A 48,564-nucleotide genomic window follows, 5' to 3' on the forward strand; every position below is an offset into this window, starting at 1 on the left:
CATACGCTTTAAATTCACCAAAATACTTTGTAATCGCTGCCGTCAATGAGGTCTTCCCATGATCAACGTGACCAATCGTACCTATATTAACATGCGGCTTCGTACGTTCAAATTTGCTCTTTGCCATCGCTGTCAATCTCTTATCTTACGCCAAAAAAACAAGGCTCGTAGAATTAAATAACTGGCTTAACATATTAGGCCAATCACTACAACTCTCAAACGGAAATTCCGCTTAAATCTACGATAGGAACGCTCTCCTACCACAGTTATTCACCAATTCCCAACGGATATTTGGAGCGGGTAGCGGGAATCGAACCCGCGTATTCAGCTTGGAAGGCTGCTGCTCTACCATTGAGCTATACCCGCATACCACGGATTTAATCCCCTTCGATAGATGGTGGAGGGGGTTGGATTCGAACCAACGTAGCATACGCAACGGATTTACAGTCCGCCCCCTTTAACCACTCGGGCACCCCTCCATCGCACCAGTAAAACCACGCGATACGGTATCATTTCAACCCCATCGCGATAACCTGTTCAATTTAAACCGGCTGCGAAGGGGTTATGACGATTAGTATCGTATCTGTCAACAAAATAAATACAATTTTATAAAATTTTCTGCTAATAATTTTAAATCATAGATTTTTATCTACTTTTATTGTTAATACGCTATAAGAAAAATATGACAAAAAAAATATCTAAAAATTTCCGTCACGCTCATCTATATCATCGATGTCGTGACACGAAAAAGTCCCCTTCTTTCTCTATAAGACACTCAAAACATGGAACCGTTCCTTTAAGGGAAGGGGGAGTTCGTCTCTATGGTATCCACTCAGTTCAAGCTGCTTTAAAAAACCCAAAAAGAATTTTTAAATGTCTCTATATCACACAAAATGCTTTAAAACGATTAAATATACTCGAATCAGATTTACCCTGCCCTGTCACATTATGCTCTCCTAAGCAACTTGATGCACTAGTCGGAAATGATGCCGTTCATCAAGGTGTCGTTGCAGAAACTGAGCCCCTCAAGCCATGCCAATTATCTGAATTAACAAATACCGATCTTGTTGTTGTAATGGATCAAATTACCGATCCGCATAATGTCGGTGCTATTATGCGTTCTGCAGTCGCATTTAAAGCCGAAGCGCTTATTACCACTTATCGCCATTCCCCTCAAGAAAGCGGTGTCCTTGCTAAAGCAGCTTCTGGAGCTTTAGAGCTGATCAATTATATTACTGTACGAAATCTTACTGAAGCACTTCAAGAACTCCATAAAGCAGGTTTTACCAGCTTTGGACTCGATTCAGAAGGTGATTTACCTTTAGAAACAGCATTAACAGGAGAAAAAATCGCCCTTATTTTAGGAGCAGAAGGCAAAGGCTTACGGAAAAAAACACGTGAAACCGTTTGCGCATTAACACGCCTTGATATGCCTGGAAATATTAAATCATTAAATGTTTCAAATGCAGCAACAATTGCGCTTTATGCAACCCACAAATATCTTAGATTGTAATTTTTGATTTATTCCGTGAAATATCAAAAAAACCAACCAATAGAAAACCTGAAAAAAGCCCACCAATATGAGCCTCCCATGCTACTGAAACGTTATCACTTTCAAATAAAGAAGAGCAAATACTCATCATAAAATTAACAATCAACCATATACTCATATAAACAAGTACATTCCTCGAAAAAAGCGCCTGTTTGATAGACAGCAAAGAACCCAAAAATCTCTTATCCTGTATATTGGTATTGAAATAAATAGAAAAAAAACTGTAACGTGCAACAGCACCCATCATCCCAGAAACTGCACCTGATGCTCCGACAAGTGGCATCATACTATTCTGGTGGAATACAAAATAAGTTAATGCAGAAACCACCGCCGTTAATAACCAAAAAATTAAAAAGCGTACTCCACCAAAATATCTTACCAAAGGAGACCCAAAAACCAAAAGCCAAGCCATGTTAATAGCAATATGTTCAAAACTACCATGCATGAATGAATAACTAATAATGGTATGACCAAATGCTAAAGAATCGACCTTGAATAACAGCGGTGTAAATGAAAAAAATTTAAGACTTTTAATATAGAGCTGCTCAGAAAAAAAATACTGAGGAATGAAATAAATACAAAAACAAGCTGCTATCAAAGCAACTATAATAAATGGAACATTCAACAATGATTCTCTCGGCTGTTTTGACAACAAAGTAACATTATTATATCGGCGATCCACATCTTTCATTATATAAATCTCATACTCTTTGTAAAATTGATAACCTTTTGCACAAAACAAACATGTCCGTTGTAAAAAGACAAGATTTTTAAGCTTAGCGCCCTTTCATTTTCATTCCTAAATACCTATACTTTTATGTGAAAATATTGGTATCTTATCAAAAGATTTTTAAAATACATACCAAGAGTATCGTCTACACAAAATCGCCACACCGCGCTAAACTTACACTGAGACCATTTGAATAATCTGGAACTTTTATTGTACCAGTAATATAATCTTAATTGCTAGTTTTACTCACTTTTTCATCAAAATAAAAAGACTAACTTATCGCTAAAAAAACGTATCAACCTATTTATGTGTTTATAGTGCACCAATACTATAATATCTTTTACTAAAGCCATCATAAATGCAAAATAAAAAGCCTATTCATTAAATACGAGAACAAAAGCATCCGCGATGCCTTTAATTTTAACATTTAACCATTGGAATTTTAAAAATTTCTTACAAAATTTTCAAAAAAATAGCAAAAATAAATATTTAATTAAGTATATAATTTATACAATAAACCATTAACACAGAAAACTTAAAAGCCCTGCCTGCAATCCTTTAGCCACACATCATAAATAGGGTGCTCTACAGCATTTAACCCTGGACTCTCTGCAAACATCCATCCTGTAAAAATACGTCGTATCTTTTTATCTAATGTTATCTCATTGACCTCAATAAAACCAGTCGTATAAGTTGGCTCATCTTTGGAACTAGTGTAGCACACTCGTGGTGTGACCTGCAAAACACCATACTGATAAACTTCACCAAGAAGAACTTCAAAACGAGTCGTTCTACCAGTAATTTTATCAAGACCCGCAAAAACAGCAATTCCATTGCTAACACGTTCAGCCTGCACTCCACCAACTGAAGCAAAGATCATTATAATCCCCATGAGAGCAGCATAAAAAATATGCTTCAATCCTGACGGTACAAAAAAACTCATAATATCAAATCAATCATATATAAAAAACAGTCATAGCTATAACTTATAGCAAAATAAACAAAAATACACTGGTTAATAAAATGCTCTATTTTTTAGGCGACCACGCATCATAATCTTCATACACACAGGGACGCTCTCCATTATACACAATGGATCCCTTTGGTCGATAAGCTTCGCTTGTTCCTGTCATATTCTTAATATGAGGCTTTTCCCATTCATACGGCTGATACTTCTCCTGCGTAGGTGGAACATCACAGCGATGATGGATCCAACCATGCCATCCTGGCGGAATAGCTGAAGCTTCAGAGTAACCCTTGTAAACTACCCAACGACGCGGATAACCATCCTTATGGTAACCACCTTCATAATAAATATTACCAAACTGATCCTCCCCTATGCGTTTGCCTTTGCACCACGTAAAGAAGCGTGTACTAACGGTATTACCATTCCACCATGTAAAGACTTGCTTAAAAAAACCAGCCATCTTCTCTTCCACTTTTTAGCATACCCTAAAAATCAGCTATTACTATAAGCCTATTTTAACATTTGAAATTACTGAAAATAGAAACCACCTGTAAACAACTACCATGATTTTATTGGATAAAAACTTTTAATTCATATTTCTTCAGCCGTAAAAGGATATCATATTTATTAACTTATCTCTACCCTATAATATTAATCTATGCCAAGTTTTACCCTAATCAGTTCATTAACAGTCTGAGGGTTTGCTTTACCAGCTGTCGCCTTCATTACCTGCCCAACAAACCAACCAACCAAAGCAGGCTTTTGTTTTGCTTGCGCAACTTTATCAGAATTATTGGCAACAATTTCATCAACAGCTTTTTCAAGAGCCTTTACATCTGTTACCTGTTTCATATTACGCTGCTCCACAACTTGACGTGGATCACCACCTTCATTCCAAATAATCTCAAAGAGATCTTTAGCAATTTTTCCAGAAATAGTTCCTTCTTTAATAAGATCAATAATGCTCCCCAATTGATCTGGTGTCACTGGTGTATCTTCAATTTCACGATTATCTTTATTTAAGGCACCCAAAAGGTCATTAATCACCCAATTAGCAGCTATTTTTCCATCACGCCCACGTGCAACTTCTTCAAAATAATCAGCAATAGCTTTTTCTGTCACAAGGATGGAAGCATCATACGCTGTCAATCCCATCTCATTAATAAAGCGTGCTTTTATATCATCAGGGAGCTCTGGTAATTCCGCTGCCAAAGAGTCCACAAATTCTTGATCAAATTCCAATGGTAAAAGATCAGGATCGGGAAAATAACGATAATCATGTGCCTCTTCTTTTGAACGCATAGAGCGCGTTTCACCTTTAGTTGCGTCAAAAAGCCGAGTTTCCTGATCTATTACACCACCACTTTCTAAAATCGCAATCTGACGACGCGCCTCATAGTCAATCGCCTGACCAATGAAGCGAATAGAATTAACATTTTTTATCTCACAGCGTGTTCCAAAATTTTCACTAGGACGGCGAACTGATACATTGACATCCGCACGCATAGAACCTTCATCCATATTGCCATCGCAAGTCCCTAAATAACGAACAATCGTACGCAACTTTGTCATATAGGCTTTGGCTTCATCTGATGAACGCATATCTGGTTTAGAAACAATTTCCATAAGAGCTACACCAGAACGATTCAAATCTACAAAAGACATCGTCGGATGCTGATCATGCATTGATTTTCCTGCATCTTGCTCAAGGTGCAACCTCTCAATTCCAACTTCAATGTCCTCAAATTGACCACTCGAATCTGGACCAACAGATATAATAATCTTCCCCTCACCTACAATTGGATATCGAAACTGAGAAATTTGATACCCTTGTGGTAAATCTGGGTAAAAATAGTTTTTACGATCAAAAACAGATTTCAAATTAATGTGAGCTTTTAATCCCAAACCAGTGCGAACCGCTTGACGAACACATTCCTGATTAATAACAGGCAACATACCAGGCATTGCTGCATCAATAAGCGATACGTGATTATTTGGCTCAGCACCAAATTTAGTTGATGCACCTGAAAAAAGTTTTGAATTTGATATGATTTGCGCATGAACTTCCATGCCAATGATGACTTCCCAATCACCTGTAGTTCCAGAAATAAAACGCTTAGAATCAGGAATACGCGTATCAATGATTTCCATTGCCAATCCATTACCAATATTAAAAAAATATATCTGATGGCTAATCTAAAATCACTATAAGTGCAAGCTTAGAATATAAATCTAATAAAAAAGCCCGATTTTATCGGGCTTGTTCTGTGAGTGCAAATATTAATCTTTTTTAGAAGTCTTTTTCGTTGGAGCCTTCTCCGTAGCTTTTTTCTTCACTGCAGATTTTTTCTTTACCGGCTTTTTTTCAGTTAAATCTGATTCGTCATATTCCTTCATCAGCTCTTCAACTGTCACTTCTTTATCTTTAACTTTTATCCGCGCTAACAGATGATCAATAACTTTTTCTTCAAAAATCGGGGCACGTAAATTTGCAACAGCTTCTGGTGTATTACGGAAAAAATCCATAATCTCTTTCTCTTGTCCAGGATATTGGCGTACCTGATCAAAAACAGCTGCCTTTAGCTCATCATCATTAACTTTAACACCAACTTTCACCCCTATTTCAGAAAGCACCAAACCAAGACGGACACGACGTTGTGCAAGCCCACGATATTCTTCCCGTGCCTGCTCTTCCGTAACACCCTCATTTTCAAAACTGCTACCTGCCTTTTTTAAATCCTCATTCACCTGAGTCCAGATATTGTTAAACTCAATTTCCAAAAGCCCTTCAGGAATCTCAAAATCATAGTCAGCATCTAAGGCATCAAGAATTTGACGTTTAATTTTTTGACGTGTCATTGAACCATACTGACTTTCAATCTGCCCACGAACAACTTCACGTAAGCGATCCAGAGATTCCAAACCAAGCTTTTGAGCTGCTTCGTCATCAATTTTCAGCTCATCTGGTTTCAGAACAGCTTTAACAGTGATATCAAATTCTGCATCCTTACCTGCCAAATGCACAGCACTATAATTATCAGGAAATTTAACAGAAATTGTTTTCTTATCTCCTATTTTTACACCAATTAACTGTTCCTCAAAACTAGGAATAAATTGCTTTGATCCAAGAATTAATTGCGCATCACTATCTGCTCCACCTTCGAATGGAACACCCTCAAGCTTCCCTAAATAATCTATTGTAACACGATCACCTTCTTCAGCAGAGCCGTCTTTCAACGAGTAACTACGGGTAGAAGAAAGAGTACGCTCTACTTGCTCATCAATTTCTTGTTCGGGAATAGCCGCAATTTCACGAACAACTTCAATATGATCGAAGTCTTTAATTTCAAATTTCGGTAAAATTTCATACTTTAAATTGAAAACAAAATCGGCTTCGCCATCTAAAATTTTGTCATCTTCATCTATATCAATTTGCGGCTGCATCGCTGAACGTTCATTACGATCAGCTAAAATAGAGTGGGGAGCATCTTTGATAATTTCGTTCAAAATTTCCGCCATAAAAGACTTGCCGTACATTTTTCGTAGGTGACCTGTAGGTACCTTACCAGGACGAAAACCATTAAGCTTAATCTTACCCTTGGTATCATCCAATCGTTCATTCAACTTTTCTTTTAAATCTCTCGCTGGAACCACGATCTTAATTTCGCGCTTCAGTCCTTCATTAAGCGTCTCGGTAACCTGCATCAAACAACCTTTATTTTTCTAAAGAGAAGGATAAACCCGCTCTGATAATAATTACATTCTAACACTTGAGTGTTAAAGCACTATGAAACAAACTTCCAGTTACGTAGTGAAGTCCGTAATATTCAAAGAGCTCCTTTGGTGCGGATGAAGGGACTCGAACCCCCACGGTTTCCCGCCAGAACCTAAATCTGGTGCGTCTACCAATTTCGCCACATCCGCTAAACCTATAAAACCAATAACCTTACATAGGCGGCGTTTCTATACCATTAATTAAAGAAAAAAAGCAAATAAATATATTTAAAAATCCAAATACACATCCTTCTTTACAAATTACAAAAACAAAATTTATGCTTTTCAGATGGAAATGCTTCCACTAAAAGGGGATTTATGTTAAATAAGCTCAATGACCCAATTCATATCATCGGCGGCGGACTTGCAGGTAGTGAAGCAAGCTGGCAGATCGCTCAATTAGGTATCCCCGTTATTTTGCACGAAATGCGTCCTCAAAAAAAATCTGATGCCCATAAAACAGATAGACTTGCGGAATTAGTCTGTTCAAATTCATTTCGTTCTGATGATTCATCAACAAACGCCGTTGGTCTTTTACATGCTGAAATGCGATTAGCGAAATCCTTGATTATGAAAGCTGCAGACGCCAACAAAGTACCAGCTGGAAGTGCACTGGCCGTCGATCGCGATGGATTTTCAAAAACCGTTACAACAGCACTTGAAAATCATCCTTTTATAACTATAAAACGTGAAGAAATTCAAGATCTCCCTGAAGATGGACGCCACATTATCATTGCAACAGGTCCTCTTACCTCGCCAGCACTCGCTCAAGCAATACAAACAATTACTGGAACAGAAGCGCTCTCTTTTTTTGATGCTATCGCGCCTATTATTTATACCGATAGTGTTAATATGGATATCTGCTGGTATCAATCGCGCTATGATAAAATCGGTCCTGAAGGAACAGGAAAAGATTATCTTAATTGTCCTCTTGATAAAACACAATATGAAGTATTTATTCAATCGTTAAAAAATGCAGAAAAAATAGAATTCCGTGACTTTGAAAAAACACCCTATTTTGATGGATGCTTGCCAATTGAAGTTATGGCTGAACGCGGACTTGAAACCCTAAGGCATGGACCTATGAAACCTATGGGATTAACTAATGCCCATAATCCCACAATTAAACCATACGCCGTCGTCCAATTACGTCAAGACAACAAACTTGGAACCCTTTATAATATGGTTGGTTTTCAAACAAAACTGAAATATGGTGAACAAGTTCGCATTTTTAGAATGATCCCTGGTCTTGAGCAAGCAGAATTCGCACGCCTTGGTGGGCTTCATCGCAATACCTACCTTAATTCACCAATCATTCTTGATAAAACCCTTTGTTTGAAGCAAAGACCTCAGCTACGTTTTGCTGGGCAAATTACGGGATGTGAAGGTTATGTAGAATCATCTGCAATAGGACTTCTCGCTGGGTATTTTGCTGCTGCTGAATATAACCATAACTGCCCTTCACCCCCACCACCAACTACAGCATTTGGTGCTCTTTTGAACCATATTACTGGTGGACACATCGTAGCAGAAACAGAAAAACAGTCTTTTCAACCAATGAATATCAATTTTGGTCTTTTTCCACCTATTATTTCTGCTACCCCCTTAGAAAAACGCTTGCTAAGTAAAGAAAAAAAATTAGCAAAAAAACAAGCTATAACTGCCAGAGCCTTACATGATTGTGCTCAATGGTTACAAAATAGAGCGTAAATAAAGTAGTTCCTAGATTAATTATTGCCTTTGACTTTCATGAGATACACATCACCAATCTTTGATCTACTAGGTTATCATCCAAAAATTTTTTATGGAATCAATAATCTCAGCCAATAAACAACACGTATAAAAACCATCATTTATTAAACTCAAACAGCATAAAAACTTTAAAAAACGCTTTTGCTATAAACGTCATAAAATAGCTTTTGAATACGCTTCAACTGTTAAAAAGCTCACAACAACACATCTGCTCGATCATAATAGCAAAAAATATATACCATTACCCCAATCACTGCCACAAATATCCCCTCCACGAAAATACTGTAACCTCTTGACATGATCAAAGCTTAATCTAATTTACAAGCTACACTTCTCCTACAGCTCAACGTTTTATTTTAACAAAAATAAACACATGCTGTAAAATTTTATGTAAAAATATATACAGAACATTTTTTTAAAAAACCCGTTTATAAATAAATCGGGTTTTTTTAATGTGGCTTAAATTACTTTTTATTAACAGCTTCTTTAAGAGTTTTCCCTGCAGAAAATTTGGGAACAGAACGCGCTGGGATATCAATTTCAGCACCAGTTGAAGGGTTCCGCCCCTTTGTAGCAGCACGATGAGAAACTTCAAAAGAACCAAAACCTGGAAGGCGAACATCACCTCCTGAAGCCAAGGCTTCTGTTACAGAAGCAATAAAAGCATCAATAACAGAGCCCGCCTGCGCTTTTGAAACACTCGCTTTTTCAGCAACGGAAGTAACCAATTCACTTTTATTCATTAAACATTTCCTTTCCCTATATTATCAGATAATGTAATCTAATGGTCATCGCTCAGTTTATTGAAAAGTACAGCAAACAGAAGTCTTATTTTTATCCAAAGCATTGTTTTTTTAGCAATAATCATAGTTATTCACGGAATTTTTCATTTTTTTTAAATAAATAAAACAATAACTGTAAAAATAACCCCTACGACTCTTACAAACACGACTGCATTGGATAATGATTCAGTGTGCAATTTGTCTTCCTCCATCGTTGCTCTCCGTCCTGACAGTTGAAGCCACTGTAGGAGATTCTGTCCATTCAATAGCCTCTGGAGAACGAACCAAAGCATGTTTAAGGACTTCACTAACATGATTTACTGGAATAATTTCCATATTATTTTTGACAACATCAGGAATATCAATCAAATCTTTTACATTTTCTTCAGGAATGAGCACTTTTTTTATCCCTCCCCGAAGAGCTGCAAGCAGCTTTTCTTTTAATCCACCAATCGGCAAAACACGACCACGTAAAGTAATTTCTCCAGTCATCGCAATATCTCTATGCACAGCTATCCCTGTTAATACCGAAACAATTGCTGTAACCATTGCAATCCCAGCAGACGGTCCATCTTTTGGCGTAGCACCTTCTGGAACATGAACATGAATATCACGTTTATCAAACAGTGGCGGCTCTATACCAAAATCAACAGCACGAAAGCGCACATAAGATGCTGCTGCAGAAATGGACTCCTTCATAATATCACGCAAATTCCCAGTTACCGTCATTTTGCCTTTCCCTGACATCATAACGCCTTCAATGGTTAACAGTTCTCCGCCAACCTCGGTCCATGCAAGCCCTGTAACAATACCAATCTGATTTTCACCTTCGACTTGGCCATAGCGATAACGTTTAACACCCAAAAAATCACCAATATTATCTTCTGTAATCTTCACAGATTTTTGATGAGTCTTAAAAATTTTTGTAACTGATTTACGTGCCATCTTCATTAATTCACGTTCAAGGTTACGTACCCCCGCTTCACGTGTGTAAAACTGAATAACAGACCTTATGGCATCATCAGAAACACTGAATTCTCTTTTAGACAAACAATGATCTTTCAGCGCCTTTGGTAAAAGATGCCGTCTAACAATTTCCATCTTTTCACATTCAGTATAACCAGCAATACGAATAATTTCCATCCGATCCAATAACGGACCTGGAATATCAAGTGTATTCGCCGTTGCAACAAACATCACATCAGAAAGATCATACTCTACTTCTAAATAATGATCAATAAATGTACCATTCTGCTCAGGATCAAGTACTTCCAATAAAGCCGATGAAGGATCTCCACGAAAATCTTGTCCTATTTTATCAATTTCATCGAGCAAAAAAAGCGGATTAGACTTTTTTGCCTTTTTCATTGACTGAATAATTTTCCCAGGCATAGAACCAATATAAGTCCGACGATGTCCACGAATTTCTGCCTCATCCCGCACCCCCCCCAATGAGATACGAACATATTCACGACCTGTTGCTTTTGCGATAGAACGCGCCAGCGATGTCTTCCCAACACCTGGGGGGCCTAGCAAACAAATAATAGGACCTTTTATTTTCGATGCTCGGCTTTGTACTGCTAAATATTCAACAATCCGTTCCTTGACTTTCTCAAGACCAAAATGTTCATTATCCATGACTTTTTCGGCAAAATTTAGATCATTTTTAATTTTTGACTTTTTGCCCCAAGGTATCGCTAAAAGCCAATCAAGATAATTACGTACAACAGTTGCCTCCGCAGACATAGGAGACATATTCCGTAATTTTTTCAGTTCTGCCACAGCTTTTTCATGCGCTTCTTTCGAAAATTTAGTCTTTGTGATGCGTTCCTCTAATTCAGACAACTCATCACGACTATCATCACCTGCCCCTAACTCCTTCTGAATAGCCTTCATCTGTTCATTGAGGTAATATTCTCGCTGATTCTTTTCCATTTGCCGTTTAACATGCGAACGAATTCGTTTTTCAACCTGCAAAACAGAAATTTCTCCTTCCATGAACGATAAAATGCGTTCAAGACGATCACGTATAGGCAATAAAGCTAATATTTCCTGCTTTTCCGAAAGCTTAATCACCAAATGTGAAGCAATAGTATCAGCAAGCTTAGAAGGATCATCAATTTGACCAACCGCATTAACAACCTCAGGGGAAACCTTTTTATTAAGTTTTACATAATTTTCAAAATAGGAAATCACAGATCGAGAAAGAGCTTGAATTTCAACAGCATCTTCCTTGGGCTCTTCTGTAACACTCGCAAAAGCTTGATGATAATCTTTATTTTCAGTAAATTGGCTAATTTTTGCACGCGCAGTACCCTCGACCAAAACTTTCACAGTTCCATCAGGAAGCTTTAAAAGTTGAAGAACATCAGCAAACGTACCTATATCATAAATATCTTCCGATTTTGGATCATCATCCGAGGCATTTTTTTGCGTGACTAGCAATATTTGTTTGTCAGATGCCATCGCTTTTTCAAGAGCACAAATTGATTTTTCTCTTCCCACAAAAAGCGGAACGATCATATGCGGGAAGACAACAATATCACGAAGAGGTAAAACAGCATAAAGCTCCTCCCTTACTCCGTCTGTCTTTTCATCAATATATTGCATAATTCTCCTTTCTGGAGCCTATGATTTGCCCACACACAAGCCCGCCTTTTATAAAAGCCTCTAGCTCTTCACAATGCATGAAGTGGTAACTTGAACATATAAATCAAGCATTATGCCTTATAATATCTCAAAATATCCACTTTTAAATGTTCATTACCACTTTTCATTATCACACACTGTTATGCCGATACATTTTCTTTATCCTCTGTACGCTCTGAGTAAATGTAAAGAGGACGAGCATTTCCATCAACCACATCACTTGAAATTACCACTTTTTGAACACCTTCAAGAGCTGGTAATTCAAACATAGTCTCAAGAAGTATCTTTTCCATAATTGAACGTAAACCGCGTGCACCAGTTTTTCGTTCAATTGCCTTCTTGGCAATAACCCGTAAAGCATCTTCATGAAACGTTAACTCAACATTTTCCATATCAAAAAGACGCTGATATTGCTTTACTAAAGCATTTTTGGGTTGTGATAAAATTTGAACAAGCGCATTAACATCCAAATCTTCTAAGGTTGCTACAATAGGAAGGCGACCAATGAATTCTGGTATTAAACCAAATTTTATAAGATCCTCAGGCTCTAATTCACGAAAAATTTCACCGACACAACGTTCATCAGGCGCCTTAACAGTTGCAGAAAAACCGATGGATGTTTTTTCACCGCGCCCCGAAATAATCCGCTCTAAACCAGCAAAAGCACCCCCACAAATAAATAAAATATTTGTTGTATCAACCTGAAGAAACTCTTGCTGGGGATGCTTACGTCCTCCCTGCGGAGGAACAGAAGCAACTGTCCCTTCCATAATCTTTAATAACGCTTGCTGAACTCCTTCTCCAGAAACATCCCTTGTAATAGAAGGATTGTCAGCCTTACGAGAAATTTTATCAACTTCATCAATATAAACAATACCGCGCTGTGCGCGCTCGACATTGTAATCAGCAGATTGAAGAAGTTTCAAAATAATATTTTCAACATCCTCCCCCACATAACCCGCTTCAGTTAAAGTGGTCGCATCAGCCATAGTAAAAGGAACATCAATGATGCGCGCTAATGTTTGTGCTAAATAAGTTTTACCACACCCCGTTGGACCCACAAGCAAAATATTCGATTTTGCTAACTCAATATCATTGCTCTTAGACTGATGCGCAAGCCGCTTATAATGATTATGGACAGCAACAGAAAGAACACGCTTTGCATGCTGCTGACCAATAACGTAATCATCAAGAACTGTCATAATTTCTTGTGGAGTAGGAACACCATCACGCACCTTACCTCCAGAAGATTTATTTTCTTCACGAATAATATCCATACAAAGCTCTACGCATTCATCACAAATGAATACGGTAGGACCTGCGATGAGCTTACGCACTTCATGCTGACTTTTGCCGCAGAACGAGCAATAGAGAGTATTTTTTGATTCGCTCCCGCTATTGCCAATTTTGCTCATTTTATTTTCCTTTCACCACGATATATGAATACTTCATCTTCTCAAAGGAAGTTTTTTATAACAATAACCAAAAGACATATAAAAAACTACGCGCATCAAAATATCTTTATTTGTTAGGTATTTTCTATTATTTTTTGCTATATTTTTACGAAATTCTCTATCTAAAATAATTATTTTTTCTATAAAAACTCTTAATTTTTCTCTTCTTTCTCAGTCTCTGTACGATATTGTATAACGTCATCAACTAAGCCAAATTGTTTAGCTTCTTCCGCTGTCATAAAATGATCACGATCAAGAGTTCTTTCAATAACTTCATAGTCCTGACCTGTGTGTTGAACATAAATTTCATTCAAACGCTGCTTCATTTTTATAATATCTTGGGCATGCCGTTCAATATCGGAAGCCTGACCTTGAAAACCACCAGATGGCTGATGTACCATAATACGTGCATTTGGCAATGTAAAACGATGACCTTTCGCTCCAGCTGTTAAAAGTAACGATCCCATAGACGCTGCTTGCCCCATGCAAAGTGTAGAAACAGGAGGGCGAATAAATTGCATTGTATCATAAATTGCCATACCAGATGTCACAACACCACCTGGTGAATTAATATAAAGACTAATTTCTTTTTTAGGATTTTCCGCTTCTAAAAAAAGCAATTGCGCACAAACAAGCATCGCCATACCATCTTCAACAGGACCATTAATAAAAATGATCCGCTCTTTTAAAAGACGGGAAAAAATATCATAAGCTCGCTCACCACGGTTAGTCTGTTCAACAACCATAGGAACAAGACTTAATGCTGTTTTCATTGAATCACTCATATTTTCACTCCCATTCATATAACAATCGCTTTTACGTATTCAATACCTTCACCCATAAGCCAACATGCCTCTTTTGTGCAAGCCGCAATTAACGCTATTCAAGCAGGATTAAAGTCACAGCGGTTAAAAAAGCAATAATAATCCTACTCAAATAAATTCTGGGCATTAGGAATACGTGATACTGCCCAATGGTAAAAACTCCCTTCCTGTGGACGTTGGGTTGTCTTTGCTTTTCTGTGGATGTGAAAGCCTATAAACCGTGAATCTTCTATTGGTTTAATACCAAAAGTTGGATCAAAAATCCTTTCAGTTTTACGCCCTGTCCAATAATAAAAAGTTTCTTTTTCCTTTGCTTCATGAAAAAAATTGTACTTTTTGGCTAACCGAGAGATCCCATCATTGCCAAATATAGTAATTCCAAGTCTTCCTGGTAAAATCGGCATTTTTTTTCTCTTTAACCAAAATGGCCTCCAAACACGGCGCTTAAAACCCAACCAATTTGGAACAACTTCTGTACCGGATAAATAATCTTCAAATGCTTTTATAATGGGATTATTAGGAGGCAAATAAAGCGCAGAAACCCCTACCCTTGCAGCATTTTCTCTTGCCAACCAAACACGATCTGCCTCTGGATGAAACTGTTTCACAAGATAAACATCTGTATCTAACCAAACCCCTTGTTGATGCTTCATCAACATAATGCGGAAAAGATCCGAAAATTGAACAATCGTACGATTGGGCTCATAATCAGGAAAATGAGGGTCAAGGCGGTAAAACACTGAACGTGGTAAAATTGATTCGGCTTCATGTAATTCAACACCAACAGGTACATTTACCACTTTTTCATAACTAAAAAGCTTAACACGCTGACCAGTCTTAACCATTGATGCTAAACACAACCAATCAACAAATCTCAATTGTTCTCCATACCAAAACGTACAAATATCCATAGGCAATATTAAAAATATTCTAAACTTACACGAAATAATTGCTCAACATCATGAACACTATCAGCAAGAGCAAAAATTACTATCCGATCACCTGGCAAAATGCGCGTATCTGCCGAAAGTTGTATTATTGTTTTATTACGATAAATTGCACCAATTCTCAAACCATCTGATAAATTGAGCTCTGACAATGATTTTCCAACCAATGAAGACGTTTGCATCACTTCAGCCTCAATAATTTCTGCTTGACCATTAAAAACTGAGTGAACCGCACGAATACGTCCACGACGCATTTGTTGCAAAATTTTTGATATGGTAACGCTATGAGGATTAAGATACGCATCCACACCAACCGCACGACTAAACTCTTGGTAAGCAACATTGTTAATCAACACCATATTAGCTCTACATCCAAGCCTTTTAGCAATAATAGCACTTAAAAGATTAACCTGATCCTGATTTGTCAATGTAATTATTAAATCGGCTTGACCAATTCCAGCTTCCTGAAGAATCACTGGATCTAATACATTACCATATAAAACAGTCGTCTTTTCGAGTTGATCGGCAATTGTCAGCGCTCTCTCTCTATGTGATTCTATAATTTTTAATTTTAATTTATGTAAACGCTTTTCAATAGCCTGAGCAACATAAAGACCAATATGACCACCTCCTGCAATAATCATGCGGTGCGCATCCCGTTCTTTATGACCAAAAAGTCCAACTGCACGACGCATCTGATCACGGGCAGCAACAAGATAAGTCACATCACCAACACGTAATTCTGTCTCTGAGTGCGCTATCAATAATTCTGAACCACGTTTAATAGCGGTAACCGTTGTTCGAAGATCTGGAAAAAGCTCTGTTAATTGGTGCAAAGGCGTATTAATAACTGGACAATCTTCCATACATTCCAAAGCTAATGCAACAATATCGTCATTACAAAAATACAGCACATCTATTGTTCCAGGTAAAGCAATACGGCGTAGAACCATTTCCCCAACTTCAATTTCTGGCGAAATAACTACATCTATAGGGATACTCTCTCTGGCAAAAAGAGTCTTATAGCGTGGTTCTAAATAGGATTGTGAGCGAATACGTGCTATTTTTGTTGGAATGTTGAATAATGAATGTGCTACTTGGCAAGCTACCATATTAACTTCATCAAATAAAGTTACTGCAATCAACATATCAGCTTTATCTGCACCTGCTGCTAAAAGCACCTCAGGTCGTGAACCATGACCAACAAAACCTCTCACATCTAACGTATCACGAATTTTTTCAACCAATCTTGCTTCAATATCAATAACCGTAACATCGTGATTCTCAGCAGCCAAACGCTCTGCTATCCCATAACCAACCTGTCCCGCTCCGCAAATAATTACACGCATAACCTATGAAACTCCAAGTGCCTTAAGCTTACGGTGCAAAGCTGAACGCTCCATACCTATAAATTCAGCTGTACGCGATATATTTCCACCCAAGCGCCCAATTTGCGTTATTAAATACCTCTTTTCAAAGAGTTCTCGTGCTTCACGCAACGGTAAATCCATTATACTTTCATCTGCATTCACTTGAATATGAGGCAAAGAATTGCTCACTTCTGTAGGAAGCAACTCCGCTGTTATTGGACCATCACCATCACGCACAAGAATGAGAAGTCGTTCAATATTATTGCGTAACTGCCGCACATTACCGGGCCAAGCATGTGTTTGCAAAATAGAGATAACATCATCACTGATTTCACGCGGCTTAATACCAACTTGCTGCGATATTATTTTAACAAAATGATGAACAAGCTCTGGTATGTCTTCACGACGTGCAGAAAGCGGTGGAACAGAAACAGGAACAACCGAAAGACGGTGAAAAAGATCTTCTCTAAAGCGTCCATCAGCAATCAGATTTTCAAGATTTTGCGCTGTTGAAGAAATTATACGAACATCCACTTTAACACGTTTTGTGCCACCAACCCTTTCAAATGCCTGACCTGTCAAAACCCGAAGAATCTTACTTTGAGTTTCACGAGACATATCAGCAATTTCATCAAGATATAATATCCCTCCATGAGCTTCTTCTAATGCACCAATCTTACGTTCATTACCCTCCATTTCGTTACCAAACAATTCGATTTCCATTCTTTCTGGAACAATCGTTGCCGCATTTATTGTAACAAATGGCCCATTCGAACGTGCTGAACGCGCATGAATAACACGTGCCACCATCTCTTTTCCCGCACCTGAAGGACCAGTGATCATGATGCGACTATTGGTTGGCGCTACTTTTTCTATGACTTGACGTAAATGTTTCATAACGGACGATGTACCGAGCAATTCTAGTGTTTCGCTCGAACGCTTGCGCAATTCTAAAAGCTCACGTTTTAATTTTGAGTTTTCAAGAGTCCGTTCAGCAATTAATACAAGACGATCAGCTTTAAAAGGCTTTTCGATAAAATCATATGCTCCTCGTTTTATAGCAGAAACAGCTGTTTCAATATTACCATGCCCAGAGATCATAACCACTGGAAGAGCAGGATAGCGCGCTTTAATTTCATCAAGCAGTGCTAAACCATCCAGACGGCTTCCCTGTAACCAAACATCTAAAAAAATGAGCTTTGGAATACGTTCACTAATTTGCGCTAATGCTTCATCAGAATTACTTGCAACACGCGTTTCATAGCCTTCATCATCTAAAATACCAGAAACAAGTTCACGAATATCCATTTCATCATCAACAATTAAGATATCTGATACCATCCTTATTCCCCTATTTTATAATTTATAACTTGTGCAACACTATCCTGCTCAGCCCCATCCGCTGGAAATACCAAACGGATCATAGCACCACGACCTTCATAAAAATTTTTCGGAGCATCATATAATTCCATATAACCACCATGATCTTCAATAACTTTTCGCACAATGGCTAGTCCAAGCCCTGTTCCCTTTTCTCGCGTTGTTATATAAGGTTCTAATAATTTTTGCCTTTGCTCTTTAGGAAGTCCTTTACCGTTATCAATAACATCCACAACCAAGCGTTCTTCTTGACGATAAGAGCGTATAAAAATATGACCACGAATACCCTCCTCTCGTGTAACGGAGTCAATAGACTCGCTTGCATTTTTGATAACATTGCAAAAAGCTTGAACAATAAGACGGTTATCAAACGCACCTAAAAGTGGTACATTTCCTAAATCTTGCTCAAAATGAATATCATGTCGAGCAACTTCTATTAAAAAACATGCTTCACGTAGCAATCCGCGTATATCTAAAATATGCATTTTTGGTTTGGGCATACGTGCAAAAGAAGAAAATTCATCAACCATACGCCCAATATCCCCAACTTGCCGAATAATTGTATCGATACATCGCTCAAAAACTTCACGATCTTGTGTAATAGCTTTGTTATAACGTTTACGAATACGTTCAGCTGATAACTGAATAGGTGTAAGTGGATTTTTAATTTCGTGCGCAATACGGCGCGCAATATCTGCCCAAGCCGATGAACGTTGTGCTTCAACAAGGTCTGTAATATCATCAATCGTCAAAACCCAAGATTGTCCCCGTCCGTCATCCTCTTCCATAGTAATTTGCACATTACAAACACGTTCTTTCTCAGCAACACTCAAGGTCACTTGTTCACGATGATTTTTACGACCTAAAAAACGTGCTAATTTAAAAACTTCCCAAATTTCAGCACTTAACGACAAAAGATTGCATCCAATAACCTGTTCAGCACGAATCCCAAACATCGTTTCAATAGAACGATTGATAATTGTAACATCACCATTATCATCGATTCCAGCCACACCTGCTGTTACACCAGACAAAACAGCTTCAGAAAAACGTCGTCTTTCATCAATTTGATCACGAACTGTAATTAATTCATTGCGCCGATTTTTTAATTCACTTACCATGTAGTTGAAAGTTTTTGATAACTGACCAATATCCCCATCCCTCGCTCGTACTGGCACAAAGACTTCCATATTCCCAGAAGCTACATCATCAGCTGCACTAATAAGAAGGCGAATAGGACGCACCAAGCGATCAGCAACAGCAATACCAGCCCAAATAGCTGACAAAAATAAACTAAAGAAAAGACACAGATAAAGCATACCAAATGCAATTTGCGTCGGTAAGCGATTTTCATTTAAATCACGATAACGATCTGTATTAATTTCTGTTAAACGCAAAGCAGATAAAACGTCTTTATCAATGTCACGTACTAAATACAAAAATGTATTTGGTATATTGGTAAATTTTAAAATGATACCAAAATAATCGTGAACCCCGGGTTGAAACGAAAAAGGGCTCATACGCGTTGCCCGCTTGATAAGACTGGGTGGTGGGATAGGCAGATTATCCTCATCACCAAGATCACTCGATATAAAAACAGTTCCACTCGAACTTAACAAAAATGCGCCACGAAGATTGCGCCCTGCAGCATGACGCGTCAGTTGCATCCGATATTCAGCTAAATTACGCTCTAAAAGCTTTTTATTATCAAGTGCAAATGCCATAGTATAGGATAAATTTTTTAAATTTTGAAGCATTTCATCTGCATAAGCATTTGCTAAATCGATAGAAGAACTTACAATTTGCCGAGTTGTCGTATCAAACCATCGATCAAGTCCTAAATTAAGTGCAGGACCCGATACAAGAGCTACAGCAACAGCTGGAACTGTTGCAACAAGCGTAAACAATGAAATAAGACGTACATGGAGACGTGAGCCAGCACGTTTTAACCGCCAAGTACGAATAATGGGTATCATCTCGTAACAGACAATTACGACAAGCCCAAAAACCCAAATACTGTTAATCCCTATAAGAATGAATGTTACAGCTCTATTGGGAACAACAGGAGTTAATCCGATAAGAATAATAAACGAAATAGAAGCCGTTAGCAAAGCTAACACAATGATTGTAACACCTAAAAATGTATAGACTTTATTTAAGCGATACAATTCATCCCTATAGCTACCTTTATCTATATTTTGAAGATTCGTCACGGATGTTGTATTCATGATGAGCTTACGTTACTTTACCCTACTATTCCATATAACCCTTTGTGACAAAAATTGACAATACTAATACCACGTTTTAAATACAGCCCCTAACAAATGAAGAGAAAATTTTTACATTTTCCAGAATATCTTTAAAATAAAGCACGTCTGGTGATGCTTTATATAATATAGGAGGTGAGATGCGGTTAACCAAACAGACAAATTATGCCCTCCGGATGCTCATGTATTGTGCAGATAATCAAGGATCTTTGAGTCGTATTCCAGAAATTGCTAAAGCATATGCCATTTCCGAGCTTTTCTTATTTAAAATCCTTCAACCACTCGTTGAAGCAGGTTTTATACAAACAGTACGGGGACGTAATGGTGGCGTTAAATTGGCAAAACCTGCAACAGAAATTTCAGTAGCTGATGTTGTGAAAGTAACAGAAGATAACTTTTCCATGGCAGAATGCTTTGATACTGCAGAACCTAACTGCCCATTAATAGATTTTTGTGGCTTAAATACCGCGCTTAAAAAAGCCTTAAATGCTTTTTTTGAGGTATTATCAGTAACATCCCTTGCTGATCTGCAGAGACCATCTTTTCGAAGCCAATTTAAAATGAATAATCATGAAAACAATGAGCTGAGATAATATGAAAGGAGATTCATTATTTCTATTGCAGCTATAATATTAGCCGCGGGTCGTGGTGAAAGAGCAGGATATTCACAAAAAATTCCAAAGCAATACCGACTTTTAGGACAAGAGCCGGTTATTCGTCATACTGTACGTTGTTTCTTGCAAAATCCAGAAATCTCAACGACCATCTTAGTAATTCATCCAGAAGATCATCAAATCTGTGAGCAAGCTATAGCTGATTTTAAAGAGCACCTCATCATCGTTGAAGGAGGTAATACACGTCAAATATCCACTTTATGTGGGCTTCATGCACTTAAAAATATAAAACCCCAATATGTTCATATTCACGATGGTGCACGTCCCTTTATCGAAAAAAAGCTCCTCGAGAAAATCCATACCACCATTAGCCATCAAGAAGGTGTTCTCCCCGTTCTTTCCGTCTCTGATACGCTCAAACGTGTAAATAAAACACACCATGTTTTAGAAACAATTCCACGCACTAATCTTTACAGCGCACAAACTCCACAGTGTTTTCCATTTGAACGCATTTTAGCTGCCCATGAAAAAGCAAGACAAACCTGCGACCAAGAATTTACTGATGATTCAGCAATTGCCGAATGGTTTGGTATACCTATGCGTACCATCCTTGGAGATCCTAAAAATATAAAAATTACATGGCGCGAAGATTTTGATACAGCACATTTATATCTCCAGAAAAAAATGCAAATATTTCCTGATATCCGCACTGGAAATGGTTATGATGTTCATTCTTTCGAGGAAGGAACTTCTATCATATTATGCGGTATAAAAATTCCTTTCCATAAAAAATTAAGTGGGCATTCAGATGCTGATGTTGCTCTTCATGCACTAACAGATGCCCTTCTTGCTACTCAAGGAGCAGGAGATATTGGTACACACTTCCCTCCTTCTGATCCTCAATGGAAAAATACATCATCAGAAATTTTTCTTCGTCATGCCATTGATATTGTAAAAAAAGCAGGTGGACATATTACCAATGTTGATATCACACTGATCGCTGAAAATCCTAAAATTAACCCCTATCGTCATATAATGACAGAAAATCTTATGAAAATACTCACCATTTCACCTGATAGAATCTCTATCAAAGCGACAACGAATGAAAAGCTTGGATTCATTGGTCGCGAAGAGGGCATTGCTGCTCTTGCAACTGCTACCGTCCTTTACCTAGGAGAAATTCCCAAATGACATATTTTTGTGAAGAGCAAGCACATGCGGTTCTTACAGCTTGTCGCCAAAAAGGCTTGCTTTTAACAACCGTTGAATCTTGTACAGGAGGACTCATTGCTGCAAATCTTACCAATATTGCAGGGTCATCAGATGTGCTTGATTGTGGATTTGTTGTTTATTCAAACGAATCTAAAACACGTCTTGTCGGTGTGTGCGCCGAACTTATAAAGACATATGGTGCAGTTTCAAAAGAAGTCGCGATTGCAATGGCTGAGGGTGGATTAAAATATTCACAAGCTGGAATTGCAATTTCTGTAACAGGAATTGCGGGACCAAGAGGGGCATGTCTTGGTAAACCTGTAGGACTTGTGCATTTCGCAGTTGCTTACAAAAATCACAAAACCCTACATACAGAAATGTACTTCGGAAATCTTGATCGCAATGCTATCCGCTCTGCAACCGTTGAAAATGCCTTGAAAATGATCCTATCATCTCTTCAATAACATTCCCACATATCCAATTTCCAAATTTCATTTCACCAAAATTACAGTCCATGTTTTTTAAGATAATTTGTTACTTATCTCAATTGAGATACTGTAAAAATAAATAAAGATAATTTAAAAAAGCAATACTACTTTAAGCCATAATATTAAATGATTAGCTTTTAATTTAGCAAAAAGTAAAAGCCAAACAAACCTTCACAGTTATTTTCGATATTATGGACATCTTTGTGTATTATTATCTTAAAGTGTTGCCAGTCATTTATTTTTGAATTTTTGTAATCTACAAAAATTTTTCGGGTATAAATGAACGTGAAATTCTTGTTATGGTATCAGAATAAATCTACTTTGTGATTCAACGCCACGACAACTTTTATCAGCAATATCACCAAGAACAATTGAATCTTTCCCTTCAATTTTTTTAATAAATCCAAGGACAAAAATAACTTTAAGCGTTTCTCTTGGATCATTTGATGAGGTATGTTCTAGAGTAATGGAAATAGGATGTGGTCGAATTAGCTCTTCTTCATTTGTAACATCTATCATAAGCCAAAGTTTAAGCTCTTCCTGAGAAGGTATATGCGAATAACCCACAGTAAAAATTCCTTCTATTCCTTTTATAGTATCTCTAAAATCGATGCGCTTTAATCCATATCCCCCCACCGGTCCCTTATATTCTTCCTTATCACCATCATATGATAATGAAAAAAACGTAAATGGACTATCAGAAGGTAACTCAATGTAATTTATGTTAATTAATTGTTCTGTAGGATTATAAATGGTTAAGCCTACTTTAAAATACCCTCTATTCTCCTTTTTTTTTATGTAGTCATACAATCCACAAGAAGAAATCTTTAACTTATTTCCTAACCTTTTTTCTTCATATTCTTTACTTACCCACTTTTTCCATGAAACTGCATAACAACCAGTAAAAATGGCAGCACCAACAGAGCCAACAGCAGCAAGAACAGAGCTAACAGCAGTGAGGGTATCTTTATCTAGAAAGATATCTGCATACTCAAATGTCAACATATTGCACATACCTTTCTACTTTCTCTGCTTTTTTGAACTGATTATTTAAGTGACTTACACCTAACCGATTGAGCATCAACCATTCAAAAGTGAATAGTGAATATTGCAAAAAACTAAAAATTATAAAAACCCGATCTTATCATCTCAATATCAGCGTAAACACTGCTTTTATTACATAATTATTATCAATTATAATTATAATATTGATTGATAATAATAAAATATATAATTAGATTATATCCACATATTTTACAGTGCTGGAATATCTTAAGAAAACTTAAATATTTTATTATAAAATTTTCAAATTATGATAATTGAAAAATAATTTGTTATTAACGTAGTCTCATCAAATGTCATTATTATTGATTTTTTGACAGCTTCTTTAGAGAATTATTGTTGATTCACTAACGTATTATTATATTATTTCCGCTTAGTAATGATTAAAAGCTATATCTAATATTTTTAGATGAGAATATTAATTTTGGTCATGCCAACAAATAAAGAATGGAAATGTAATTGCGCAAATTACAAAATGCGATATTTATTATGCAACATTAACTAAACAAATTATGCTACTGGAGAGCCATAAATTTGATGCGCACGCATTTCAAAAGCATCGGTAAATTTATGAAAAGCAATATCAAACATTGAACCCATTATCAATCCAAGCATTTTGCTTTTAAATTCATAATCAATAAAAAATTCTACATTGCACGCATTTTTATTTTCAATGTGATGAAACATCCAACGGTTTTCAAGATACTTGAATGGACCATCAATATATTGAACCTCTATGAGATTTTTCTTCGGCTGGAGAAAAACTTGAGTCGTAAAAGTTTCTCGGATAACCTTATAGCCAACTGTCATATCAGCAAGAAGCAATGTTTTTTCCTCAGATTCTTTCCGAGAACGCACCACCAAAGCCTCACACATCGGTAAAAACTCTGGATAATGTTCAATATCTGAAACAAGATTAAACATTTCATGGGCGCTATGGGCAACTTGCCGATGTGTTGTAAAAGTCGGCATAATTACCTCTGTGAAGCGAATTTTTCATCTCGTGCTTTTTGCAAAATTGCAAAATCATCTCCTGCATGATGGGATGAACGTGTCAGAGGATTGGAAGCCATATGCAAAAAACCCTTCACTTTACCAATCTTAGCAAAAGACTCAAATTCTTCAGGAGGCACAAAACGAATAACTGGATGATGCTTTCGTGTAGGCTGCAAATATTGCCCAATTGTCATAAAGTCAACATCAGCAGAGCGTAAATCATCCATCAATTGAAGAATTTCATTTCGTTCTTCCCCAAGACCAACCATAATTCCTGATTTTGTGAAGATTGTTGGATCAAGTTCTTTAACGCGTTGCAGCAATCGGATTGAATGGAAATAACGCGCTCCTGGACGAACCTTTAAATATTTAGATGGAACTGTTTCCAAATTATGATTAAAAACATCAGGCTTGGCAGTAACAATAATCTCTAGAGCACCATCCTTATTACGAAAATCAGGTGTAAGAACTTCAATTGTTGTCTTAGGAGCTTTCCGACGAATAGCATAAATAACTTTTGCAAAATGCTGTGCACCACCATCAGCAAGGTCATCGCGATCAACAGATGTAATCACAACATGTCGTAACCCCATCTGCGCAACAGCATCCGCTACACGTTCTGGCTCATTATCATCAACTGCCAATGGAATACCTGTTGCAACGTTGCAAAAAGCACAAGCCCGTGTACATATCTCACCCAAAATCATAAAACTGGCATGCCGCTGGCTCCAACATTCACCAACATTTGGACAACCCGCTTCTTCACATACGGTCACTAATTTGTTGGCACGCACAATACCATGCGTTTCTTTATATACTTTTGATGTTGGTGCTTTTACACGAATCCAATCTGGTTTTTTCTGGACACTTGTATCAGGACGATGCGCCTTTTCAGGGTGACGCAGACGCCTATTCGTAACTCTATCAACAACCGTAACCATTTAAGCCTCTGTCTTGTAGATATGAAATGCCAATGAAAAAATCCAAAGCGCAGGATCTTTCATACAATCCAGCCATCAAGCATTTAAAACCTGACCATAAGCATCCAATACACTTTCTTTCATCATTTCCGACAATGTCGGATGCGGAAAGACGGTATGCATCAATTCTTCCTCGGTTGTTTCAAGATTCATGGCAATAACAAAACCTTGAATCAGCTCTGTTACTTCCGCCCCTACCATATGTGCACCAAGAAGCTGTCCTGTTTTTTTATCAAAAATAGTTTTCACTAACCCCTGATCTTCACCTAAAGCAATAGCCTTACCATTAGCTGCAAAGGAATAACGACCAACACGTATATCATAGCCAGCTTCTTTTGCCATTTTTTCTGAAAAGCCTACAGAGGCAACTTGCGGTGTGCAATATGTACACCCTGGAATTTTTCTCTTATCAAGCGGATGAGCACTCTTCAAACCTGCGAGGTGTTCAATACATATTACACCTTCTTCTTCTGCTTTATGTGCCAACATAGGAGGACCAGCTACATCACCAATAGCATAAATGCCCTCCACGCCTGTCCAACTCCATTCATCAGTTACAATGCATCCACGATCAGTTTTTATACCTAATGCTTCCAATCCAAGATTCTCAATATTACCCTGAACACCAATAGCTGAAATCAATCGATCAGCTGTAATTGTTTTTGTTTTATCTTTAACATCAATATGCGCAGTAATAGAATCAGAAGCTTTTTCAACTTTCGTTACCTTAGCTTCAGTAAGAATGCGAATACCTTTTTTCTCTAACTGTTTACGGGCAAACTCTGAAATTTCAACATCCTCAGCTGGCATAATATGAGGCATCATTTCAACAACAGTTACTTCAGCTCCCATATCATGATAAAAAGAGGCAAATTCAATACCAATTGCCCCAGACCCCATTACCAAAAACGACTTCGGCATTGTACGTGGGATCATAGCCTCAAAATAAGTCCAAATGAGCTTTCCGTCTGGCTCAATACCAGGAAGAGAACGAGGACGTGCACCAGTTGCAATAATTACGTGCTTTGCTTGATAAATCCCCTCTCCTAACGTTCCTTTAGGTACTGGATTTTGCGGTTGCATAATCGGTTTAGATGATGAAGAAACCATAATTTCTGCAAGCTGGCTCCCTTTAGCTTCTTTAGTGAGCTTTGCCTCTCCCCAAATAATATCGATTTTATTTTTCTTCATGAGAAAACCAATACCAGCATTTAAACGCGCTGAAACTCCACGCGAACGTGCCACAATATCTTTGATGTTTGCCTCAATGGAACCATTAAGCTTTAAGCCATAATCATTTGCACGTTCAGCAAAATGCTTCATTTCTGCCGAGCGTAAAAGTGCCTTTGTTGGAATACAACCCCAATTTAAGCAAATCCCACCCAAATGTTCACGTTCAACAATTGCCGTCTTAAAACCACACTGCGCTGCACGAATTGCAGTTACATATCCGCCAGGGCCCGAACCAATCACAATTACATCATAAAGATTCGCCACAGTAATTCCTCCATAGATATACACAAACGGATATGCATTTTCTGAGCTTAAAACCAAAAATTAACATGACAAAATTTGCCCGTATCTTTACTAAAAGCTTCACGTAAATGCCTTTATCAAATCAGCAAAAGCAGAAACATTGCCATTCGAGCTTTTTAAATCTGCTTTTATCATACCAATCACCACTCTCACACAATTCTGTGAGGCACTTTTAAACAGCTTAAACTAACATTGCTAACGGATTTTCAATTATTTTCTTAAAAGCTCGAGCAAGCTCCGCCGCTAATGCACCATCAACAGCACGATGATCAACAGAAAGTGTAACCGACATAACTGTCGCAACTCCTAATGCACCATTCTTAACAACTGCACGTTGTTCACCTGCGCCAACGGCAAAAATCGTTGCGTGTGGTGGATTGAGAATGGCAGAAAAGCTTTTCACACCATACATTCCCATATTTGATACAGCTGTTGTTCCTCCCTGATATTCTTCCATTTTTAATTTACGCTCACGCGCACGCTTTGTAAAATCTTTCATTTCATTAGAGATTACTGATAAAGATTTTTCTTCTGCATGACGAATAATTGGCGTAATTAATCCATTTGGAACAGAAACAGCAACCCCAATGTCACAGTGCTTGTGATGAAGTATTCCTCCTTCAAGCCAAGACACATTAGTATCGGGAATAGCTTTTAAAGAAAGCGCTACAGCTTTAATAACCATATCATTAACTGAAATTTTATAAGCTGGCTTAGACCCTTCTTGCGTCTTAACCATTGGCACACAAGCATTCAGTTGCGCACGTAATTCTAATAAAGCATCAAGTTCACAATCTACCGTCACATAAAAATGTGGTACTTTTTGCTTTGATTCAACCAAACGTTTAGCGATTGTTTTACGCATATTATTATGGGGGATGAGTGTATATTCATCCTCTTTGAAAAGTTGCAGTATCTGTTTATCAGAAGCATCTGCAACTACTGACTGCCCAATTTGTGATGAAGAAAAATCTCCACAAGTACCATCACTTACGGCTTTTTCTACATCGCGCTTAATAATACGTCCATGTGGACCGCTACCAGAAATAAGCGATAAATCAAGACCCGCCTGAGCTGCTAATCGCCGAGCCAAAGGAGACACAAAAAGACGTATATCCTTTTTATCTTTCTGCATGAATTGCTGTGACGGCAATAAGTTGGATATTGGTGTCATCTTTGAATCTATCTGTTTCACATCCTGCGATTCTTTGACTGCAAAAGAAGAAGAAACCTCTTCTGAAATCTTTGCAGCCTCAGCTAAGTCTTCACCTTCTTCAGCTAAAACAACAATTAAAGTATTAACTTTAACTCCTTGCGTTCCAGCAGGAACAACAATTTTAGCAACCGTTCCTTCATCAACGGCTTCTACTTCCATTGTTGCCTTATCCGTCTCAATTTCAGCAATAACATCACCAGAGGAAACCTTATCTCCCTCCTTAACATTCCATTTGGACAAATTCCCTTCTTCCATCGTAGGAGAAAGCGCAGGCATTGTAATCTTAATGGACATAGTGCTTTCCTCCGTTATGCTCTGTAAGTTACAGCCTTAACGGCTTCAATGATTTCAGTAATGTTTGGTAAAGCCAATTTCTCAAGATTAGCAGCATAAGGCATGGGAACATCCTTACCAGAAATTGTAGCAACTGGCGCATCAAGATAATCAAAAGCCTGCTGCATAACACGTGTTGCAATTTCAGTTCCAACAGATGACTGAGGATATCCCTCCTCAATTGTCACCAAACGACCTGTCTTTTTGACTGAAGCAAGGATCGTTGGCAAATCCATCGGACGAATGGTTCGTAAATCAATCAATTCAACATCAACACCAAGTTTTTCAATCTCTGGTAATGCTTGAAGCGCATAATGCATCCCAATCCCACACGCTACAATCGTAACATCTTGACCAGACTTATGAATACGTGCCTTGCCAATAGGCAAAATAAAATCATCTATTTTAGGAACATCAAATTGATGACCATACAAAATCTCATTTTCAAGGAAAATAACAGGATTGTCATCACGAATAGCAGCCTTCAGCAAACCTTTTGCGTCAGCAGCACTGTAAGGCATGACAACTTTAAGACCGGGGACATGACTGTACCATGCAGCATAGCACTGAGAATGTTGAGCACCAACACGCGCAGCCGCACCATTGGGACCACGAAAAACCATGGGAGCAGACATTTGCCCACCAGACATATAACGGGTTTTCGCTGCTGAGTTAATAATTTGATCAATTGCCTGCATAGCAAAATTAAATGTCATAAACTCGACAATGGGACGTAACCCTCCAAATGCAGCACCAACAGCCAACCCTGCAAAACCATGCTCTGTTATTGGTGTATCAATAACTCGGCGCGCACCAAATTCTTCTAATAAACCTTGGCTTACTTTATAAGCACCTTGATATTGCGCAACTTCTTCTCCCAACAAGAAAACCATTTCATCACGTCGCATCTCTTCAGCCATCGCCTGATTAAGTGCTTCACGCACCGTCATTGTATCCATTTGAGTCCCTATTGGAATATCGGGATCAGAAGCAATATCCAAAGTAGGAAGCTCTGGAGTTGATAAAGAAAGGGAAGAAGATCCTTCCCCAGACTTTTGATGAGCAGCTTGAGAATCTAAAGTATCGCCAATCTGCAAAATATTCTCAACACTTTCACCTTCTTCTAATAATACCGCAATAACGGTGTTAACCTTCACTCCTTCAGAACCTGTAGGCACAAAAATTTTACCAAGAGTACCTTCATCAACAGCTTCTACTTCCATCATTGCCTTATCAGTTTCAATTTCAGCAATCACATCCCCAGAGCTCACTTTATCGCCTTCTTTCTTGAGCCACTTAGACAGTTTACCTTCTTCCATCGTTGGTGAAAGCGCCGGCATCAAAATATTAATGGACATACTTGCTCCCCTCGCATTACACTAAAATATCAGTATAGAGCTCAGAAACATCTGGCTCTTTATCACTTTGAGCAAAGTCTGCCGCATCAGCAACAATTGCACGCACCTCCTTATCGATAGACTTTAAATCATCTTCGCTCGCAAAACCTTGTTTAAGAATCCGACTTTTCACCTGATCAATTGGATCGTGCTCACTTTTTATTTTCTGAACTTCTTCTTTTGATCGATATTTTGCCGGATCAGACATAGAGTGACCACGATAGCGGTAAGTTTGCATATCAAGAATGATTGGTCCTTGACCTGAACGCGCCCAAGAAATTGCTTCATCAGCAGCTCCTTTTACCGCGCGAACATCCATGCCATCAACAATGATACCCGGAATTTCAAAAGAAAGACCACGACGAGAAAAATCAGTTTCTGCAGATGCACGCGCAACCGATGTCCCCATAGCATACTGATTATTTTCGATAATATAAACAACAGGAAGCTTCCAAAGCGAAGCCATATTAAAACTTTCGTAAACCTGCCCTTGATTTGCAGCACCATCACCAAAGTAAACTAGTGTCACGTTATCTTTGCTAAGATACTGATTCGCAAGTGCCAAACCTGTGCCAATTGGAACCTGTGCACCAACAATACCATGCCCACCATAAAAATGTTTTTCTTTAGAAAACATATGCATCGAACCTCCCTTTCCCTTGGAAAAGCCGCCCTGACGCCCTGTTAACTCTGCCATTACTCCACGTGGACTCATACCAACCGCTAACATATGGCCATGATCACGATAAGAAGTAATCACCTGATCACCTTCTTTTGTAGATTTCAGTGTTCCAGTAACAACAGCTTCCTGCCCAATGTAAAGGTGACAAAATCCACCAATAAGACCCATGCCATAAAGTTGCCCCGCTTTTTCCTCAAAACGACGAATCAAAAGCATTTCGCGATAGGCATCAACTTCTTCTTCTTTTGTAAAATTAGCGACTTGTGCTATTTTTGCGGTATTTGATGCAAGATGTGCTACCGACGCAGAATTTTTTTTAAGCCGTTCTGCCATATTGAACTCCCTTTTATGATTATTTAGGAATAACCTTTACGGACAAAAGTTACAAGTATTATCAATTATTATCAATTTTCTTAAACAATATCATAAAGAATTGTTTTAAAATAAACGATTTTTAATCATTTTTAATATCGTTAAGGGGATTTAAAATTGTCAATTCATTTGACTTAGAAAAGTTTAAATTTTTCCGAACATACTCATCTAGCATATCTTTTTCAATAGACCCATCGCGTAAAAGAGAAATATGCTTCTCAATTGATATACGTTCTGCTTTTATTTTATGAAGCTCTTCTTCCAATTCAGCGATATGCTGATTAACTTTACTGCGTGAATACAATCCATACTCACCATGATAAATATGATAACTGAAATAGCTCAAAACTCCCACTGTTATAAGTGGGAGCACAAAGCGCGCTTTAATCGATCTGCGTTTCTGTTTTGTCCACATAAAATAGCACAGTCTTTTTTAAATACTCTCATTAACTATGCATACTTTTCATTAATGCCTTCTTACCAAATCTCCACATTTAAGTAATTTACGCTCACTCCTTCGCCCCCCTCTACTACACAAAAGTATATCCTCACTTTTGGCATTTTATAACAGCATATAGGCTTATTAATTTGTGATTTTATCTCCATTTTTTTTAGAAAATCTTCCAGCCACAATGACTATAAAATCAATAATTGCCCAAATTCCACTAATAACCAATCCTACAACTGATAAAGAAAGAATAAGCATTAAAATACCTGTCCAAAATTTACCAACCATAAAGCGATGAACACCAAATATACCAGCGAACCAACAAATAAGTGCAAGCATTACCTTTAATTGTTCTGGCTGCTGCTTCAACAATGGAAAGACAGAATTAACAGCGTCACCTTCACACACAAAATCAACAGCATCACCAATGTTCGGTGGATTTTTTCCTGACCAATCCCAAGTTGCAAATTGATAGCGCTTACCATCATCACCTGAAACGAGGTAAATCCCTTGATCTTGGCTAATAATCACACCTCTCATCTTTACCACCTATAAATAATTGCTACCTTAATTAATAATAAGATAGTTAAATTAATAATCTTTAAATTATGAATTCATCCCCACTTTTATTCAAACTCTCCAGACACAATAAGTATCAAATCAATAATTATCCAAATCACAATAGTAAACAACCCGATAATTGATAAAGAAAAAAGAATCATTAAAATTCCCGTCCTAAACTTACCAATCATAAAGCGATGGATACCAAATGCCCCTAAAAATAAACAAACGATCGCAAGCAGCAACTTTGATTTTTCTCCCCGTTTTTTCAACAATGGAAAAACAGAATTAACAACATCATCCTCACACAAAAAATCAACCGTACCTCCACACTTGGGTGATTTTTTCCTAACCAATCGCAAATCACAAATTAATAATGCTTATCATCACCACCCAAAACAAGATAAATTTCTTGATCTTAGCCTGTAATCACACCTCTCATCTTTACCACCTATAAAATCACTGCTCATAAATTAATAAGATAGCTAAAGTTAACAAACATCTTAATTGGTAATTTTATCTCCACTTTTATTTGGGAATTTATCAATTTATAATAAGTGTAAAATCAATATTCATCCAAATTTGACGAACAACCAACATCACAAATGATAAATAGAAAAAAAAATTTAAATTTTCTAATTAAAGAAAAAATAAAAATTGAAATACTTGACAAAGAGAGAATTAGCATTATAGCTCCCGTTTTAGTCTCACCAACCATAAAATGGTGAATACCCAATTCCCCCCCCACAAAAAGCACATGAGCGCAAGCACTACTCTTGTGCGTATTGTTGATTGACTTGACTGTTTCTTCAACCACGGAAGAATAGAACTAATAGAATCATTCTCACACACAAAATCGACGGCATCGCCATACTTTGGTGTTTTTTTCCCTAACCAATTGCAAATTAATAACGCTTACCATCATCACCTGAAACAAGATAAGTTCCTTAATCTTGATTAATAATCACGCCCCTCATCTTTATCTCCTATAAAGTTGCTGCTCATTGTCATGGATAAAGCAACTAACTCTAACAGATTTTATCCCCATTTTTGTCTGTAAAATTTCCAGATATAATAAGTATCAAATCAATGAATACCCAAACCCAACTAATAAATACTCCAAACAATGTTATAGTTAGAATAAGCATTAAAATACCCGTCCCAATTTTACCAACCATAAAGCGATGAATACCCAATGTACCAAAACAGAGACAAATGACCGCTAGCAGTAGTTTGGAGTGTCCTGACTGTTGATTCGACAACGGAAAAACAGAACTAATAGCATCACCTTCACACACAAAATGAACAGGGTCACCAACCTTCGGGGAGCTTTTTCCTGACCAATCCCAAGACTCAAACTGATAACGCTTATCATCATCACCTGCAACGAGATAAGTCCCCTGATTTTTACCAATAATTACACCTTTCATCTTTACCCCTCTATAAAATTTTCATCTGTATATCACTAATAAATAATTAAACAATATCGGAATCTTACATTTTATGTTCATAATCATTAACGATGCAAATCACCAGCATAACATGCCTGCGCTCCTAGCATTTCTTCAATGCGAATAAGCTGATTATATTTTGCTAATCTATCTGAACGTGCAAGTGAACCAGTTTTAATTTGCCCACAATTCGTCGCAACAGCAAGATCGGCAATGAAAGTATCCTCCGTTTCGCCTGAGCGATGAGATATAATGGCACGATAGCCTGCTTTATGAGCTGTTTCCACGGCATCAAGAGTCTCGCTTAATGTGCCAATCTGATTAACTTTAATAAGAATAGAATTGGCAACACCCTTTTTGATACCATCACACAAACGTGCTGAATTTGTTACAAACAAATCATCGCCAACAAGCTGACACTTCCCACCAATTGAGTCAGTGAGCAATCTCCAACCTTCCCAATCATCTTCAGCCATTCCATCTTCAATTGTGATAATAGGGTAAGTTTCAATGAGTTGAGATAAATAATCTACCTGCTCCTGAACATCACGACACTTTCCTTCACCTTTATAAAAATATGAACCATTTTTGTAAAATTCTGTTGAGGCACAATCTAAACCAATAGCAATTTGTTCCCCTGGTTTATACCCACATGCTATTATAGATTCTATAATAAAATCAATTGCTTGCTCAGCATTTTTAAATTGAGGTGCAAAACCACCCTCATCACCAACATTGGTATTATAGCCTGCATCTTGTAAACGTTTTTTCAATATATGAAAAACTTCAGCACCATAACGGACCGCTTCTTTCAGTGTAGATGCTCCTACAGGAATAATCATAAACTCTTGAAAATCAATCGGGTTATCAGCGTGTACACCACCATTAATAATATTCATCATTGGCGTGGGAAGAACATGTGCTTGTGTACCGCCAATATAACGATACAAAGGCAAATGCAATGATTGCGCTGCTGCTTTCGCAACAGCCAATGAAACGCCGAGAATAGCATTAGCGCCAAGACGTGCTTTATTTGGCGTTCCATCCAAAGCTATCATTGCTTGATCAATGGCTATTTGATTTCTTGCATCTCGCCCACCTAATTCTTCAAAAATCTCGCCATTGACTGCAGAAACTGCTTTTTCAACTCCCCTCCCCTGATAGCGCATACCACCATCACGAAGTTCTACCGCCTCATGCGTCCCTGTTGATGCCCCTGAAGGAACAATAGCGCGACCAAAAGCCCCATCTTCTAAATGAACATCAACCTCTACCGTTGGATTCCCTCGGCTATCAAGCACTTCACGCCCAATAATGTCGACAATTACACTCATGTGAAGTTCCTTATCTAATAAAAATCTCGATTCATCTTAAACGCTATAATAATGAAATATCCTCTATAATGTATATTCAATTCATCTTCTTTGCCAAATGATCAAATTCCATTAAATTCTCAAGCAATCTTCGTAAATTATCAATTTTAATCATATTAAGTCCATCAGAGGGAGCATTATCTGGATCCTGATGTGTTTCTAAGAAAATACCTGCAACCCCAACAGAAACAGCCGCACGTGCTAAAACTTCAACAAACTGACGCTGCCCACCAGACGAATCACCCTTGCCACCTGGCTCCTGAACAGAATGCGTTGCATCAAAAATAACAGGAGCTCCAAATGAACGCAAAATAGGCAATGAACGCATATCAGAAATCAGTCGGTTATAACCAAATGAAGTACCCCGCTCACACAGCATAACGTTAGGATTACCGCTTTGAGTAACTTTTTTTAAAACATTTTCCATATCCCATGGAGCCAAAAATTGACCTTTTTTAATATTGATAACACGCCCTGTTTTGGCTGCAGCCACCAAAAGATCTGTTTGACGACATAAAAAAGCAGGTATTTGCAAAACATCTACCGTTGAAGCAACGACCATACACTGTTCTTGCGTGTGTACATCAGTTAATACTGGACAATTGAATTCTTGCTTTAAATCAGAAAAAATATCCATTGCTTTTTCAAGACCAATACCACGTGCTGCATTAAGAGACGTTCTGTTAGCTTTATCGTAACTGGATTTATAAACAAACCCAATACCAACTTGATCCGCAATTGTTTTAATTCGACCCGCCATTTCAAAAGCATGATCCCGACTCTCCATCTGACACGGACCCGCAATTAATGAAAGAGGCGCTTTATTTGAAAAAATAACATCTCCAACATTAATAATAGCATTTGATTTAAACATTTATTCCTCAAAAAAGTGAATAACAAAATTTACAAGCTAAACCAATCGGCTCTGTTCTACAGTCGCTTTAATAAAAGAAGCAAAAAGCGGATGTGGATCAAATGGACGTGATTTTAGTTCTGGATGATATTGAACACCAATAAACCAAGGGTGATCTGCATACTCTATCGTTTCTGGCAAGGCACCATCTGGAGACATTCCAGAAAAAATCAAACCACACTGTTCAAGCTTCTCTTTATAATCAATATTTACTTCATAACGATGACGATGCCGCTCAAAAATCTTTGTCCTTCCATAAATTTGAGCGATATGACTACCTTCTTTTAATTCAGCTGCAAAAGCACCAAGCCGCATTGTACCACCAAAATTTTCACATTTTGTACGCTTCTCAAGAACACCCTCTTTAAACCACTCTGTCATTAACCCTACAATCGGATTTTGTGTTTCATGAAATTCACTTGATGAAGCATTCTCAATATGTGCAATGTTGCGCGCAGCCTCTATACAAGCTAACTGCATTCCAAAGCAAATACCTAAAAACGGAATTTTACGCTCCCGCGCAAATTGAATTGCTTGGATTTTACCTTCTGCACCACGCGCTCCAAAAGCACCAGGAACCAAAATTCCATGAGCTTTTTGTAAATACGGCACAGGATCCTCTCTTTCAAAAAGCTCCGCATCAATCCACTCAATATTAACTTTTACTTTATTAGCCAATCCACCATGCGCAATCGCTTCGGTAAGAGATTTATAAGCATCTTTCAAGCCCGTATACTTTCCAACAACTGCAATTGCCACCTCTCCTTCAGGATGATGGATCCGATGTGCAATATCTTTCCAGCGATCCATTTTTGGTTTAGGTGCTGGATCAATTCCAAAAGCGTACAGAACTTCTGAGTCTAAGCCCTCGTTATGATATGCTATAGGAACATCATAAATTGTTGGCACATCCAATGCCTGAATAACTGCGCTCGGACGCACATTACAAAAAAGGGATAATTTGTATCGTTCTGTTTCTGGAATAGATCGATCTGCACGCACCAACAAAATATGAGGAGCAATCCCTATTGATTGCAACTCTTTAACGGAATGCTGAGTAGGTTTGGTTTTTAACTCACCTGCTGACACAATATAAGGCATCAATGTAAGATGCACATAGACAACACTTTGCCTTGGTAACTCATTTTGAAGCTGACGAATCGCTTCAAGAAAAGGCATTGCTTCAATATCACCAACAGTTCCACCTATTTCACACAAAACAAAATCAAACTCTTCATTTCCTGTCGTAATGAATCTCTTAATTTCATCTGTAACATGAGGAATAACTTGAACTGTTGCCCCCAAATAACCACCACGTCGTTCTTGTTCAATGATATTGCGATAAATACGCCCTGTTGTAATATTGTCTTGGCTATTCGCAGAGCATCCAGTAAAACGCTCATAATGACCAAGGTCAAGATCCGTTTCTGCACCATCATCAGTAACAAATACTTCACCATGTTGGTAAGGTGACATTGTGCCTGGATCAACATTTAAATAAGGATCAAGTTTGCGAAGCCGCACGCGATATCCACGCGCTTGCAACAATGCAGCTAAAGCTGCCGCTGCAATCCCTTTTCCAAGGGAAGAAACCACACCACCAGTAATAAAAACATAACGTGCCATGGGCTTATGGTGATAAGCAGTTTATGATGGTTTTTCCAGTAAAAAATGCAAAAAAAATAGTTTTTCTTCATAAAAATAAAAAAAGGTGAAAAATCACCTTTTTAAAATCCGTATTATCTTGAAAAAACTATTTCTCATCGTTATCGGAAATTGGATTCTCAAGCAGTGGTGGAACTGGATTTTCAGCTGCAGGATCTACAGATTCATTTTTTTCTTGAGGAGACACTGAAACACCACCAAGTTGTTCAAGAATAGAAGGCTGAGACCCACTTTCTGACGATGCAGCTCCCGCTTTATTTGTTGAGTCTTGCTCTGCATTAACTGGAATACGCTTGAGAATATCAGAACTAGAGTTTGATATATTTCCAACCACGATCAGTGCAATGGATACCACAAAAAAACAAAACGCCAAGATTGCTGTCAAACGCGTCAATGCGTTTTTAGCCCCACGCGTCTTCATAAGCCCCGAACCACTATTAACGCCAAGCCCACCGCCCTCTGAAGGCTGAAGCAATACAACGCCAACCAAAGCAATAACAACCAAAAAATGAATAACAATAAGTACTGTTTGCATAAACCCTACTCTTTAAATAACTATTTATGGCTGTTTACACATAAATTACACACAAGCCAAGAGAGAACAAGATTTCTTCATTGTAATTTACGATAAACATCGCAAATAGCTAGAAAATCAACCGCTTTTAAACTTGCCCCCCCGACTAAAGCACCATTCACATGCGCAACGCTTAAAAGCTCTAATGCGTTAGATGCTTTCACTGACCCACCATAAAGCAAACGCATCTTGGATCCTTCATCACCGAAACGAGAACGCATCTTATGGCGAATAAACTCATGCACTTCTGCCACATCTTCTATAGTTGCTGCATTGCCTGTACCTATAGCCCATACAGGTTCATAAGCAATGATCGTATTTTGCGCTGTTGCGCCATCTGGTAAAGATCTCTCAAGTTGGCGTGAAAGAACATCCAATACCTTATTATTTGCACGCTCTTCCAATGTTTCACCAATACAAACAAGAGCCACAAGACCTGCTCGCCACGCTGCTTGCACTTTAGTACAGATAACTTCATCACTTTCATAATACACCGTGCGACGTTCTGAATGTCCAATAATGACATGACTTGCTCCTGCTTCTTTTAGCATAAAAGCTGAAATATCCCCAGTATAAGGACCACTATCATCAAAATGACAATCTTGCCCTCCTAAAAAAAGATTTTCCCCCTCCAGTGTATCAAAAGCACGTGACAAAAGCGTTGCGGGAACACAAATAAGCGCCTCCAATAAACAACCTAAATCAGAGCTAATAGCAGCAGCAATAGCGCGTAATTCCCCAAGAGACTCACCAGTCCCTTTCATTTTCCAATTTCCAGCAATCAAAGGCCGAATGTTTGGAGACATGTCTTTACCTCAAAAGCTATCACAACACATTATTTACCCTTAAATATCAAATTATAAAACGAAAGCAAGTCTTTCAGCTTGCATCTTCAGCATCTTTATTGCAGATTTCCTTACTGCTTTGATGATAATTGTGCCAACAAATGGAGCTGAATAATGCTTGACGTTATAAGAAACGCCACCAAATCTTGGATTGCCAGAACTTTTCTCGCTATTTTGCTCTTATGCTTTATTCTTTTATGGGGGGTCCCACAATTACATACGCAAGATGAAAGGGATCTTATCACTTCTGGAAAATCCACAGCAACTATTGATGATTATCGCCTCGCACTCGCTGATCAAAGCGCACATTTAGCACGCGCTTTTTATTTGGGACGAATATTTACACCAAGCGAAATGCAACAATATAAAATTCCTGCTTTTGTTTTCAATCAGCTACAACAAGATGTGCTATTTGATGAACAAGTGCGAAAAATGAAAATTAGTCTTTCAAAAGATGCAATCGCCCATATCATTGGCGCTGATAATATGTTTCAAAAAAATAGTGCCTTTAATCCAAACTTATTCCATAACTACCTTCAGCAATTACATATTAGCGAAAATGATTTCCTTGATTATTACGCCAAAAAGGAGAAACGTAATCAACTCATTTTGGCTTCTCTGTCTGGTATGAAGGCACCAGATCTCTTTTATAAAGCACTCGCTCTTTATCAAGAAGAAACTCGTATCGCAGATTATCTCATTATTGATCTAAAAGAAAAAGCAACAATTGCTAATCCAGATCAAGAAATATTGCAAAAATGGTTTGAAACTCATAAAAATCAATTTCGCGCTCCAGAATACCGTACTGTTTCTTTATTATCTATGAAACTTGCTGAGTTTATAAAACCACAAGATATCTCAACTGATGAGGCTAAAACCTATTATACTCAAAATGCATCACATTTTATTGATCCTGAAAAGCGTATCATTGAAGAATTACGGTTTTCCACACGTGAAGCTGCTGATAATGCAGCAAAAAAAATAGCTGATGGACTGAGTTTTGATGACTTGGTGAAAGCTGAAAAAAAGACTCTCAATGACATAACAAAAGGGCCTTTGACAAAAAATGAATTGCCTAATTATTTGGGATCTGAGGTTTTTGAACTCAAACAAGGGCAAGTTAGTGCTGTAATCAATGATTTACAAGGACCTGTAATCATTCGCGTTACGCATATTGCACCTTCAAGCCCTATCCCCTTTGAAAAGGTAGAAGAGACTATCCGTCAAACACTTGCCAAAAGTCGTGCAGCAGATGATATACGGAACAATTATACGACAATTGAAAATGCTCGTTTTGAAGGAGCCTCTCTCAAAGAACTTGCTGACCAATATAAATTGCCTCTGCATACAGTTACCATTGATAAAACAGGAAAAACAATTGAAGGTACAGTACTTACGGATTTACCTCAAAAAGATATTTTACTGAATTCCATTTATCAATCAAATGAAGGAACTGATCTTGATCCTCTTTCTTTTCAAGAAGGTGGATATCTTTGGTATAAAGTAGATGCGATCATCCCAGCTCGTGATAAAACACTTGAAGAAGCTAAACAAGAGGTTCTTACCCAATGGAAAAGTGAAGAAATTCAACGCCTTCTTGATGAAAAAGCTAAAGATATTCTCAAACAGCTCAATGAAGGAAAAAATCTTGATTTTCTTGCACATAAGCTTGGTATTACAAAACAAACGACACAAGCCTTACGGCGCCAAGACTCATCTGAAATCTTCGGATCTGAAGGCATTAAAGCTTTATTTTTGGGTCCAAAAGACTATTACGGCATAGTAAAAGGTTTGGATCTAACCAGTCGTATCGTTTATCAAGTAAAGGCCGTTACTATACCTGAAGATATCACCGCTCATACACTTTCACCTGATATCCGTACCAATATAGATAAGATGATGAGAGAAGACTTAAAGTTAGAAATGCTCAAAGTTGCGAATAAGGAACACCCTTTGAAAATTAATAGTACTAACTATCATCAAATCTTAAATGCTCTTCAGTGAAAATATTACAAGCAATTTTAATATTTATTGAATAAAATGATTAAGAACACTTCTTTTACAGTGAGAAAAAATAGATTTTTTCTTTACGAGTATCAAGATAAATGACGTCTGTATAAATTAGTGGGATTTTTTACAAATTCACAGACTTGCAGAAAAAAGTGAAACTTGAAATATAATTTCTTCAGTGCATTTAAAAGTGCTGTTTTTTTTAAATTATCATGCCCATGTTATGTCATGGCACGTAAAAATTACTTATGGCTTCACGGTTTATCCGCAGCCATAACTTTTTTGTAGTTGATAAAGATATTTTTTTCATCAAAATAAAAGATACATTTCATCAATAAAGTAAGTTATACTGCACACATTGAGCTGCTGAGGATTAAAACCTAAGTTATAACAAAAAATGGCTCATATATTATATAAATTTAATCTTATGTTTTGCATTTTTTAAATCAATTATTGATATATGATACACTAAATGGGTGCGCATTATTTTTAACACCATAAGTCTAATTTTTAAAAATTTTGAGATCACCCTAATCAACTTGTCAGCATCATTTTTTGGATAACAAGAGTAACGGGTATAACTTTATAACATTGCCCGTACCTTCAATACAAAAAATTTACTTGCATTTTTATTGCTCCCTCCCTTCTTAATAACACACTCTTTTATCCTTATAATATTTTTGGGAGATTCCCACTCATCGCTACTTTTGTTATCAACCAATAGCGATGAAGCAATGGTAAAGTTGCACTCTCTTGAAAAACTGCCGCCCCCAACTGCATTGCTTTTTGAAGAGATCTTGGCACAATTGCTAATGGGAGAAATGCTGGTTTGAGCGTTTTAGGCAAAGTAATAGAACATTCATAAAACTTAGTATAATGCTCTTGCGATAACGCTACCACAGCTTCAATGATGTAGCGCTTTTGTTCATCATTAATACGATTAGACTCGAGCTCTTCCCTATCCATTCCTACAGCTTTTAGCATCTCAACAGGGAAATAATATTGATACCGCGATCGCATAAATGACAAAAGACGCAATACTCCACTTAATAACTGAGCAAATCCTCCATGTTTACAGGCATCCGTAAAATTTTGTGCCGCATCAAAATCTAATATCTGACAAGAAAGCTTTAAAATTATACTTGTTGTCTTATTACAATAAGCTTCAAGATCATGAATAGTTGCTATCGGATCTTTATAAAGATCCAAAATTTGTGCATCACAATAACGTAAAAAATCCGACTTCGGTAAATTAAAAAGAGAAATTGCAGTAAACAAATCATTCAAAATCGGATTTCTTTCGCTATTTCGTATCTCACCGTTAGCGATAGAATCATACCACCAGCGAAGTCGCATTTCACCAATAAGTGGATCATGCACACTTTCGCGAACACGAGAAATTTCTGCATTAAAAGCGTAAAGAGCGGCTAATGCACTGCGCTTTTTTTTAGGCGCAAATAAAACCGACATATAACGATCACGATCTGTAGCACGTAAAATATCAAGACAATAGGGAAGAAAATTTATCATTCTACCGCGCTTATCAATTTATTTTTTTCTATAATTAACATTTTGATTTTATTTATGTTTTTTAAAGGTGAGGGATACATAAATAAAGGTGAGGGAATAAGATTTTCAAATATACCTTCGTAAAATATCTTTCTTATCTAAATAAATCTGAATGCGTACCTGTCCTCTCAAAATGGACATGTTCATCGTCAACTATATAAATCAATAACCAATCGGGTTCTATATGAATATCTCGACGAGGCTTCCAGTTTCCTTGTAAAGGGTGGTCATTTAATATAACTGGCAATTGCTGCTTCTCGACCAAAAGCTTTATAACCGCTAAAAGCTTTCGAATATCTTTGCCACGCTTTTTTTCTCGTTTTACATCCTTTTTAAATTTTTTTGAGTAGCTCACTGAACGCATGGTTAAATATCCAGTTGCTTACACAAGTCAGCAATATCTTTAGCATGAAAAACATCTTCGTTTCTGTCTGTTTTGTAAAAAGTTTCAAGCGTCTCCTCATTAGGTATCTTGTTATTTTCAACATAGATACGAATGAGATCACGTAAAATTTGAGATGCAGGACGGTGTTTTCTTTCAGCTATAGACATAAACGCATTTTTTAGGTTTGTATCTACTTTGGTTGCTATAAGTTCACTTTTTGCACTCATAATATCTATCTCCTTTGCAATCTGCACATAATTATATATTGTTTAACTTAGTAAAATATAGTTAAACTTATAATAAATATCTACTCAATTCAAAAGAAGATTCTTACCCTTGCGCTTTATAAAATGTGCTCTTTTTTATTAGTTTTCATAAAATCATTATTCCTGCTATCAACTTAAACTAATCAAGTATGCCATATTAAGCTTTTTGAGAGACATCGTTTTAAATAAGCAAAGAGATTTTTAAGAAATTAAACCTTTAATTGAGAAATGAAGGCTTGATTTCTTAATTTAGCATCCACCAATAAGTCATGCCACTCTATTATTTCAATCGTTCCTCGAAATTTACCGTGTAGACTCAAAATTCGCCCTCGCCCATTGGCTGTTTCTTGCCAATCAGATGTTTGGATATCCAGTTCACCTTCAATATCAGCAATAATATAACAGTAAAAGACGCATTTATCTGAAATTTTTATACTCTTATTATCGAATGTCTTTATGCGATTTCCTTGAAGTTCATTAAGATATTTCTTGATTTGATAATCAGGAGAATAACCTATTTTATGTTGTGTCTTTCCTGGTCTTTTAAATTCCACCAACATTAATCTATCTAAATCTACATCAGAAGGGCATACACGACCTAGAGCATGCACCCTATCATAACATAATAAATCAGCACGCAACCTCGCTGTACTGCTTGTCATAATTTTATTAAAAGGAACATCAGAACAGAAATATCTTGTAAATGTTAGCCTTTCATCAATGATCCATAAATCATGATTCGGATTATTAGAAGTCTGAGGATCATCACCTCGAATATGCATAGGACAAATAAGTGTATGCAATGTCTTCTCTAAATGCCTTACTTCTTTATTAGATTTATCAGAGTTAGCTTCCTTAACCTCTATTATTAATTTTTCTAAAATATCAAGTATAACATCACGACGTATAACATATTCTGCTAACTGTCTTTTTTCTCCATCTTTAACGTCATCTGCAAGTTTAAAAATTTCGTCTGAGAAGCTCTTTGTATTAGTCTTTCCGTTAATAATTTTACTGTATATTTCTTCAACTCTCTTGTTTTGATCTTTATCTTTTCTAAGCTTATAAATAGCCAATACCTTAACAAACTCTTCTTCATTTTTTGCAGATTTGGGAAGTTTCTTTAATAAATTTTCATAACTATCCAAACGATAGGAAGGATACTCTTCACAAAATTTTTTTAATTTATCTAAACGTTTTTTTTCATATTTTTCATTTTCTTCGGAAAGAACGTCATCTAAAATTTTATCAACAACAGCGCGTATAATTTTTTTCAATATATCATCACTAAAAGAAAAAGCTGTTCTTTCTTGATTAACTCTATCATCTAAATATTGTCCGCTTACACAGCCATGATATACTAAATCTTGGTTATTTCCAAATTTCTCAGAATTTATGAGACCATCTACACTTTTGGTAATAACAGTGCGATTATGCGCGGAGAAATGTAACTGGTGATTGTCCTTAAAATTATAACTAGCACTAGGCGTGCAAATAAAATTATGAATTTTTAATAAACCAAATTCCTCGGTCTCAAATGTAGTCTCACCCCTATTTTCTACTAAATATCCCCTAATCATTTTCATCAAATCAACAGGTAGTAGACACGAACCATCACAAAAATTTATTTTGGGCAACCGTTCTAAGATTAAATCTGAAAAAAAATGTGATCCCAGATGATCAATAATTGTTTCAACTTTGCGTGGAAAGTAGTTTTTATATGTATCATCTTTTAAACCTTGAAAAATAATTTCTGTTCCTGTGATCTCTGGATTAATTAGGGGTATTTTTGAATAATTAAGAATCTGATTATCGTTTTCTAAACAAAAATCAAAGCTCCTCCGATAAAATTTGTCTTTCTCGAAGAATACACTATTAATCTTTATTTTATCAAAGGCTTGCAACCACAAAAGTCGCCCGACCCCTTTCCCCCCTTTTTGTAATTTAAAATCAGTATCTACAGTACAAAAAGCTTGAAAATGCTCATTATCCAGTCCTATGCCATTGTCTTTAATTACAATTTTAAGTAATTTATTTTTATTCGTATTTTCGATTTTTATATCTATTTCACCATCAGCTCTGTAACTTCCTTGCGCAGAATCTTCAAGCGCATGAATAGCATTACTTACCGCTTCAAAAACAGGCTGCAATGCCTCTCTTGAAGTAGAAGGCTTAGGAAAACGACGCACTCTTCCAACAAGATTTTCTTTTATAGAAAATTGTTGAATATTACCTCTTTCTTGTCTTTTTTTAAGTGCAGAATTCCCCATAATTATTCCCTATTTTTTATCCTAATAATGTTCATTTCATCATCTACAATAACGAACTATTTATTTCGTATCATAAAAATCTATTCTTAACGTAAACAAAATATCAATTCTTTTCAGTGTAAATTGTTATCATGTTTTGCATAATTTGATACTAGGTTTTGCACCAATTCATTTTTTCAAAGGGTTTTAAGGAAGCTTCAAAGGGTTTTTTAAGCCCCCTCAAAGAGGATTGTTCTCTTCTGTTAAAGATCACAATTGGTGATGATCAGTTCCTTAGCAGCAGTGTTCTTTAAAGAGCCAAATGTATAAAATGTAGTGACTTCTTTTATATGAAACTGGCTGAAGGTTTTTCGAATCTCTGGCACATCATTTAAAGAAAGAAGAAACTTCCCTTGTAATTGGGAAAGAATCGTTGCCATCACCTGATAATCTTCCCTCTTAAACAAATCCTTTCCATAGTAATCCTCAACACCCCAATAAGGTGGATCAAGATAAAACAAGGTATTTGGTCGATCATAGCGAATCATAAAATCTAACCAATTTAACTGTTCAATGGTAACACCTGCCAAGCGGCGATAAATAAGCTCTAATAATGCTTCAACCTTAAAGTAATTAAATCGTGCACTACGACTCATCTCAGCGCAAAACGTGCGATTAGCAACTTTACCGCTAAAGCCTAATTTTTGTAGATAAAAAAAACGAACAGCACGCTCTAGATCGGTTAAATCCTTTGGGTCTTGCCAGAGAGAGACGTTGAAACTCTTGACGGCTGCTAATCTGGAATTTCAACATATCCATAAAGGGCTAATAATGGCGTTGTAACACCCGAAAAAAATTCACCACATCACCAGAGCAATCATTGATAATTTCTGCTGGTGGAATCAACTTCCGTCTAAAAAATATCCCCCCCCATTCCAACAAAGGGTTCGGCATAAAGATTATGCGGAATGTCTTCAATGATTTTGATAATAGTTTTGGCTAACCTTCTTTTGCTTCCAATATAAGCAACAGCTGGTGCGACAGGATCAATCAATTTTAATGTTTCAGAATGAATTGTGTTCGTTAATTTTTCCAGTCTCTACAGAAGATAAATGAGAAAAACTTTCATTATAACCTTAAACCATAGTTTCACGATACCAAATTAGTTATTGTAAGGATATAGCCAACATTTCTTATAAACTCTATAATTTGATTTCCTTTCCCCGCAGCATCAGCAAGCTGACTTAATTTGTCATTAAGATTAATACCCCCTTTTTTAATCTCACTAATGCATAATTTTTGTATAATAGGATCAATACTTCTTGCAGCTTTGGGAGTATGACTTAATTCGAAAAAATTTTCACAGATAATTTTAGATTCTTCAAAATCATTTGCCTCATTGTATACGGAAAACAAATTAACGAGACTATTCTCATCAATAAGATAAGGAGAATGCGTTGAATAAATTACTTTATTATGCTCTACTTGTGGCAAATTTTGTAAACAGCTTAATATTTTTTCTTGTGGATAAATGTGTAAATTATTCGCGGGCTCATCCAACAAGAAAACCGTCCCATTTTTACTTCTATGCGTACGAATCTCTGTAAAAATTTTAAAACAAAAAAACCAACGGAATCCTTTGCTTCTTTCATGCACAGAAAAAGAATTACTCTCTGCTTTAATCTTTAAACAAAAATCTGCAAAATTACTATTGAAATTACTATTAGGTCTTTCTATTACAAATGTACAATTAGTAAATGCGCTTTTAGTAGGCGCCCTTTCATCTCCAGTAATATCTACCCAATCTTTTTTTACTACTGAATTTAAATAACCGTTCATAGCCGCCAAACGCTGATCAACCGCATCTGTATCATCGCAGTCAACAACATCTTTCTGAAAATCAATATTAAAATCTAGTGTTGAATCTTCAGTACGTTTATACTCGCTTCCTACAAGGAGATCATTTAAAATCATCTGCCATTGAGAATTTTTTTGTGAAATTAATAATGGGTCTTCATTACCGCACCCTTTTTTTGAAAATCTAATTATATCAGGCACATCAAACATGAAATCATCATAATAGACTATTTCAGGAGTTCGCTCAGCTATCCATTTCATAATAAAATCAATATTATTTATACATTTATTGTCAATTAATGTACATTTATCTTTGCATGTGCTACTCACAAATTCATAAACAAAAGATAATTCAAACGTTCCGCCATTATCATTAAAAGTCTTATTATATTTTTTCTTTTTATTGCTATACGCTTTTTTCAATATTTTTATATCGTCAGCATCATAAAAAATACGCGTTGATAAAATAGTTTTTTTATTAAAAAAAGCACATTTTGAACGAATAAAAACATCAAAATTTTCTACTTTTTCTGCTCGACAAAGCGCAGATATAGCTTCTTCTCCATGACAAAGGGCAGATATGGAATGAATACCTTTTAAAATTGTAGTTTTTCCCGATTCATTATTGCCAACAAGAACAAAAGGAAAATCTTGATTCCCTTTTGTAAAATCTATTTCCACAGGCTGTGAAATTCCTCGAAAATTTTCTAATTTAAATGAAGTAAAAAGCATAATAATCCTTAAAGATACCTGAAACAACGATGCATTATGATGTATAATATAGAACGTTTCGTGTTATACTGTAAAATAATTTAAGCAACAAGCTTTTTTAATTTTTTGTTATCCACTGCTTTAGATGCGTGAGAATGTTATCTAACGCATCCATGAGGCGTGCAAATTCAAGAATAAATAAAACGATGATGAGCACTATCCATTTCATAAAGCGAGACATCATTTTCACACTTTGGTAGGTAACAATTATCTCTTGCAGCATTTCTTTTTCTGCATCCGTAAGCTCTGTGTGCTTTTCAGTTTTTCTTTTAACCATGTTTCCACCCACAC

At 36.9% G+C, this 48,564-nt stretch carries 43 protein-coding genes, 3 tRNA genes and 1 pseudogene; 6 read left to right on the top strand and 41 right to left on the bottom strand.

The genetic code is table 11. From position 1 onward, the window contains the following. The 3 genes from ACMFKV_RS06080 to ACMFKV_RS06090 all read right to left on the bottom strand — a co-directional run. Positions 1-127, bottom strand: a 127-nt coding sequence (locus ACMFKV_RS06080) for a GTP-binding protein (RefSeq protein ID WP_234924853.1), incomplete at its 3' end; no start/stop codon positions are given. Positions 128-292: 165 nt separating this feature from the next. Continuing rightward, positions 293-366 (bottom strand) — tRNA-Gly (locus ACMFKV_RS06085). Between the two features lie 29 nt (positions 367-395). Further along, a tRNA-Tyr gene (locus tag ACMFKV_RS06090) sits at positions 396-479 on the bottom strand. A 203-nt stretch (positions 480-682) separates the two neighbouring features. Here ACMFKV_RS06090 and rlmB point away from each other — a divergent pair. Beyond that, positions 683-1,513, top strand: coding sequence for a 23S rRNA (guanosine(2251)-2'-O)-methyltransferase RlmB (gene rlmB, locus ACMFKV_RS06095; RefSeq protein ID WP_336287813.1), 831 nt, complete (start codon positions 683-685; stop codon positions 1,511-1,513). On the opposite strand, the gene ACMFKV_RS06100 is transcribed toward rlmB, so the two are convergent. The 6 genes from ACMFKV_RS06100 to ACMFKV_RS06125 all read right to left on the bottom strand — a co-directional run bounded on the left by ACMFKV_RS06100 (position 1,503) and on the right by ACMFKV_RS06125 (position 7,173). After that, the gene (locus ACMFKV_RS06100) at positions 1,503-2,243 is read right to left on the bottom strand and encodes a rhomboid family intramembrane serine protease (protein ID WP_413154745.1); all 741 of its coding nucleotides are present in this window, start codon (positions 2,241-2,243) and stop codon (positions 1,503-1,505) included. The two genes, rlmB and ACMFKV_RS06100, sit on opposite strands and share 11 nt — an antisense overlap. 574 nt (positions 2,244-2,817) lie before the next feature. Then, positions 2,818-3,225 (bottom strand): DUF2155 domain-containing protein, encoded by a 408-nt coding sequence (locus ACMFKV_RS06105; RefSeq protein ID WP_336287815.1) that lies wholly within the window; start codon positions 3,223-3,225, stop codon positions 2,818-2,820. A gap of 85 nt (positions 3,226-3,310) precedes the next feature. Continuing rightward, positions 3,311-3,709, bottom strand: a complete 399-nt coding sequence (locus tag ACMFKV_RS06110; protein ID WP_336287816.1) for an NADH:ubiquinone oxidoreductase subunit NDUFA12 — start codon at positions 3,707-3,709, stop codon at positions 3,311-3,313. Between the two features lie 191 nt (positions 3,710-3,900). Then, a complete protein-coding gene (gatB, locus tag ACMFKV_RS06115) occupies positions 3,901-5,400 on the bottom strand; it encodes an Asp-tRNA(Asn)/Glu-tRNA(Gln) amidotransferase subunit GatB (RefSeq protein ID WP_413154746.1) in 1,500 nt (499 codons plus the stop codon). Positions 5,401-5,529: 129 nt separating this feature from the next. Further along, positions 5,530-6,954, bottom strand: a complete 1,425-nt coding sequence (gene tig, locus ACMFKV_RS06120) for a trigger factor (protein WP_413154747.1) — start codon at positions 6,952-6,954, stop codon at positions 5,530-5,532. 136 nt (positions 6,955-7,090) lie between these two features. Continuing rightward, a tRNA-Leu gene (locus tag ACMFKV_RS06125) sits at positions 7,091-7,173 on the bottom strand. Positions 7,174-7,341: 168 nt separating this feature from the next. Here ACMFKV_RS06125 and trmFO point away from each other — a divergent pair. Next, positions 7,342-8,733, top strand: a complete 1,392-nt coding sequence (gene trmFO, locus ACMFKV_RS06130) for a methylenetetrahydrofolate--tRNA-(uracil(54)-C(5))-methyltransferase (FADH(2)-oxidizing) TrmFO (protein WP_336287819.1) — start codon at positions 7,342-7,344, stop codon at positions 8,731-8,733. A 506-nt stretch (positions 8,734-9,239) separates the two neighbouring features. Here trmFO and ACMFKV_RS06135 read toward each other — a convergent pair. The 8 genes from ACMFKV_RS06135 to ACMFKV_RS06170 form a co-directional block, all read right to left on the bottom strand. Beyond that, the gene (locus ACMFKV_RS06135; protein ID WP_332060422.1) at positions 9,240-9,518 is read right to left on the bottom strand and encodes an HU family DNA-binding protein; all 279 of its coding nucleotides are present in this window, start codon (positions 9,516-9,518) and stop codon (positions 9,240-9,242) included. Between the two features lie 225 nt (positions 9,519-9,743). Next, the gene (gene lon, locus ACMFKV_RS06140; protein WP_336287820.1) at positions 9,744-12,167 is read right to left on the bottom strand and encodes an endopeptidase La; all 2,424 of its coding nucleotides are present in this window, start codon (positions 12,165-12,167) and stop codon (positions 9,744-9,746) included. A 179-nt stretch (positions 12,168-12,346) separates the two neighbouring features. Further along, complete coding sequence (gene clpX / locus ACMFKV_RS06145; RefSeq protein ID WP_332060420.1) at positions 12,347-13,621, bottom strand: ATP-dependent Clp protease ATP-binding subunit ClpX; 1,275 nt, start codon at positions 13,619-13,621, stop codon at positions 12,347-12,349. Positions 13,622-13,812: 191 nt separating this feature from the next. Beyond that, positions 13,813-14,445 (bottom strand): ATP-dependent Clp endopeptidase proteolytic subunit ClpP, encoded by a 633-nt coding sequence (clpP, locus tag ACMFKV_RS06150; RefSeq protein ID WP_332060419.1) that lies wholly within the window; start codon positions 14,443-14,445, stop codon positions 13,813-13,815. Between the two features lie 143 nt (positions 14,446-14,588). After that, positions 14,589-15,395 carry a glycosyltransferase family 32 protein gene (locus ACMFKV_RS06155; RefSeq protein WP_413154769.1) on the bottom strand — a complete coding sequence of 269 codons (807 nt, stop codon included), beginning with the start codon at positions 15,393-15,395 and terminating at the stop codon, positions 14,589-14,591. An 8-nt stretch (positions 15,396-15,403) separates the two neighbouring features. Continuing rightward, positions 15,404-16,780 carry a Trk system potassium transporter TrkA gene (gene trkA, locus ACMFKV_RS06160; protein WP_336287821.1) on the bottom strand — a complete coding sequence of 459 codons (1,377 nt, stop codon included), beginning with the start codon at positions 16,778-16,780 and terminating at the stop codon, positions 15,404-15,406. A gap of 3 nt (positions 16,781-16,783) precedes the next feature. After that, on the bottom strand, positions 16,784-18,142 hold the full coding sequence (gene ntrX, locus ACMFKV_RS06165) for a nitrogen assimilation response regulator NtrX (RefSeq protein WP_336287822.1): 1,359 nt from the start codon (positions 18,140-18,142) through the stop codon (positions 16,784-16,786). A gap of 2 nt (positions 18,143-18,144) precedes the next feature. Further along, positions 18,145-20,409, bottom strand: a complete 2,265-nt coding sequence (locus ACMFKV_RS06170) for a sensor histidine kinase (protein WP_336287823.1) — start codon at positions 20,407-20,409, stop codon at positions 18,145-18,147. Between the two features lie 179 nt (positions 20,410-20,588). Between ACMFKV_RS06170 and rirA the strand changes: the two genes are divergently transcribed. From rirA to ACMFKV_RS06185, 3 genes are read left to right on the top strand one after another with little or no spacing between them, the layout of a single operon-like run. Further along, positions 20,589-21,041 carry an iron-responsive transcriptional regulator RirA gene (gene rirA, locus ACMFKV_RS06175; protein ID WP_336287824.1) on the top strand — a complete coding sequence of 151 codons (453 nt, stop codon included), beginning with the start codon at positions 20,589-20,591 and terminating at the stop codon, positions 21,039-21,041. Between the two features lie 18 nt (positions 21,042-21,059). Next, a complete protein-coding gene (locus ACMFKV_RS06180; RefSeq protein WP_413154770.1) occupies positions 21,060-22,253 on the top strand; it encodes a bifunctional 2-C-methyl-D-erythritol 4-phosphate cytidylyltransferase/2-C-methyl-D-erythritol 2,4-cyclodiphosphate synthase in 1,194 nt (397 codons plus the stop codon). After that, complete coding sequence (locus ACMFKV_RS06185; RefSeq protein WP_413154748.1) at positions 22,250-22,738, top strand: CinA family protein; 489 nt, start codon at positions 22,250-22,252, stop codon at positions 22,736-22,738. The genes ACMFKV_RS06180 and ACMFKV_RS06185 overlap by 4 nt, the downstream gene beginning before the upstream one ends. A 321-nt stretch (positions 22,739-23,059) precedes the next feature. On the opposite strand, the gene ACMFKV_RS06190 is transcribed toward ACMFKV_RS06185, so the two are convergent. The 17 genes from ACMFKV_RS06190 to tpiA all read right to left on the bottom strand — a co-directional run bounded on the left by ACMFKV_RS06190 (position 23,060) and on the right by tpiA (position 39,127). Continuing rightward, complete coding sequence (locus ACMFKV_RS06190) at positions 23,060-23,767, bottom strand: hypothetical protein (protein WP_413154750.1); 708 nt, start codon at positions 23,765-23,767, stop codon at positions 23,060-23,062. A gap of 567 nt (positions 23,768-24,334) precedes the next feature. Next, positions 24,335-24,796, bottom strand: a complete 462-nt coding sequence (locus ACMFKV_RS06195; RefSeq protein WP_336287827.1) for a type II toxin-antitoxin system RatA family toxin — start codon at positions 24,794-24,796, stop codon at positions 24,335-24,337. Between the two features lie 2 nt (positions 24,797-24,798). Next, positions 24,799-25,761, bottom strand: a complete 963-nt coding sequence (gene lipA, locus ACMFKV_RS06200) for a lipoyl synthase (RefSeq protein ID WP_413154751.1) — start codon at positions 25,759-25,761, stop codon at positions 24,799-24,801. Positions 25,762-25,836: 75 nt separating this feature from the next. After that, positions 25,837-27,297: a dihydrolipoyl dehydrogenase gene (lpdA, locus tag ACMFKV_RS06205; protein WP_413154753.1), complete on the bottom strand. Its 1,461-nt coding sequence runs from the start codon at positions 27,295-27,297 to the stop codon at positions 25,837-25,839. A 220-nt stretch (positions 27,298-27,517) separates the two neighbouring features. Continuing rightward, complete coding sequence (locus ACMFKV_RS06210) at positions 27,518-28,846, bottom strand: pyruvate dehydrogenase complex dihydrolipoamide acetyltransferase (protein WP_413154754.1); 1,329 nt, start codon at positions 28,844-28,846, stop codon at positions 27,518-27,520. Between the two features lie 14 nt (positions 28,847-28,860). Continuing rightward, positions 28,861-30,243, bottom strand: coding sequence for a pyruvate dehydrogenase complex E1 component subunit beta (locus ACMFKV_RS06215; protein WP_336287831.1), 1,383 nt, complete (start codon positions 30,241-30,243; stop codon positions 28,861-28,863). 16 nt (positions 30,244-30,259) lie between these two features. Then, on the bottom strand, positions 30,260-31,297 hold the full coding sequence (pdhA, locus tag ACMFKV_RS06220) for a pyruvate dehydrogenase (acetyl-transferring) E1 component subunit alpha (protein WP_413154755.1): 1,038 nt from the start codon (positions 31,295-31,297) through the stop codon (positions 30,260-30,262). Between the two features lie 121 nt (positions 31,298-31,418). Further along, the gene (locus ACMFKV_RS06225; protein WP_336287833.1) at positions 31,419-31,751 is read right to left on the bottom strand and encodes an FtsB family cell division protein; all 333 of its coding nucleotides are present in this window, start codon (positions 31,749-31,751) and stop codon (positions 31,419-31,421) included. 168 nt (positions 31,752-31,919) lie between these two features. Continuing rightward, complete coding sequence (locus ACMFKV_RS06230; RefSeq protein ID WP_413154756.1) at positions 31,920-32,324, bottom strand: TM2 domain-containing protein; 405 nt, start codon at positions 32,322-32,324, stop codon at positions 31,920-31,922. A gap of 86 nt (positions 32,325-32,410) precedes the next feature. Continuing rightward, the gene (locus ACMFKV_RS06235; RefSeq protein WP_413154757.1) at positions 32,411-32,656 is read right to left on the bottom strand and encodes an NINE protein; all 246 of its coding nucleotides are present in this window, start codon (positions 32,654-32,656) and stop codon (positions 32,411-32,413) included. A gap of 254 nt (positions 32,657-32,910) precedes the next feature. Next, a complete protein-coding gene (locus ACMFKV_RS06240) occupies positions 32,911-33,162 on the bottom strand; it encodes an NINE protein (protein ID WP_413154758.1) in 252 nt (83 codons plus the stop codon). Positions 33,163-33,373: 211 nt separating this feature from the next. Further along, complete coding sequence (locus tag ACMFKV_RS06245) at positions 33,374-33,775, bottom strand: TM2 domain-containing protein (protein ID WP_413154759.1); 402 nt, start codon at positions 33,773-33,775, stop codon at positions 33,374-33,376. A gap of 86 nt (positions 33,776-33,861) precedes the next feature. Further along, on the bottom strand, positions 33,862-35,130 hold the full coding sequence (eno, locus tag ACMFKV_RS06250) for a phosphopyruvate hydratase (RefSeq protein ID WP_413154760.1): 1,269 nt from the start codon (positions 35,128-35,130) through the stop codon (positions 33,862-33,864). A 76-nt stretch (positions 35,131-35,206) separates the two neighbouring features. Continuing rightward, positions 35,207-36,043, bottom strand: a complete 837-nt coding sequence (gene kdsA, locus ACMFKV_RS06255; protein ID WP_336287838.1) for a 3-deoxy-8-phosphooctulonate synthase — start codon at positions 36,041-36,043, stop codon at positions 35,207-35,209. A gap of 36 nt (positions 36,044-36,079) precedes the next feature. Then, positions 36,080-37,708: a CTP synthase gene (locus tag ACMFKV_RS06260; RefSeq protein ID WP_413154761.1), complete on the bottom strand. Its 1,629-nt coding sequence runs from the start codon at positions 37,706-37,708 to the stop codon at positions 36,080-36,082. Between the two features lie 127 nt (positions 37,709-37,835). Continuing rightward, complete coding sequence (gene secG / locus ACMFKV_RS06265; RefSeq protein ID WP_413154762.1) at positions 37,836-38,282, bottom strand: preprotein translocase subunit SecG; 447 nt, start codon at positions 38,280-38,282, stop codon at positions 37,836-37,838. Between the two features lie 77 nt (positions 38,283-38,359). Then, entirely contained in the window at positions 38,360-39,127 is a 768-nt protein-coding gene (gene tpiA, locus ACMFKV_RS06270) for a triose-phosphate isomerase (protein WP_413154763.1), read from the bottom strand. Positions 39,128-39,280: 153 nt separating this feature from the next. On the opposite strand from tpiA, the gene ACMFKV_RS06275 reads away from it, so the two are divergent. Beyond that, on the top strand, positions 39,281-41,170 hold the full coding sequence (locus tag ACMFKV_RS06275; RefSeq protein ID WP_413154764.1) for a peptidylprolyl isomerase: 1,890 nt from the start codon (positions 39,281-39,283) through the stop codon (positions 41,168-41,170). A gap of 675 nt (positions 41,171-41,845) precedes the next feature. On the opposite strand, the gene ACMFKV_RS06280 is transcribed toward ACMFKV_RS06275, so the two are convergent. The 7 genes and pseudogenes from ACMFKV_RS06280 to ACMFKV_RS06310 all read right to left on the bottom strand — a co-directional run bounded on the left by ACMFKV_RS06280 (position 41,846) and on the right by ACMFKV_RS06310 (position 48,550). Next, positions 41,846-42,706, bottom strand: a complete 861-nt coding sequence (locus ACMFKV_RS06280; protein WP_413154765.1) for a phytoene/squalene synthase family protein — start codon at positions 42,704-42,706, stop codon at positions 41,846-41,848. 133 nt (positions 42,707-42,839) lie between these two features. Continuing rightward, positions 42,840-43,109 carry a type II toxin-antitoxin system RelE/ParE family toxin gene (locus ACMFKV_RS06285; protein WP_413154766.1) on the bottom strand — a complete coding sequence of 90 codons (270 nt, stop codon included), beginning with the start codon at positions 43,107-43,109 and terminating at the stop codon, positions 42,840-42,842. Between the two features lie 2 nt (positions 43,110-43,111). Then, positions 43,112-43,357, bottom strand: coding sequence for a ribbon-helix-helix domain-containing protein (locus ACMFKV_RS06290; protein WP_332061128.1), 246 nt, complete (start codon positions 43,355-43,357; stop codon positions 43,112-43,114). Positions 43,358-43,605: 248 nt separating this feature from the next. Continuing rightward, entirely contained in the window at positions 43,606-45,666 is a 2,061-nt protein-coding gene (locus tag ACMFKV_RS06295) for an ATP-binding protein (RefSeq protein ID WP_413154767.1), read from the bottom strand. Between the two features lie 242 nt (positions 45,667-45,908). After that, a pseudogene (locus ACMFKV_RS06300) lies at positions 45,909-46,579 on the bottom strand (DNA adenine methylase). A 215-nt stretch (positions 46,580-46,794) separates the two neighbouring features. Beyond that, positions 46,795-48,234, bottom strand: a complete 1,440-nt coding sequence (locus ACMFKV_RS06305) for an AAA family ATPase (protein WP_413154768.1) — start codon at positions 48,232-48,234, stop codon at positions 46,795-46,797. 97 nt (positions 48,235-48,331) lie between these two features. After that, positions 48,332-48,550 carry a hypothetical protein gene (locus ACMFKV_RS06310; protein WP_413154771.1) on the bottom strand — a complete coding sequence of 73 codons (219 nt, stop codon included), beginning with the start codon at positions 48,548-48,550 and terminating at the stop codon, positions 48,332-48,334. Positions 48,551-48,564 lie beyond the last annotated feature (14 nt).

Origin of the sequence: Bartonella propinqua (assembly GCF_047263965.1) — a bacterium.
Taxonomy (GTDB): Bacteria; Pseudomonadota; Alphaproteobacteria; order Rhizobiales; family Rhizobiaceae; genus Bartonella.

Coding starts and splice junctions, on each gene's coding strand:
- ACMFKV_RS06225 (WP_336287833.1), bottom strand. CDS start 31,751: ATGTGGACAAAACAGAAACGCAGATCGATTAAAGCGCGCTTTGTGCTC.
- ACMFKV_RS06290 (WP_332061128.1), bottom strand. CDS start 43,357: ATGAGTGCAAAAAGTGAACTTATAGCAACCAAAGTAGATACAAACCTA.
- ACMFKV_RS06210 (WP_413154754.1), bottom strand. CDS start 28,846: ATGTCCATTAAGATTACAATGCCTGCGCTTTCTCCTACGATGGAAGAA.
- ACMFKV_RS06170 (WP_336287823.1), bottom strand. CDS start 20,409: ATGAATACAACATCCGTGACGAATCTTCAAAATATAGATAAAGGTAGC.
- ACMFKV_RS06275 (WP_413154764.1), top strand. CDS start 39,281: ATGCTTGACGTTATAAGAAACGCCACCAAATCTTGGATTGCCAGAACT.
- eno (WP_413154760.1), bottom strand. CDS start 35,130: ATGAGTGTAATTGTCGACATTATTGGGCGTGAAGTGCTTGATAGCCGA.
- secG (WP_413154762.1), bottom strand. CDS start 38,282: ATGCAAACAGTACTTATTGTTATTCATTTTTTGGTTGTTATTGCTTTG.
- lipA (WP_413154751.1), bottom strand. CDS start 25,761: ATGGTTACGGTTGTTGATAGAGTTACGAATAGGCGTCTGCGTCACCCT.
- ACMFKV_RS06155 (WP_413154769.1), bottom strand. CDS start 15,395: ATGGATATTTGTACGTTTTGGTATGGAGAACAATTGAGATTTGTTGAT.
- ACMFKV_RS06285 (WP_413154766.1), bottom strand. CDS start 43,109: ATGCGTTCAGTGAGCTACTCAAAAAAATTTAAAAAGGATGTAAAACGA.
- tig (WP_413154747.1), bottom strand. CDS start 6,954: ATGCAGGTTACCGAGACGCTTAATGAAGGACTGAAGCGCGAAATTAAG.
- rirA (WP_336287824.1), top strand. CDS start 20,589: ATGCGGTTAACCAAACAGACAAATTATGCCCTCCGGATGCTCATGTAT.
- ACMFKV_RS06105 (WP_336287815.1), bottom strand. CDS start 3,225: ATGAGTTTTTTTGTACCGTCAGGATTGAAGCATATTTTTTATGCTGCT.
- lon (WP_336287820.1), bottom strand. CDS start 12,167: ATGCAATATATTGATGAAAAGACAGACGGAGTAAGGGAGGAGCTTTAT.
- gatB (WP_413154746.1), bottom strand. CDS start 5,400: ATGGAAATCATTGATACGCGTATTCCTGATTCTAAGCGTTTTATTTCT.
- ACMFKV_RS06280 (WP_413154765.1), bottom strand. CDS start 42,706: ATGATAAATTTTCTTCCCTATTGTCTTGATATTTTACGTGCTACAGAT.
- ACMFKV_RS06310 (WP_413154771.1), bottom strand. CDS start 48,550: ATGGTTAAAAGAAAAACTGAAAAGCACACAGAGCTTACGGATGCAGAA.
- clpP (WP_332060419.1), bottom strand. CDS start 14,445: ATGAGTGATTCAATGAAAACAGCATTAAGTCTTGTTCCTATGGTTGTT.
- trmFO (WP_336287819.1), top strand. CDS start 7,342: ATGTTAAATAAGCTCAATGACCCAATTCATATCATCGGCGGCGGACTT.
- ACMFKV_RS06195 (WP_336287827.1), bottom strand. CDS start 24,796: ATGCCGACTTTTACAACACATCGGCAAGTTGCCCATAGCGCCCATGAA.
- trkA (WP_336287821.1), bottom strand. CDS start 16,780: ATGCGTGTAATTATTTGCGGAGCGGGACAGGTTGGTTATGGGATAGCA.
- ntrX (WP_336287822.1), bottom strand. CDS start 18,142: ATGGTATCAGATATCTTAATTGTTGATGATGAAATGGATATTCGTGAA.
- clpX (WP_332060420.1), bottom strand. CDS start 13,621: ATGAGCAAAATTGGCAATAGCGGGAGCGAATCAAAAAATACTCTCTAT.
- kdsA (WP_336287838.1), bottom strand. CDS start 36,043: ATGTTTAAATCAAATGCTATTATTAATGTTGGAGATGTTATTTTTTCA.
- ACMFKV_RS06110 (WP_336287816.1), bottom strand. CDS start 3,709: ATGGCTGGTTTTTTTAAGCAAGTCTTTACATGGTGGAATGGTAATACC.
- ACMFKV_RS06100 (WP_413154745.1), bottom strand. CDS start 2,243: ATGAAAGATGTGGATCGCCGATATAATAATGTTACTTTGTTGTCAAAA.
- rlmB (WP_336287813.1), top strand. CDS start 683: ATGACAAAAAAAATATCTAAAAATTTCCGTCACGCTCATCTATATCAT.
- ACMFKV_RS06185 (WP_413154748.1), top strand. CDS start 22,250: ATGACATATTTTTGTGAAGAGCAAGCACATGCGGTTCTTACAGCTTGT.
- ACMFKV_RS06305 (WP_413154768.1), bottom strand. CDS start 48,234: ATGCTTTTTACTTCATTTAAATTAGAAAATTTTCGAGGAATTTCACAG.
- ACMFKV_RS06190 (WP_413154750.1), bottom strand. CDS start 23,767: ATGTTGACATTTGAGTATGCAGATATCTTTCTAGATAAAGATACCCTC.
- ACMFKV_RS06215 (WP_336287831.1), bottom strand. CDS start 30,243: ATGTCCATTAATATTTTGATGCCGGCGCTTTCACCAACGATGGAAGAA.
- ACMFKV_RS06230 (WP_413154756.1), bottom strand. CDS start 32,324: ATGAGAGGTGTGATTATTAGCCAAGATCAAGGGATTTACCTCGTTTCA.
- ACMFKV_RS06260 (WP_413154761.1), bottom strand. CDS start 37,708: ATGGCACGTTATGTTTTTATTACTGGTGGTGTGGTTTCTTCCCTTGGA.
- pdhA (WP_413154755.1), bottom strand. CDS start 31,297: ATGGCAGAACGGCTTAAAAAAAATTCTGCGTCGGTAGCACATCTTGCA.
- tpiA (WP_413154763.1), bottom strand. CDS start 39,127: ATGTCTCCAAACATTCGGCCTTTGATTGCTGGAAATTGGAAAATGAAA.
- ACMFKV_RS06295 (WP_413154767.1), bottom strand. CDS start 45,666: ATGGGGAATTCTGCACTTAAAAAAAGACAAGAAAGAGGTAATATTCAA.
- ACMFKV_RS06245 (WP_413154759.1), bottom strand. CDS start 33,775: ATGAAAGGTGTAATTATTGGTAAAAATCAGGGGACTTATCTCGTTGCA.
- ACMFKV_RS06135 (WP_332060422.1), bottom strand. CDS start 9,518: ATGAATAAAAGTGAATTGGTTACTTCCGTTGCTGAAAAAGCGAGTGTT.